49 protein-coding genes and 1 tRNA gene (2 of these 50 running past the window's edge) are annotated in these 57,671 nt (G+C 65.4%); 24 read left to right on the top strand and 26 right to left on the bottom strand.

The window, feature by feature from the left end; translation table 11 throughout:
* Nucleotides 1–1,702: the 3' portion of an aminopeptidase N gene (pepN, locus tag H977_RS0121400; protein ID WP_029109790.1), read on the top strand. It extends 890 nt beyond the left edge of the window; the window shows 1,702 of its 2,592 coding nt (coding positions 891–2,592); the start codon falls outside the window, past its left edge; its stop codon occupies nucleotides 1,700–1,702.
* 96 nt (nucleotides 1,703–1,798) lie between these two features.
* A complete protein-coding gene (locus H977_RS0121405) occupies nucleotides 1,799–2,140 on the top strand; it encodes an HNH endonuclease (protein WP_029109791.1) in 342 nt (113 codons plus the stop codon).
* A gap of 78 nt (nucleotides 2,141–2,218) precedes the next feature.
* On the opposite strand, the gene H977_RS0121410 is transcribed toward H977_RS0121405, so the two are convergent.
* The 3 genes from H977_RS0121410 to H977_RS0121420 are packed head-to-tail and all read right to left on the bottom strand — an operon-like array spanning nucleotide 2,219 to nucleotide 3,624.
* Nucleotides 2,219–2,701 carry a DUF5130 domain-containing protein gene (locus H977_RS0121410; RefSeq protein WP_029109792.1) on the bottom strand — a complete coding sequence of 161 codons (483 nt, stop codon included), beginning with the start codon at nucleotides 2,699–2,701 and terminating at the stop codon, nucleotides 2,219–2,221.
* Nucleotides 2,688–2,921, bottom strand: a complete 234-nt coding sequence (gene ctaJ, locus H977_RS0121415) for an aa3-type cytochrome oxidase subunit CtaJ (RefSeq protein ID WP_029109793.1) — start codon at nucleotides 2,919–2,921, stop codon at nucleotides 2,688–2,690. The genes H977_RS0121410 and ctaJ overlap by 14 nt, the downstream gene beginning before the upstream one ends.
* A gap of 58 nt (nucleotides 2,922–2,979) precedes the next feature.
* The gene (locus tag H977_RS0121420; RefSeq protein ID WP_029109794.1) at nucleotides 2,980–3,624 is read right to left on the bottom strand and encodes an HNH endonuclease; all 645 of its coding nucleotides are present in this window, start codon (nucleotides 3,622–3,624) and stop codon (nucleotides 2,980–2,982) included.
* Nucleotides 3,625–3,786: 162 nt separating this feature from the next.
* Between H977_RS0121420 and H977_RS0121425 the strand changes: the two genes are divergently transcribed.
* Nucleotides 3,787–4,173: a globin gene (locus tag H977_RS0121425; protein ID WP_196808296.1), complete on the top strand. Its 387-nt coding sequence runs from the start codon at nucleotides 3,787–3,789 to the stop codon at nucleotides 4,171–4,173.
* 1 nt (nucleotide 4,174) lies between these two features.
* Entirely contained in the window at nucleotides 4,175–5,722 is a 1,548-nt protein-coding gene (locus H977_RS0121430; protein WP_029109796.1) for a glycoside hydrolase family 13 protein, read from the top strand.
* A 10-nt stretch (nucleotides 5,723–5,732) separates the two neighbouring features.
* Here the strand turns inward: H977_RS0121430 and H977_RS0121435 are convergent, their stop codons facing one another.
* From H977_RS0121435 to H977_RS0121495, 12 genes are all read right to left on the bottom strand, one after another.
* Entirely contained in the window at nucleotides 5,733–6,266 is a 534-nt protein-coding gene (locus H977_RS0121435; protein WP_029109797.1) for a putative immunity protein, read from the bottom strand.
* A gap of 16 nt (nucleotides 6,267–6,282) precedes the next feature.
* Complete coding sequence (locus H977_RS0121440; protein ID WP_029109798.1) at nucleotides 6,283–7,011, bottom strand: DUF8185 domain-containing protein; 729 nt, start codon at nucleotides 7,009–7,011, stop codon at nucleotides 6,283–6,285.
* Nucleotides 7,008–7,415 carry an acyl-CoA thioesterase gene (locus tag H977_RS0121445; protein ID WP_029109799.1) on the bottom strand — a complete coding sequence of 136 codons (408 nt, stop codon included), beginning with the start codon at nucleotides 7,413–7,415 and terminating at the stop codon, nucleotides 7,008–7,010. Before H977_RS0121445 ends, H977_RS0121440 begins: the two co-directional genes overlap by 4 nt.
* Nucleotides 7,412–12,268 (bottom strand): NAD-glutamate dehydrogenase, encoded by a 4,857-nt coding sequence (locus H977_RS0121450; RefSeq protein ID WP_051288979.1) that lies wholly within the window; start codon nucleotides 12,266–12,268, stop codon nucleotides 7,412–7,414. Before H977_RS0121450 ends, H977_RS0121445 begins: the two co-directional genes overlap by 4 nt.
* Nucleotides 12,269–12,367: 99 nt before the next feature.
* Nucleotides 12,368–14,041 (bottom strand): energy-dependent translational throttle protein EttA, encoded by a 1,674-nt coding sequence (gene ettA / locus H977_RS0121455; protein ID WP_029109801.1) that lies wholly within the window; start codon nucleotides 14,039–14,041, stop codon nucleotides 12,368–12,370.
* 154 nt (nucleotides 14,042–14,195) lie between these two features.
* Nucleotides 14,196–15,665: an RNA-guided endonuclease TnpB family protein gene (locus H977_RS34940; protein WP_196808285.1), complete on the bottom strand. Its 1,470-nt coding sequence runs from the start codon at nucleotides 15,663–15,665 to the stop codon at nucleotides 14,196–14,198.
* Between the two features lie 199 nt (nucleotides 15,666–15,864).
* On the bottom strand, nucleotides 15,865–16,335 hold the full coding sequence (gene ssb, locus H977_RS0121470) for a single-stranded DNA-binding protein (protein WP_029109802.1): 471 nt from the start codon (nucleotides 16,333–16,335) through the stop codon (nucleotides 15,865–15,867).
* Between the two features lie 155 nt (nucleotides 16,336–16,490).
* Nucleotides 16,491–18,527: a bifunctional copper resistance protein CopD/cytochrome c oxidase assembly protein gene (locus tag H977_RS0121475; protein ID WP_029109803.1), complete on the bottom strand. Its 2,037-nt coding sequence runs from the start codon at nucleotides 18,525–18,527 to the stop codon at nucleotides 16,491–16,493.
* A 77-nt stretch (nucleotides 18,528–18,604) separates the two neighbouring features.
* The gene (locus H977_RS0121480; RefSeq protein WP_029109804.1) at nucleotides 18,605–20,980 is read right to left on the bottom strand and encodes a glycerol-3-phosphate 1-O-acyltransferase; all 2,376 of its coding nucleotides are present in this window, start codon (nucleotides 20,978–20,980) and stop codon (nucleotides 18,605–18,607) included.
* A complete protein-coding gene (locus H977_RS0121485) occupies nucleotides 20,977–22,599 on the bottom strand; it encodes an HAD-IB family hydrolase/lysophospholipid acyltransferase family protein (protein WP_051288980.1) in 1,623 nt (540 codons plus the stop codon). Before H977_RS0121485 ends, H977_RS0121480 begins: the two co-directional genes overlap by 4 nt.
* A gap of 35 nt (nucleotides 22,600–22,634) precedes the next feature.
* Nucleotides 22,635–24,107, bottom strand: a complete 1,473-nt coding sequence (locus H977_RS0121490; protein ID WP_029109806.1) for a wax ester/triacylglycerol synthase family O-acyltransferase — start codon at nucleotides 24,105–24,107, stop codon at nucleotides 22,635–22,637.
* Between the two features lie 109 nt (nucleotides 24,108–24,216).
* Nucleotides 24,217–24,672: a group I intron-associated PD-(D/E)XK endonuclease gene (locus H977_RS0121495; protein ID WP_029109807.1), complete on the bottom strand. Its 456-nt coding sequence runs from the start codon at nucleotides 24,670–24,672 to the stop codon at nucleotides 24,217–24,219.
* Nucleotides 24,673–24,769: 97 nt separating this feature from the next.
* Here H977_RS0121495 and H977_RS0121500 point away from each other — a divergent pair.
* Nucleotides 24,770–24,845: transfer RNA gene (locus tag H977_RS0121500), tRNA-Arg, on the top strand.
* A 436-nt stretch (nucleotides 24,846–25,281) separates the two neighbouring features.
* Nucleotides 25,282–25,770, top strand: a complete 489-nt coding sequence (locus H977_RS0121505; protein ID WP_029109808.1) for a universal stress protein — start codon at nucleotides 25,282–25,284, stop codon at nucleotides 25,768–25,770.
* A gap of 13 nt (nucleotides 25,771–25,783) precedes the next feature.
* On the opposite strand, the gene H977_RS0121510 is transcribed toward H977_RS0121505, so the two are convergent.
* Nucleotides 25,784–26,617 carry an MBL fold metallo-hydrolase gene (locus tag H977_RS0121510; protein WP_029109809.1) on the bottom strand — a complete coding sequence of 278 codons (834 nt, stop codon included), beginning with the start codon at nucleotides 26,615–26,617 and terminating at the stop codon, nucleotides 25,784–25,786.
* An 82-nt stretch (nucleotides 26,618–26,699) separates the two neighbouring features.
* On the opposite strand from H977_RS0121510, the gene H977_RS0121515 reads away from it, so the two are divergent.
* The 8 genes from H977_RS0121515 to H977_RS0121550 all read left to right on the top strand — a co-directional run bounded on the left by H977_RS0121515 (nucleotide 26,700) and on the right by H977_RS0121550 (nucleotide 36,407).
* Nucleotides 26,700–27,482, top strand: a complete 783-nt coding sequence (locus tag H977_RS0121515; protein ID WP_029109810.1) for a FadR/GntR family transcriptional regulator — start codon at nucleotides 26,700–26,702, stop codon at nucleotides 27,480–27,482.
* 67 nt (nucleotides 27,483–27,549) lie between these two features.
* A complete protein-coding gene (locus H977_RS0121520) occupies nucleotides 27,550–29,160 on the top strand; it encodes a class I adenylate-forming enzyme family protein (RefSeq protein ID WP_029109811.1) in 1,611 nt (536 codons plus the stop codon).
* A complete protein-coding gene (locus tag H977_RS0121525; RefSeq protein WP_029109812.1) occupies nucleotides 29,147–29,920 on the top strand; it encodes a class II aldolase/adducin family protein in 774 nt (257 codons plus the stop codon). Before H977_RS0121520 ends, H977_RS0121525 begins: the two co-directional genes overlap by 14 nt.
* Before the next feature lie 20 nt (nucleotides 29,921–29,940).
* On the top strand, nucleotides 29,941–31,209 hold the full coding sequence (locus H977_RS0121530) for an amidohydrolase family protein (RefSeq protein ID WP_029109813.1): 1,269 nt from the start codon (nucleotides 29,941–29,943) through the stop codon (nucleotides 31,207–31,209).
* 3 nt (nucleotides 31,210–31,212) lie between these two features.
* The gene (locus H977_RS0121535) at nucleotides 31,213–32,172 is read left to right on the top strand and encodes a D-2-hydroxyacid dehydrogenase family protein (protein ID WP_196808286.1); all 960 of its coding nucleotides are present in this window, start codon (nucleotides 31,213–31,215) and stop codon (nucleotides 32,170–32,172) included.
* Nucleotides 32,173–32,474: 302 nt separating this feature from the next.
* Entirely contained in the window at nucleotides 32,475–32,915 is a 441-nt protein-coding gene (locus H977_RS0121540) for an MmpS family transport accessory protein (protein WP_029109815.1), read from the top strand.
* Entirely contained in the window at nucleotides 32,915–35,818 is a 2,904-nt protein-coding gene (locus H977_RS33620; protein WP_051288981.1) for an MMPL/RND family transporter, read from the top strand. Before H977_RS0121540 ends, H977_RS33620 begins: the two co-directional genes overlap by 1 nt.
* A 22-nt stretch (nucleotides 35,819–35,840) precedes the next feature.
* Nucleotides 35,841–36,407: a TetR/AcrR family transcriptional regulator gene (locus H977_RS0121550; RefSeq protein WP_029109816.1), complete on the top strand. Its 567-nt coding sequence runs from the start codon at nucleotides 35,841–35,843 to the stop codon at nucleotides 36,405–36,407.
* A 70-nt stretch (nucleotides 36,408–36,477) separates the two neighbouring features.
* Here the strand turns inward: H977_RS0121550 and H977_RS0121555 are convergent, their stop codons facing one another.
* The 8 genes from H977_RS0121555 to prpD form a co-directional block, all read right to left on the bottom strand.
* Nucleotides 36,478–36,669, bottom strand: a complete 192-nt coding sequence (locus tag H977_RS0121555) for an excalibur calcium-binding domain-containing protein (RefSeq protein ID WP_029109817.1) — start codon at nucleotides 36,667–36,669, stop codon at nucleotides 36,478–36,480.
* A 171-nt stretch (nucleotides 36,670–36,840) separates the two neighbouring features.
* Nucleotides 36,841–37,488, bottom strand: a complete 648-nt coding sequence (locus tag H977_RS0121560) for a dihydrofolate reductase family protein (protein ID WP_029109818.1) — start codon at nucleotides 37,486–37,488, stop codon at nucleotides 36,841–36,843.
* Nucleotides 37,489–37,553: 65 nt separating this feature from the next.
* On the bottom strand, nucleotides 37,554–39,119 hold the full coding sequence (gene mbtM / locus H977_RS0121565) for a long-chain-fatty acid--ACP ligase MbtM (protein ID WP_029109819.1): 1,566 nt from the start codon (nucleotides 39,117–39,119) through the stop codon (nucleotides 37,554–37,556).
* Nucleotides 39,116–39,442: an acyl carrier protein gene (locus H977_RS0121570; protein WP_286162665.1), complete on the bottom strand. Its 327-nt coding sequence runs from the start codon at nucleotides 39,440–39,442 to the stop codon at nucleotides 39,116–39,118. Before H977_RS0121570 ends, mbtM begins: the two co-directional genes overlap by 4 nt.
* Nucleotides 39,443–39,490: 48 nt before the next feature.
* Complete coding sequence (locus H977_RS0121575) at nucleotides 39,491–40,087, bottom strand: GNAT family N-acetyltransferase (protein WP_029109821.1); 597 nt, start codon at nucleotides 40,085–40,087, stop codon at nucleotides 39,491–39,493.
* Nucleotides 40,088–40,710: 623 nt separating this feature from the next.
* Entirely contained in the window at nucleotides 40,711–41,844 is a 1,134-nt protein-coding gene (locus H977_RS0121580; protein WP_029109822.1) for a bifunctional 2-methylcitrate synthase/citrate synthase, read from the bottom strand.
* Nucleotides 41,841–42,758, bottom strand: coding sequence for a methylisocitrate lyase (prpB, locus tag H977_RS0121585; protein WP_029109823.1), 918 nt, complete (start codon nucleotides 42,756–42,758; stop codon nucleotides 41,841–41,843). Before prpB ends, H977_RS0121580 begins: the two co-directional genes overlap by 4 nt.
* Complete coding sequence (gene prpD, locus H977_RS0121590) at nucleotides 42,755–44,263, bottom strand: 2-methylcitrate dehydratase PrpD (protein WP_029109824.1); 1,509 nt, start codon at nucleotides 44,261–44,263, stop codon at nucleotides 42,755–42,757. The genes prpB and prpD overlap by 4 nt, the downstream gene beginning before the upstream one ends.
* Nucleotides 44,264–44,347: 84 nt before the next feature.
* On the opposite strand from prpD, the gene H977_RS0121595 reads away from it, so the two are divergent.
* From H977_RS0121595 to H977_RS33635, 8 genes are all read left to right on the top strand, one after another.
* The gene (locus H977_RS0121595) at nucleotides 44,348–45,790 is read left to right on the top strand and encodes a short-chain fatty acyl-CoA regulator family protein (RefSeq protein ID WP_051288982.1); all 1,443 of its coding nucleotides are present in this window, start codon (nucleotides 44,348–44,350) and stop codon (nucleotides 45,788–45,790) included.
* 244 nt (nucleotides 45,791–46,034) lie between these two features.
* Nucleotides 46,035–47,003 (top strand): 5-dehydro-4-deoxyglucarate dehydratase, encoded by a 969-nt coding sequence (gene kdgD, locus H977_RS33630; RefSeq protein ID WP_051288983.1) that lies wholly within the window; start codon nucleotides 46,035–46,037, stop codon nucleotides 47,001–47,003.
* Between the two features lie 198 nt (nucleotides 47,004–47,201).
* Complete coding sequence (locus H977_RS0121605) at nucleotides 47,202–48,056, top strand: ABC transporter permease (protein WP_036476625.1); 855 nt, start codon at nucleotides 47,202–47,204, stop codon at nucleotides 48,054–48,056.
* Nucleotides 48,046–49,110, top strand: coding sequence for an ABC transporter substrate-binding protein (locus H977_RS0121610; RefSeq protein WP_231396025.1), 1,065 nt, complete (start codon nucleotides 48,046–48,048; stop codon nucleotides 49,108–49,110). The genes H977_RS0121605 and H977_RS0121610 overlap by 11 nt, the downstream gene beginning before the upstream one ends.
* A 16-nt stretch (nucleotides 49,111–49,126) precedes the next feature.
* Nucleotides 49,127–49,906 (top strand): ABC transporter ATP-binding protein, encoded by a 780-nt coding sequence (locus H977_RS0121615; RefSeq protein WP_029109828.1) that lies wholly within the window; start codon nucleotides 49,127–49,129, stop codon nucleotides 49,904–49,906.
* A gap of 47 nt (nucleotides 49,907–49,953) precedes the next feature.
* Nucleotides 49,954–51,615, top strand: a complete 1,662-nt coding sequence (locus tag H977_RS0121620; protein ID WP_029109829.1) for an aminopeptidase P family N-terminal domain-containing protein — start codon at nucleotides 49,954–49,956, stop codon at nucleotides 51,613–51,615.
* Nucleotides 51,616–51,620: 5 nt separating this feature from the next.
* Nucleotides 51,621–52,094 (top strand): RidA family protein, encoded by a 474-nt coding sequence (locus H977_RS0121625; RefSeq protein ID WP_029109830.1) that lies wholly within the window; start codon nucleotides 51,621–51,623, stop codon nucleotides 52,092–52,094.
* Nucleotides 52,095–52,242: 148 nt separating this feature from the next.
* Complete coding sequence (locus H977_RS33635; RefSeq protein ID WP_036476691.1) at nucleotides 52,243–52,944, top strand: DUF2275 domain-containing protein; 702 nt, start codon at nucleotides 52,243–52,245, stop codon at nucleotides 52,942–52,944.
* A gap of 4 nt (nucleotides 52,945–52,948) precedes the next feature.
* Here H977_RS33635 and H977_RS0121635 read toward each other — a convergent pair whose 3' ends face one another.
* Nucleotides 52,949–53,590, bottom strand: a complete 642-nt coding sequence (locus H977_RS0121635; RefSeq protein WP_029109831.1) for a DUF5134 domain-containing protein — start codon at nucleotides 53,588–53,590, stop codon at nucleotides 52,949–52,951.
* Nucleotides 53,591–53,767: 177 nt separating this feature from the next.
* Here H977_RS0121635 and H977_RS0121640 point away from each other — a divergent pair, with 177 nt between their 5' ends.
* Both H977_RS0121640 and H977_RS0121645 read left to right on the top strand, forming a co-directional pair.
* Nucleotides 53,768–55,708, top strand: coding sequence for a cytochrome c oxidase assembly protein (locus H977_RS0121640; protein ID WP_196808287.1), 1,941 nt, complete (start codon nucleotides 53,768–53,770; stop codon nucleotides 55,706–55,708).
* Between the two features lie 239 nt (nucleotides 55,709–55,947).
* Entirely contained in the window at nucleotides 55,948–56,286 is a 339-nt protein-coding gene (locus tag H977_RS0121645) for an MmcQ/YjbR family DNA-binding protein (protein WP_029109833.1), read from the top strand.
* A 34-nt stretch (nucleotides 56,287–56,320) separates the two neighbouring features.
* Here H977_RS0121645 and H977_RS33640 read toward each other — a convergent pair whose 3' ends face one another.
* Nucleotides 56,321–57,671: the 3' portion of a heavy metal translocating P-type ATPase gene (locus H977_RS33640; protein WP_502691191.1), read on the bottom strand. It continues 947 nt past the right edge of the window; the window shows 1,351 of its 2,298 coding nt (coding positions 948–2,298); its start codon lies off the right edge, out of view; the stop codon is at nucleotides 56,321–56,323.

Below are 57,671 nucleotides of genomic sequence, written 5' to 3' on the forward strand. Positions count from 1 at the left end.
CGCCGAGACCGTGCTGCACGAGATGGCGCACATGTGGTTCGGCGATCTGGTGACCATGGCCTGGTGGGACGACCTGTGGCTCAACGAGTCCTTCGCGACGTTCGCATCGGTGCTGTGCCAGGCCGAGGCCACCGAATACGACACGGCGTGGACCACTTTCGCCAACGTGGAGAAGTCCTGGGCCTACCGGCAGGATCAGCTGCCCTCGACCCATCCGGTCGCCGCGGACATCCCGGATCTGGCCGCTGTCGAGGTCAACTTCGACGGCATCACCTACGCCAAGGGCGCCTCGGTGCTCAAGCAGCTGGTGGCCTATGTCGGGCTCGAGGAATTCCTGTCCGGCCTGCGCGACTACTTCCGCGACCACGCATTCGCGAACGCCACGTTCGGTGATCTGCTGGGTGCTCTGGAGAAGTCGTCGGGACGTGACCTGTCCGGTTGGGGCCAGCAGTGGCTCAAGACAACGGGGTTGAACACATTGCGGGCCGACTTCGACGTCGACGGCTCGGGTGCGTTCACCCGATTCGCCATCGCCCAGTCGGGTGCGGCGCCCGGCGCCGGGGAGACCCGGGTGCACCGGCTTGCCGTGGGCATCTACGACGACGACCCGGCTGGCTCGGGCAAGCTCGTCCGGGTGCACCGCGAAGAGCTCGACGTCGAGGGTCCGATCACGGAAGTTCCTGCGCTGGTGGGTATTTCCCGCGGAAAGCTGATCCTGGTCAATGACGACGACCTGACCTACTGCTCGCTGCGGCTGGACCCGGCCTCGCTGTCGGCCGTGCTGTCCCGGATCGCCGATATCGCCGACCCGCTCCCCCGCACGCTGGCCTGGTCGGCAGCCTGGGAGATGACCCGCGAGGCCGAGATGAAGGCTCGTGACTTCGTCGCCCTGGTGATGAGCGGCGTGCACGCCGAGACCGAGGTCGGCGTCGCGCAGCGACTGCTCATGCAGGCACAGACCGCGCTGAGCTCGTACGCCGATCCCGCCTGGGCCGCCGAAATCGGCTGGCCGGCGTTCGGAGACGCACTGCTGGATCTGGCCGGCAAGTCCGCGCCCGGTTCCGATCATCAACTCGCGTTCGTCAACGCGCTGTGCAACTCGGTGCTGGCACCGAATCACGTCGCCGTGCTGTCGACCCTGCTCGACAACGAACCCGCCGCGGTGAACATGTCCGGCCTGGTGATCGACACCGATCTGCGCTGGCGGATCGTCACGGCACTGGCCCGCAACGGCGACATCGATGCCGACGGTCCCGATACCCCGTTCATCGACGCAGAGGCCGAGAACGACCCGACCGCGGCGGGCAAGCGGCACGCCGCGGCGGCCTCGGCAGCCCGTCCGCAGGACGAGGTGAAGTCCGCAGCGTGGGAGCAGGTCATCGAGGACGACACGATCGCCAACATCACCACCCGCGCGATCGTCGGCGGCTTCGTGCAGCCGGGCCAGTCGGAGTTGCTGGCGCCGTTCACGACCCGCTACTTCGCGGCGATCTCCGGGGTGTGGCAGCGCCGGTCCAGCGAGGTCGCGCAGACGGTGGTGATCGGGCTGTACCCCTCGTGGGACGTCAGCCAGAACGGGCTCGACGCGGCGGACGCGTTCCTGTCCGATCCCGAGGTGCCGCCCGCGTTGCGCCGCCTGGTGGTTGAGGGCCGCGCCGGCGTGGAGCGCTCGCTGCGCGCCCGCGCCTTCGACGTGAGCTGATCCGGTGAGCTGATCCGCGAGCGACCGCGTCGGTACGGCGACACGCCGTGATTGCCGTGCGGACGCGGTCGCTCGCCGGGCTCATACCCTTGGTCGGTGGCGGTCAGTCGAACCCGCGCGGCACGGGCCGCCCGCAAGCGCAAGCGTCGGATGGATCTGGTCGTCAACGACCTCACCGACGATCAGTGGGATGCCATCAAGTCCGCTTGGGGCGGGTGCGCCTACTGCGGTACCGCCGCCGGCCCGTTCCAGAAGGACTGCGTCATGGCGATCTCGCGCGGCGGCCGTTACACCGTGGACAACGTGGTACCCGCCTGCTCCTCGTGCAACGCCAGCAAGTGCAACTTCGAGGTCAGTACCTGGATGCGGCGCAAACGGCTCGATGAGCGCGAATTCCTGACCCGCTTCGTCCAGATCCGCAATGGGCTGACGGGTTAGCAGACCGCGCAAACGCAGCGAGCGTGCGTGCTTGTCAGGAGACAAACACGCACGCTCGCTGTGCGTAAGTAAAGCGGATCAGGCAGGTGAAACGCCGGCAGACAGCACGCGCACGGCGCTGATCAGACCGTCGATCAAGTTGCCTTCCTTGAAGGATGCGGCAGCCGCCGAGACGCCCAGCGGGGCGGCCTCTTCGATGCCACGGCCCTTGACGTCGGCGCCGTAGACGACCTCGATGGCGTGCTGGTCGGGTGAGACCGCGAGCAGCACCGCATTGTCGGGAGTGGGCACCTTGGCCAGGATCTCGCGTGCCGAGGCGGCGGTGTCCGCGCCCAGGTCACCGATGTAGATCGCGAACCGGGCCTTGGCCGCCCGCGAGCCGTACTTGAGCGCGTCGTCGAGCACGACGAGGTCCCTCGTCGGGAACGGGTAGTGCACCGAGAGCTCACCGGGCTCGGTGACGCCGGAGATCCGGCCGCTGTAGGTCAGCGCGTAGCCGTAGGGCAGGTCGAGTTCCCTCGTCGCGGTCGCGATTTCCGTTGTTTGGCTACCACTTGCCACTTGCGCCGCCTCCGATCGTCACACCGTGTGAATCGTGCCCGCCGTGCCCATGATCCTGCGGCTCCTCGGCAGCCCAGAGGATGGGCTCGTGAGTCCACGGATCGGACATCTTGTAGGTGGCCGGATGCGGTCCCTTGCGGGGCAGGTAGATCAACGCCAGGACCACGAACAACAACAGCGGAACCCCTCCGAGGAGGGAATGGGTAAGTGCTGTGCTCACGCGCAAACCGTATCAGCCGCAACACGACGATGCGCCGAGAGTGCCCAACAACGAGGCGTCACGCCGCGCCCTCTCCGAGATAGCGCACCCAGGCCGGGTCGAGTTCCTTGATGGTCGACAACAGCCTCCAGTGCTGCCCCTTGGGCGGCATCGGAACGCACCGCAGTGACCAGCCCAGTTCGGCCAGCAGACGGTCGGCCTTGCGGTGATTGCACGGCGCGCACGCCGCCACGCAGTTCTCCCACGAATGCTCGCCGCCGCGGCTCCGCGGGATCACGTGATCGACGGTGTCGGCCCGCCCGCCGCAGTACGCACAGCGGAACCGGTCACGATGCATGAGCGCGGCCCGGGTCATCGGGACGCGGGCCCGATAGGGCACCCGCACGAAGGTTCGCAGCCGGATCACCGAGGGCACCACGATGGTGCGCGTGGCCGAGTGGATGATCGGTCCCGACGGGTCGTCGTGCACGACGTCGGCCTTGCCACACATCACCATGATCACCGCACGCCGCAGCGGTAGCGCCGTCAGCGGTTCATAGGTGGAGTTGAGCAGCAGCACCCGGCGGCGGCCCCACAGTGAGGCGTCGGGGGTCGTCGTCGGCAGGGCCTCGACGCTGTGCAGGGGGCGATTTGGCACATGGGGTCCCGAGGGGCCGGGTATGTGGCCGGTCCGTCGCATATGGCTTTTTTTGCTGTGCGCCATGGAGCCTCCGAGGAGACAGTCCACCACGGATCAAGGAGATACGCACGAAAATTCTTTGTGTGTTCGCAGGTCAGTCCAATGAACACCAGGTGACCACGGTGCCGTGACCGGCTCGGACGCGATGTCGGGCCACAATGGACGACAATGAACGACGTGACGCAGGTGCAGCGATCTTTCTACGACGAAGTCGGCGGGCACGAGACGTTCGCGGCGATCGTGTCCCGGTTCTACCAGCTGGTGCGCGAGGACGAGATCCTGCTGCCGTTGTATCCCGAGGACGACATCGACGGCGCCGAGGAGCGGCTGCGGATGTTCCTCGAGCAGTACTGGGGTGGACCGCGGACGTACTCCGACCAGCGTGGCCACCCGCGCCTGAGGATGCGGCATGCGCCGTTCCGCATCGGGTACCTCGAACGCGACGCCTGGTTGCGCTGCATGCACACCGCAGTGGCTTCGATCGACTCCGCGACGCTGGACGAGCCCCACCGGCAGGCGTTGCTGGACTATCTGAACATGGCCGCGGACTCGATGGTGAACTCGGCGTTCTGACATGCGCCGGTGGTGGACGGACGCGGTTTTCTACCAGGTCTATCCCCGCTCGTTCGCCGACAGCGACGGCGACGGGGTCGGTGATCTCGACGGCGTGAGCGCACGGCTGGACTATCTGGCGGCGCTCGGCGTCGACGCGTTGTGGCTCAATCCGGTCATGGTGTCGCCGATGGCCGATCACGGGTATGACGTCGCCGACCCGCGCGATGTCGACCCGCTGTTCGGCGGTCTCGATGCGTTGGACCGGCTGCTCGACGCCGCTCACGCGCGCGGGATCCGGGTCACCATGGACCTGGTTCCCAACCACACGAGCTCGGCGCACCCGTGGTTCGTCCAGGCCCTGGCCGATCCACGCCGCCGCGACCGCTACATCTTCCGCGACGGTCGCGGCCCACGCGGCGACATCCCGCCCAACAACTGGGTGTCGGTGTTCGGCGGCCCGGCGTGGACCCGTGTCACCGAGCCCGACGGCACCCCGGGCCAGTGGTATCTGCACCTGTTCGATCCCGCGCAACCCGACCTGAACTGGACCCATCCCGCGGTGTTCGAGGATCTGGAGAAGACGCTGCGGTTCTGGCTCGACCGCGGGATCGACGGGTTCCGCATCGACGTGGCCCACGGCATGGCCAAGCCACCCGAGCTGCCCGACATGGCGGTCACCGACACCGCGCTGCTGCGCAACAGCGAAGACGACCCGCGGTTCGACAACGACAGCGTGCACGACATTCACCGCTTCATCCGCAGCGTGTTCGACGACTATCCCGACGCGGTGGCCGTCGGAGAGGTGTGGGTGCACGGCAACGAGCGCTTCGCGAAATACCTGCGCCCCGACGAGCTTCATCTGGGCTTCAATTTCCGCTTGGTACAAGCCGATTTCGATGCCCGCGACATCCACGATGCGATCGACAACGCGGTCGTGGCGGCCAATCTCGCCGGGGCGACACCGACGTGGACGCTGTCCAACCACGACGTAGAGCGAGAGGTCACCCGCTACGGCGGCGGGGTTCGGGGGCTGGCGCGAGCGCGCGCGATGGCGCTGGTGATGCTGGCTCTGCCGGGCGCGGTGTTCGTCTACAACGGCGAGGAACTCGGGCTGCCCAATGTCGATCTGCCCGATGCGGTGCTCCAGGATCCGGTGTGGGAGCGCTCCGGTCACACCGAACGCGGGCGGGACGGTTGCCGCGTGCCGATGCCGTGGTCGGGTGATGCGCCGCCGTTCGGGTTCTCGTCGAACTCCGACACGTGGCTGCCGATGCCGGCCGAGTGGGCCGCACTGACAGTGCAGCGCCAGCAGACCGACCCGTCATCGACGCTGGAGTTCTACCGGCGGGCGATCCGATTACGCTCCGGCCGTGCCGAATTCGCGGGCAGCCGAATCGAGCTGACGACATCCGGCGACATGCTGACGTTACGACGCGACGGTGGCCTGACGTGTGTGCTCAACACCGGCACCGATCCGGCACCATTACCGGCCGGCGAGATGCTGCTGACCAGCGGCGAGCTGATCGAAGGCCGGCTGCCACCGGATGCCGCCGCCTGGGTGATCTAGCGGTGGGGCGTCAGCGCCGGGCCCGCAGGGCATCGTCCAAGGTCGTCATCAGCTGGGCGACCCGGCCGGTACCGGTCGGCGCCGGCGGATAGCGGCAGAGAACATCGATCAAGACCGGCGTGGCACGTTGCCGGGCGCGTTGCAGCGTGATGTCCCCGGCCTCGGGATCGCCGCCGCCGTTGATCTCGGCAATACGGGCCGCGCTCGCCGCGGCCCGCAGAATGTGGCCGACCTGGTGAGCTTTCGCGATCGGATGCAGATAGGCCGCTGAGGCGGCGTCCCCCGCTGCCTGCGCGGCCAGACGCGCGGCTTCGGTATCGGCGCCTTTCGCCGCCCGGTGAGCGTCCAGCGCGGCGACCCGCTGGGCCTGGGTCCTGGGCGCACCGTTGACGAACAGCCAAGCGGCATTGATGGCTGCTCGCGGCCGAGGGTCGTCGGGATGGGCACCTTCGTATACGCCGAGGACCTCTTCAGCCGTCTCTGTCACATATCGAGCGACGACTCGCAACTCGTCCGTGGTCAGCTCGAAGTCACCCGATGACACGCTGTGCGGCCGATTCTCACGCCACGATCAGCGCGGCGCTGTCGCGACGCCGGTACACCGAGCCGAAGCGGGCGTCGATGCGCAACCACGACGGGTGGGCGCGGACCCGGACGATCTCCTGCTCGCTGACCTCGTTGCCGGTTTGCGGCAGAAACCCCATGGCGGTCAACGCGAAGACGCAGCGCATGGGGACGCCGACACTGTGATCGCCTGCGCTGACCGCGATGACCTCCTGGTCCAGCAGCGAGGCCGGCGGCCCGTGGGCACTGCTGTGCTCGCGGGCGAGCGCACCGCCCTGCTGAGCCAGGTCGAGCATCACCCGCGCGGGGATGTCATCGAGGTGGACGAATCCGCCCTCGGGCGGCAAGCCCCCGCGCCAGGCCGAGTCCATCGGGAAGCCGGGGTCGACGTATGCGTCTGTGGCAGTGGACAATCCGGTCACCAGCGCATCGGCTCCCGCGGACAGGTCCGACGGACGGACCCGTCCGGTCACCACCCGGCTGGCCAGCACATCCAATCCGGTCGCCACCCACGCCACCGAGGAACCGCCGGTACCGATCCCCCGGTCGCTGCGCTCCTGCCCGCCGGTGCCGATCCCCCGGTCGCTACGCTCCTGCCCACCGGTCCGCTCCCGCAGGCGCACCACCGCGGCATCGTCCAGCCGCAGCGCGCGTTCGACGAACGTCGCGAGATCGGCACGGTCGCGCGGATCTTCGATCCACAGGCCGCGCTCCGGGGTGGTCATCGCAGATGGCTCTCCAGGTAGCCGCGCTGCTCAGCAGTCAGACGTTCCAGTCGTTGCTCGGCGATGTGTACCGCGGCCAGCTGAGTCTCACCGATCACCGACGGCTTGGCGTCGGGGGCGGCGTTCACCGGGCGCACCTCGTAACCGATGGTGAAGTCGACGGCGCGCACCCGCTTGGACCACATGGTCACCTGCAGGGGTGAGTCCACGAGCCGCAGCTGCCCCTTGTAGACGATGTTGACCTCGGCGATCAGCAGGCCGATGGTCTCGATCGTCGCGCCGAAAGGCTCACGCAGGAACGGAATCCGGGCCTCTTCGAGAAGCGTCACCATGGTGGCGTGGTTGATGTGCTGGTACATGTCGATGTCGGACCAGCGCACATGCACCGGCGTTGTAAAACTCACGCAGTCGTTCCCGTTCCACTCGTTCGTGTCATGCTGCGGATCTGCCGCGCCGCCACAGACAACGTCGCCAGATCCTGCTCGCCATCTTGGTATATCTCGGTCAGCGTGCGCCGGGCGCGGGTAACCCGGGAGCTGTTGGTCAGCTCCCACTCGGCGATCTTCTCCTCACCGGTCTCATCGGGTTCGCCGACTGCGAGCACGTCGAAGCACAGGGCGCGAAGCGAACCGTAGATGTCATCGCGAATAGCCAACCGCGCCAGGGAATGCCACCGGTCATCACGGCCCAGCCGCGACACCGCGGTGAGCAACCCGTCGGCGCCGAGGCGATCCATCAACGCAAAGTAGGTGTCGGCCACCTCGGTGGGCTCGCGGTCGACGATGTCGGAAATGTCGATCACGTCGAGCAGGCTGTACTGGTACAGCCCGGTGGCCACGGCATAGGCCAGTTCGTCGGACACTCCCTGCGCGCTGAACTCGCCCGCTTCCTTTTCGACGATGGCCTTGTCGTCACCGCGCAGCCACTGCGGCATGTGCGGGCGCAGAGCCGACACCTTCGCCGCGAACCGGTTGATCTCGGCACCGACGGCCAGCGGTTGCGGCCGGTAGTTCAGCAACCAGCGTCCCGCCCGGTCGACCAGCCGGCGCAGATCCAGCGTCATCCGGTCGGTCACGAACACCGGCACCCCGTCGTCACCGGCGGCCCGAATCTCGCGCCACACCTTGCCGATTCCGAAGATGGCGTCGGTGGCAACGTAGCTGCGCACGGCGTCCACGGGGCCGACCCCGACATCCTCGGTGATGCGGTAGGCGTAGCTGATCCCGCTGGTGTCCACGAGATCGTTGATCAGCATGGTGGTGACGATCTCCCGGCGCAGTTGGTGCGACCGGATCTCGCTGGTGAACTGCTCCCGCAGCTTCTCCGGGAAGTACCGCGGCAGCCGGGAGGCGAACACCTCCTGATCGGGCAGGTCGCTGGCCAGCACATCGTCTTTGAGATTGAGCTTGACGTGCGCCATCAGGGTCGCCAATTCCGGTGAGGTCAAACCGATTCCGGCATCGGCACGGCGCCGGATCTCTTTTTCCGCCGGCAACGCCTCAAGCTGACGGTTCAGCCCGCGGTTCGCCTGGAAGTCCTTGATCATCCGGGCGTGCACCGAGAGCATGCTCGCGGCGTTGGCCCGGCTGGTCCCCATCAGGTCGTTCTGGTCTTTGTTGTCGGTCAGCACCAGCGCACCGACCTCGTCGGTCATCGACAACAACAAGTCGGTGCGTTCGGAGGCGCTGACCTTGTCGGCGGTGACCAGTGAGTCGATCAGGATCTTGATGTTGACCTCATGGTCGGAGCAGTCCACACCGGCGGAGTTGTCCAGGGCATCGGTGTTGATCCGGCCGCCGGCCAGATCGAATTCGATGCGCCCCAAAGAGGTCACCCCGAGGTTGCCGCCTTCGCCGATGACCTTGGCCCGCACCTCGTTTCCGCACACCCGGATCTGGTCGTTGGCGCGATCACCCACATCTGCCTCGGTCTCGGCCTTGACGTAGGTGCCGATGCCGCCGTTCCACAACAGGTCGACCAGTGCTTTGAGAATGGCCTTCATCAGAGCGGGCGGCGTGAGCTCTTCGACATCGCCGTCGATCCCGAGCGCGGCACGCGCCTGCGGGCTGATCGGAATGGACTTCTGCTGCCGGCTGAAGACCCCGCCTCCCTCGCTGATCAGCGAGGCGTCGTAGTCCTCCCAGCTGGAGCGGGGCAGCTCGAACAGGCGTTGGCGTTCCACCCACGACCGGGCCGCATCAGGGTTGGGGTCGACGAAGATGTGGCGGTGGTCGAAGGCGGCGATCAGCCTGATGTGCTTCGACAACAGCATGCCGTTGCCGAACACGTCGCCGCTCATGTCGCCGACTCCGACGACGGTGAAGTCCTGGCTCTGGGTGTCCACCCCCATCTCGCGGAAATGCCGCTTCACCGACTCCCACGCGCCCTTGGCCGTGATTCCCATGGCCTTGTGGTCGTAGCCGATGGAACCGCCTGAGGCGAACGCGTCGCCGAGCCAGAAGCCGTAGGACTTCGCGACTTCATTGGCGATGTCGGAGAACGTGGCCGTGCCCTTGTCGGCCGCGACCACCAGATAGGCGTCCTCGCCGTCGCGGCGCACCACGTCCGGCGGAGTGACGACGGCACCGGTTCCCTTGTCCACGTTGTCGGTGACGTCGAGCAGTCCGGAGATGAAAAGTTGATAGCACGCAACGCCTTCGGCGCGGGTCGCCTCACGGTCGACGGCGGGGTCACCGGTTGGCTCGGGCGGCCGCTTGACCACGAATCCGCCCTTGGCCCCGACCGGCACGATGACGGCGTTCTTCACCGCCTGCGCCTTGACCAGGCCCAGGACCTCGGTGCGGAAGTCCTCTCGGCGATCCGACCAGCGCAGCCCGCCGCGGGCCACGAACCCGAATCGCAGATGCACGCCCTCCACCCGAGGTGAGTACACGAAGATCTCGAACTTGGGCCGGGGCAACGGCAGCTCGTTGATCAGGCCGGGATTCAGCTTCATCGCCACCACGCCGCGCTGGCGTGCCGAATTCGGCTGGCGCACAAAGTAGTTGGTGCGCAGCGTGGCCTGGATCAGCGTGGCGAAGGCACGCAGCACCCGGTCGGTGTCCAGGCTCACCAGGGCGTCGATATCGGCAGCGACAGCAGCGGCCGCCCCCTGGGCGTCGCGGGTACCGGCGGTGTCCTCCGACGGGTCGAACAGCGCCTCGAACAGTTGCACCAACGATCGGGTGGTGTGGGGATTCTCGTTGACCACCGATTCGATGTGTGACTGGCTGTACGGGAAACCGGCCTGGCGCAGGTACTTCGCGTAGGCGCGCAGGATCACCACCTGCTGCCAGGTCAGATCGGCACGCAGCACCAGTTCGTTGAACCGGTCCACCTCGACCCAGCCGTGCCAGATCGCCGTGACCGCATCCGCGAACCGCTGTGCCGTGGCTTCCCGCGAAGCCTCGTCGGCCGCGTCGGGGATGCTGCGCTGCCGGGCGACCTTGAACTGATAGATCCAGACCGGCAGGCCGTCGGCCCGGCGCACGGTATAGGGACGCTCCTCGAGCACCACGACGCCCATCGACTGCAGCATCGGCAGCAGTTCGCTCAGCGACGCCGATTGTCCGCCGAGGTACCAGGTGAGCTGGCCGAGCCCGTCGTCGCCGCCCTCGGTGAACACCAGCTTCACCGAATTGTCCTGGAGTCCTTCGATGATCGCGATGTCGGCGATAGCGTCGGCCGGGGCGACGGCTTGTTTGTAGTCTTCCGGGAACGCCGACGCATAGTGCTCCACAGCGGCCGGGCTGAGCGCGGCGTGCGCCGCCGCGCTGGTCATGCGATCGCCCCAGTTGCGGGTGGCCTCGGTCAGCAGATTCTGGATGCGGTTTTCGTTCTCGGTCGAGGTATCGACGCTCTGCGCGACTGTGCCGTCAGGTAACCGGACAATGAAATGGACTACTGCCCATGGCGATTCGCTCACCCTGGCCGAATAGTCGATGCTCTCGCCACCGAGCTCGCGCACCAGGATGTCCTGCATTTCCAGTCGCACCGCGGTGGTGTAGCGATCACGCGGCAGGTACACCAGACAGGACACGAAATGCGCGAGTTGATCCGCGCGCAGGAACAGCAGTGTGCGACGTCGCGACCCCAGGTCCACCACGGTCAGCGCCATCTCGAGCAGTTGCTTGGAGCTCAGCGCGAACAACTCCGGACGCGGAATGGTCTGGATGATGTCGCGCAGCATCTGAGCGGGATGGCTGGGATCTCTACGCGCCATGGCCAGTGCCTCTTCGACCCGTCGCGAGATCAACGGGATCTCCAGCACATTGGCGTTCATCGCGGCCATGGTGAACAGGCCGACAAAGCGATGCTCTGTAGCCGTGACCCCACCTCGTTCGGCACCGCTCTCGCGAACCACGACGATGTACGGATTGGCGCCGTAACGCACGTAGCTCGGCATCGTGGCCTGCGCGAGCACCATCAGGTCGTCGGCGGCGGCCAGCGGCGGGAGCACATCCTCGCGCAACTTGAGCACACCGAGCCGGCTCGCCGGATCTACCGAGGCATGCCCGTCGCTGATCGCGCACTGCTGGTAACCGAGCAGCACGAAGTGCCCGTCGGACAACCAGCGCAAGAGCGCTGCCACATCCCTGCGGTCGGCATTGGGAAACCGGCCCTCCACATCGGTGGCCACGTCGTTGGCCAGTGCATGCAGGGCGGCGCCCATGGCCGCCGAGTCCAGCCCGATCTGGCGGGCGTCGGCGAGGACGCCGGGGAGCAACCGGACCACCTCGCTGAGTGCGGGACCGTCGGCCGCCCCACTGACGGGTACCAGGATCCAGCACTCGTCGACGCCGTCACCTCCGGTGGCCTCGGCGGCAGGCTGGAAATCCACCAGCTCGCCGTCGGCGTCGCGGCGCACACGAAAGACCGGGTTCATGATGGCCGGATAGGCCACGCCGTTCCGGTGCAGCAGCACCGTGACCGAATCCACCAGCATCGCCGCCTGCTCGGTGACGATCTGCAGGGCCGGGCCTGAGTCGGCATCGCCCGGGTACACCACGACCTTGGTCTCTCCCGGTGCCCGTCGACCACCCAACGCGTAGTGGGCGGCCAACGTGGCGTCGGAGACCAGTCGCTCGGCCACTGCGCCCTGCGGGCCGGTGGCCGAGATTCCGGGCGCATCGGCCTGCGGAGCCCGATAGGTGGACAGGAAAGCCACAGCGAGCCGGTGGATCACCTCAGGGCTTACCTGCGAGCGATCTCCTTCGCTAATTCCCTGTCCCCGAAGAGCTCCCGGTTTGGCCGCCATACGGATCACTCCCTACTCACGCCCCCACACCGGCTTCGGTGCACAGTTGCGACATTAGTAGCGTCAACGAGCCCGCTGAGCCGTTTGGCCCGTCACGGGTCAGTCGCGGGTCAGTCTCCGGTGGGTCACCCGGTGCGGACGCGCCGCTTCGGCACCGAGACGTTGAATCTTGTTCTCCTCGTAGGCACCGAAGTTGCCCTCGAACCAGAACCACTTGGCCTCGTTGTCGTCGTCGCCCTCCCACGCCAGGATGTGCGTGCACGTGCGGTCCAAGAACCACCGGTCGTGGCTGATCACCACGGCGCAGCCGGGGAACTGCTCCAGGGCGTTCTCCAGCGACGACAGGGTCTCGACGTCAAGATCGTTGGTCGGCTCGTCGAGCAGGATCAGGTTGCCGCCCTCTTTGAGGGTCAGCGCCAGGTTCAACCGGTTGCGCTCACCACCGGACAGCACACCCGCGGGCTTCTGCTGATCCGGCCCCTTGAATCCGAATGCCGACACGTACGCCCGCGACGGGATCTCGTTCTGGCCGACCTCGATGTAGTCGAGCTTGTCGGAGACGACCTCCCAGACCGTCTTCTTCGGGTCGATGCCGGCGCGGCTCTGGTCGACGTAGGACAGCTTGACCGTGTCGCCGACCTTGACCGTGCCGCTGTCGGGCTGTTCCAGCCCGACGATGGTCTTGAACAGCGTGGTCTTGCCGACGCCGTTGGGGCCGATGACGCCGACGATGCCGTTGCGCGGCAGCGTGAAGGACAGGTCCTTGATCAGAGTGCGGCCCTCGAACCCCTTGTCCAGGTGCTCCACCTCGACCACGACATTGCCCAGCCGCGGCGGGGTGGGGATCTGGATCTCCTCGAAGTCGAGCTTCCGCGACTTCTCGGCTTCGGCGGCCATCTCCTCGTACCGGCCGAGACGGGCCTTGTTCTTGGCCTGACGAGCCTTGGCACCCGAGCGGACCCAGGCCAGCTCGTCCTTGAGCCGCTTCTGCAGCTTCTGGTCCTTCTTGCCCTGGACTTCGAGACGCTCGGCCTTTTTCTCCAGGTAGGTCGAGTAGTTGCCCTCGTACGGGTAGGCCCGGCCGCGGTCGAGTTCGAGGATCCACTCGGCGACGTTGTCGAGGAAGTAGCGGTCGTGGGTGACCGCCAGGATGGCGCCCTTGTAGTTGGCCAGGTGCTGCTCCAACCACAACACGCTCTCGGCGTCGAGGTGGTTGGTGGGCTCGTCGAGCAGCAGCAGGTCCGGCTTGCTCAGCAGGAGCTTGCACAGCGCGACGCGACGGCGCTCACCACCGGAGAGGTGGGTGACCGGCTCGTCGGGCGGCGGGCAGCGCAGCGCGTCCATCGCTTGCTCCAGCTGGGAGTCGATGTCCCAGGCGTCGGCCGCGTCGAGTTCCTCCTGCAGATGGCCCATCTCTTCCATGAGCTCATCGGTGTAGTCGGTGGCCATCAGCTCGGCGACCTCGTTGTACCGGTTGAGCTTGCCCTTGATCGCCACGCCGGCCTCGACGTTCTCGCGGACCGTCTTGGTCTCGTCGAGCTGCGGCTCCTGCATCAGGATGCCGACGGAGGCGCCGGGCGCCAGCAACGCGTCGCCGTTGTTGGCATGGTCGATGCCGGCCATGATCTTCAGAACACTCGACTTGCCGGCGCCGTTCGGACCGACGACACCGATCTTCGCGCCGGGCAGGAAGTTCAGGCTGACGTCGTCAAGGATGACCTTGTCGCCGTGCGCCTTGCGGACCTTGCGCATCGTGTAGATGAATTCGGCCATGCCGTGATGTGCCTTTCTGAAGCTCTTCAGGTATGTCGGATGGGCGCTTGCGCGATGGGACGCGGCAAGCCCAACTCACTCGCGCCCATCCTAAAGCGTGTCGAACAACCCATACTTTCAGCGTTCGGCACCGCCCTTCTCGGGCGTCGTCAGTTCACGGCCGTCCAGCGGTGTGAACGTCAGTTCCCGTGTCTTCCGGGCTGGTTTCACCAGCACACGAGGGTTGCTGGCCAGCGCCGTCCCGTCGACGGGCATTGGTAGCCCGGCCCCGTTGCTCAGGGGTCCGGGGTTCTAGTGAGGTTTGTTGGTGTGCCCGGCCCCATCTGGCAAGGTTCATTGCCGCATTAGCGTCCCTGTCTGCGCGGTGACCACAACCACATGAGAAGACTCGATCGGCCAGTGTCAACTGTGTGTTGCGGACTCCACACATCGGGCAAAGCTGACTGGATGGGTACCACCGGTCCGCGAGGACGAGTTCACCGCCACGCCACGCCTGCTTGTACATCATCATGCGACCGAGCTCCGCCCAGCTCGCGTCGGAGATCGCCTGAGCTAGGCAATGGTTAGCCAGCATTCCCGACACATTCAGGCACTCGATCACGAGGCGATCGTGGTTCTTGACCAGCCTGCTGGATACTTGGTGCAGAAAATGGTGGCGCACATTCGCCACGCGAGCGTGATGGCGAGCCAGCCTGGCGGCGGCGTTGCGGTGGTTGCATGATCCTTTCTTCTTGCGAGACAACGATTTAGCCAGCCGTCGCTGGCGCTTCATCCCAGCGGCCAACGCCTTGGGAGCGTTGATGATGCGAGCAACCTCATCCCCTTCGGCTGTCGCGGCGACTACGAAGGCGGACAATCCGCGGTCGACGCCTACCCATCCGCGATCGTCGCCGTGAGCACGGACCGGATGGCGGCGAGCCGGATGCAGGTCCGCAGCCTGCACGTTCAGTGATAGCCACCAGCGACCCGCACGTTGGGTGACTGTGGCGAAACAGATCGTTGCGCGATTCTTTGCGAGCATGCGCCGTAATCGGCGGGTGTCATCATGAACTGCAATCTGACCAATCCGCGGCAGCGTGACGGATCGAGGTTGACCGTTGTCGCCAATCCTGATCGCCGGTCGCCGCCCCTTGGAGTGCCTGTTACGCAGTCGAAAAGTCGGCGCAGTCCGGGTCTTCTTCTTGAACCGCGGGAAACCCACCGACCTACCTTTCCGCGTACCTGAGCGCGACTCCGACCAGGAGTTAAGCCCTCTGCCCAAGTCGGCGGCGGCCTCCTCGAAAACCTGCTGACACACCCGTGTCCGCCACGTGAGCCCTGTGACCTCGACGGCGGCCACGCCTGCGGCGTCGACAGCGAATACGCGGCCTGCATCCTCCGTCTTCTTCCATGCATTGAACGCGTTGATCAGATCAAACGCAGTCCACGGCACGTCGGTGGTTGCGTCGACGCCACGAAGTGTAAGTGCAGTTTTCACCATTGCCAGACACTGGTTGAATGCAAACCGGTACGCCCCGGCATGCTGGGCCAGCGTCACCTGCTGCTCGACGGTCGGGTCGAGGCAGAACCTGAAGGTGGTGTGGCGACTCATCTCACCGCGCAGCATTCCATCCTCCACCGACACCAACTCGAATTTACGAATGTGCCGGACCGGGTGATCAGCATCTGTTGTGAGGCCATCAGAACCAGGCAAACATGCCTGCATCCAACTGACGGACACATGTCTTCGACCGCGATTCACGGCTTACCCAGCACCCGCGGAGGCCAGCGCCCTTAACGACCGGCCGCAGACCTCCGCGGGGCTGTACGCACCGATTCAGCACCTAAGCCGACAGAGGGAGTATCTCCTCGACGGGCCCGTCGCCGCCGAGGATGGACTCCTCGGTCGGTTCGTTCAGGCTCCCCGAAGTTGCTGCAATATCAGGGCCGGCCGTGGGTTTCGGCAAGGGCGCGATCCTGGCCGTGCACCGCGACAGATCGGGGCCGACGGCGGTGGCCCGCACCTCAACCGACGACCGGCGCACGCCGTCCTTGTCGTCGTACTCGTCGGTGTGGACGTGCCCGACCACCACGACCGTGTCGCCCTTCGTCAGCGACGCACCGGCGCCCGTGGCCAGATTGCCCCAGCAGTTGACGTTGACATAGAGCGAGTTGCCGTGCTCCCATGTGCCGTCTGAAGTGCGGCGGCGCGAGTTGCTGGCCACCCGGAACTTGTACAGCTCCTGATCGCCGAACCGCCGGCGGACCGGGTCGGTGATGATGTTTCCCACGATGCTGAACGGTGTCTCGAACATTTTCTGGTTCCTCTCGCTTCGTTCTGGCTGCGGCGCTCGAATGCTTGTCGAACGCCATGTGGCCATTTACCGCGTCGGAACCGACACGTGCGGCTCAGCCGGCACTGCCAGAGCACCTGCTGTGGATGAAACCCAGACTGGGGATAACTGCGGTATCAGCCGGAAGGATGGTCGCGCCGCGCCATCTCGGCGAGCATCGCGTTGTAGGCCGCGAGATCCGCGTCGTCATCGCGGTCGGCCGCCCGGTCCAACCGCTTGGCGGTGCGCTGGTCGCTGCGGCGCCACTGGATCAGCAGGGACAACATCACGATGACCAGCGGCACTTCTCCGGCCGCCCAGGCAATCCCGCCACCGAGGTGCTGATCGCCGAGAAGATCGGTGTGCCACGCCAATTGCAGTGAGCGGTAGAAGCTTTCGCCGAGCACGGTGTCCATGCCCATCATCACCACACCGAAGAACGCGTGCAGCGGCAACGAGGCGAACACCATCCCGATCTTGACCAGGTGCGGGATGGGCCTCGGGGTGGGGTCGATCCCGATGACCACCCAGTAGAAGAGGTAGCCCGACAGCAGGAAGTGGACGTTCATCAGGATGTGCGCGGCGTGATTGCTCACCGCGGCGTCGAAGATGCCCCCGAAATACAGGCCGTAGAACCCGGCCACGAACAGCACGGTCGCGACGATGGGATGGGTCAGGAACTGCGACACCCTCGAGTGCAGCGCGGCCAGCAACCATTCTCTGGGGCCCGGTGGCGATCCGCGGCCCGCGGCGGGCAGCGCCCGCAATGCAAGGGTCACCGGAGCGCCCAGCACCAGGAACACCGGCACCAGCATGGACAGCAGCATGTGGGCGATCATGTGCATGCTGAACATCGCCGGCATGTAGCGACCGAGCCCCGATGAGGTGGTGAACAACAGGACCCCGCAACCGAGCAGCCAGGCAACGGTGCGCCCGATCGGCCACGCATCGCCGCGGTGACGCAGCCGGTACACCCCGGCCAGATACACCGCCGCCCCGACGATCGCCGCGGTTCCGAACAGCAGGTCGAATCGCCAGTCGAACAACACCCGCGCAACCGTCGGCGGGCCGCCGAAGTCGTATCCGATCGCGACTTCGGTGGCGCTGGGAACTCGCGGCTCGGGTGGCGGTGGCGTGCGCCCCAACCCGACCGCGATGCCGAACGTCACGCCGAACAGCGCCGCCTCGGTCAGCGCCAGCCGGATCAGAGGCCGGCGGGCACCGGCGTCGGTGGCGAGGGCGGTCAGGCTGACCCGGCGCTGGCGCCAGCCCAGCAGGCCGAGCAGGGTGAGCGCGACGACCTTGCCCACCAGCAACCAGCCGTAGCTGGTGCGTAACAGATCGGGAAGCTGGATGCGGACCAGCGCGTTGAGCACGCCGCTGACGGCCATCGCGACGAAACACCACAGTGCCAGCGCCGAGAAACGGCGGGCCGCCAGGGCGGTGTTCGGGCCGTCAGCCCCGGTCCCGCCCCCGGCCCGGATCGCATGCGCCAACAACGCGAGCAGCCCGCCAGCCCACAGCGCGGCAGCCACCAGGTGGATGAACAGGCTGTTGGTGGCCAGATCATGGGCGCCGCCGGCCGAGGAATGTCCGGTCAGAACCAGCGGCATCAATGTCAGCAGTGCTCCGGCCAGCAGCGCCGGCGTCCATCCCCACCGCAGCACCGGCAGGCTGGCGATGGTGACCGCCGCGGCCAGGATCGCCGTCCACCGCCAGGCGGCCGAGATGTCTACCAGGTCGGCCGCCGACCACACATCGACCGGCCCGAGGTGGTCGAGCAGCGGCTGCCCGGATACATCGGAGATCGTGAGCGGCACCAGCAGCGCAGCACAGACCGTCCACACGCCCGAGGCGGCCGATCCCAGGCGCAGCGCGCGGTAACCGGCGACATCGAGCACGCCGTTGGCCTGGGGTGCCACCAGGAACGCCGCGAATAGGAAAGCACCCACCGCGATGACGGCGGCGATCTCGCCGGCGGCACGCACGAACGGCAGGCCGTAGGTGGTGACGGGGCCCGGATCGGGCAGGCCCGTGGCGGTCAACGCGTCGGCCAGTGACAGCGCGCCGATGCCTGCGGCCACTGCCCCGGCCAGCAGGCCGACACCGACGAGCACCGGCCACACCACGCTGTTGCGCACGTTCGATGCGGCGACCTGGCCGGCAGAAGTCATGGTCCAAGGGTATGGCGTGGGCTCCACCGCGCCCCCGCCGCCGGACCAAATCCGCCTCGGCGGCCACCGCGCCGACGCTAGTGGGACGGGCCGCTCTGGGCGCGCCTCTGATGCTCCCGGATGGTGAACTGCTCGCGGGCGATCTCGTCGACCTTGTCCATGTCGGCGACGATCCCGCGAAGTTCGTCGCGGAAGGCGTTGCGGCGCGCCTGCAGATCCGGGCCGTTGACCAACAGGTTCTGATCGGCCGCCACCTGCCGTGCGGTCGCGAACAACAACGCCGACACCGATTCGTTGCTGCACACCCTGCCCTGGGCGACGTACTGGCGCCCGACACCCAAGGCCCGCTTGGTCAGCTCCCGCTCACCGATCTCGGGCGACGCGTCGCGCAATACGTCGGCGACGATCCCGTAGGCCTCGAAGAACGGGCGCAGCATGGCGCCCACCAACAGCGGTTGCTTGTCCCGCAGCATCTGGTAGATCCCGTCGCCACCGGCGGCGACCTTCGTTTCCCAGCTTCCCGCGGCCTGACCTTCCGGCGAGCGGTCGAACCACGACATCTCCTCGGCGACGTTGTCGCGGAACGCCGCCGAATCGGCGAAGTAGAAATCGAATTTGAGCAGGTCACGCAGCCGCATCACCTGGTCCCAGAATGCCTGTAGCGGATCGTCGGCGACGCGGGCGGCATGTGCCAGTGCCAGCTCGACGATCGAGGTCTCCTGGAAGGCGTGGATCAGTGAGTTGCGGTAGAACGCCGCCTCCAGTTCATCCTCCGGGGCGATCAGCCACACCGGCTCACGGCCGCTGTCCACCATCGTCACCGGATGACCGCCGGAGAGTGCGTCGACCGCCGAACGCACGCCCTCAGCGGTGCGCAGCCGCAACGCACTGTTGGTCATCGGAGTGTTCTTGCGCTCCAGGTAATCCAGCGAGTCCTGCAGCGTGTGGTGCAGCTGATCCAGGGTCAGGGCCACCCCGCGGGCGCCCAGCAGCAGCGCCGAGACTAGGTTGGTCGCGTTGACGGGGGTGACGCGAAGGATCCGCCAGGCCACCTCGAATGCCATCTTCTGCATCGCCAGCCGCTTGACCGCCTCGTCCTGGGCCATCGCGCCGCCCGGCTCACCGAGATGCTCACGCATCGAAACCGCTTCGGGGAAGCGGACATAGATCTTTCCGTAGTTGCGTTCACCCTGTGCCTTGATGAAGTTGTACAGCCAGCTCAGGCCTTCCGGCGTCTTCTCGCCTCCGCGGGCGTACGCGGCGTACTCGGCCGTCTCGTGCAGCTGGTCGAAACTGATCGACACGGGCTGCAGCAGAATATCGTCACTGCGGCCGTCCAGGTATGCGTCGGCCACGTAGGCGAGCAGTCCGAGCTTGGGCGGCAACATCTTTCCGGTCCGCGACCGAGTGCCCTCGATGGACCAGTTCAGGTTGAACCGCTTCTCCACGATGTAGCCGACGTACTGCCGCAGCACATACTTGTACACCGGGTCGTCGAGTTTGCGACGCAGGAAGATGACACCGGAATGCCGGAACAACGGACCCATCAGACCGAACGACAGGTTGATCCCGGCGAACGTGTAGACCGGCGGCAGCCGGTTCTCCTGCATGGCGACGGGGACGATCACGCCGTCGAGATAGGAGCGGTGGGAGAACAGCAGAACCGCCGGATGTTGTTCCAGCGCATGGCGCATCGACTCGATCTCGGAGCGGTCGTAGTCGATGCGCGGATCGAATCCACGGCTGAAGATGGCCCGACCCAACGTGGGGATCAGGTCCACCGAGAACCGGCTCCACCCCGTGGAGAGCTCGTCGAGCATCTCACCGGCCTTCTCCAGCGTCGCCCCGGGAATCTGCTCCAGGCCTTGTCGGAAGCGCGCCGAGTCGAGCATCTCCGGCTTGACCAGCCGTGGCGACTTGTATTCGGGCCCGAGCAGCCGAAGCTCGACCCGTTCGATCGCCAGCGCGGCCCGACGAAGGACGAATCGTGCGAATTCCCTGGGGTTTTCCGCGACCGTGGTCTCGCTCCACTGCTTGCGCAGCTCGGATACCTTGGCCGGTTCACCGGCGACGATGCGTGCGCGCGTCGGGTCCTTCCGCAGGATGCGCCGCTGCAGGATCTCCGGCGGCCGGTAGGTGTCGCGGCCTGAGATCAACCCGACCACCTTCAGCCTGGTGGGCAATCCGGCGGGCACCCAGAACACGCGGACCGGAACCACCAGCCGGTCCTCGTCGGATTCGAGCTCCTCGACCAACCGGGCCACCGCCCCGGGCGCGGGTTCGTCGGTGGCCGGCAACTGCAGCACCTCGACCGACGAGTCGGGATATTCACGCCGTTGCGTCTTGAGCCAGTCGTTGAGCAGTTCGAGCTCGGCAGCCGACGACGCCGACGCGAGCACGAGAGCGTCGACGGTTGTGCTGAAGGTGGGGAAATCGTCGAGGCCCGCGGTCACGGTCGGCCCTTGCGGGTCGTCCGTGACGGCGTGGTATCCGGTTTGGGCCCATCGGATTTGGCCCCAGCCTTTTTCGCCGGCGCTTTCTTCACGGGCGCCTTCTTGGCCGCTGCTTTCTTCGCGGGCCGGGCCGGTGCGGCTTTCTTGGCAGGTGTGGCGCGGGTATAGATGTCGAACGTCGGCAATTCGTCCTGCGGCCAGGATTTCAAGGTGTCGAGGTAGATCTGGCGGACCTCGGCGATGCGCTCGGTCAGGTTATCGACCGTCCAGTCCTCGACCGGGATCGGCGGGTAGACCGCGATGTCGACCTTGCCGGGGTTGAACGTACTGGAATCGCGGTGTGCGATCACCTCGGCGTTGCGGATCACGATCGGTACGATCGGGATGCCGGCCGCCATGGCGATGCGGAACGGTCCCTTCTTGAACGGGCCGACCTCGGTGGTGTCGAGCCGGGTGCCCTCGGGGGCGATCAGGATCGACAGGCCTTTGCGGGCAAGCTCTTCCACCTTGTGTAGGCCTTCCACGGCCTTCTCCGGGTCGTCGCGGTCGATGAACGCCGCATCCATGACCTTGCCGAGGGGCCCCATGAGGGGGTTGCGTTCCAGTTCCTTCTTCCCGACGCCGGTGAAGTCGACGCCGACCAGTCGACCCGCGATCATCGGATCAGCCTGGTTGCGGTGATTGAAGATGAATACCGCGGGGCGTTGCGCGGTCAGGTTTTCCTCACCGAGGACGTTGAGCTCGATGCCCGTGGTGAGCATGAGCAGCTTGCTCCAGTTCGAGGTGAAGAAGTTGACCCCGGTGCGCTTGTTGCGGGTGAGCAGTCCGAGTCCGATCGCGCCGGCGGCGACCGTGGGGATGGTGGCGAGGCTGGCCAGCGTGCGTAGTTGCGCGATGGGGCTGCTGCCGCTGCGGCTGCTGAATTTCAGCACGGGCCAGCCGCGTTTGGCAGCGACGGCAGCCAGCTTGCCTGCCGGATTCGTCGGACGCGGATTGCCCACCAGGTACATCAGGGCGACGTCCTCGTCGCCGTCGGCGTAGAAGTAGCTCTTGGACAGGTCGACCCCGTTGGCCGCCGAGAAGGCCTGCACCGCACGGGCTTTACCGGGGCCCCAGATGACGGGCGTCTTGACTTCGCCGGTGATCAAGCCCTCCTCGTCGGTCTCGAACTCGTTGCACAGCACGTTGTCGATGCCGAGAAAGCGTGCCACCGGCTCGACTTGGACGGTCAGCGCCGACGAGCTCAGCACCACGGTGTGCCCGCGGGCCATGTGGGCGCGGACCATCGCACGCATCTCCGGGTACATACGGCCCTGCACGTGCTGGACGAACAACCGCTCACCCAGCTCGTCGAGATCGCTGAGTGAGTTGCCCCGCAGCATCCGGGCGCCTTTACCGATCAGGTCCTCGAACTCGGAACGCCCCAGCTGGTGGTTGAGCCCGGCCTGCACCATCCCGATGAACTCGCCGACGCCCATCTGGCCACGGCGCAGCCGGTCGCGGGTCATGATCACCCCGGTGAAACCGGCCACCAGCGTCCCGTCCAGGTCGAAGAAGGCGCCGATCTGCGGCCCCTCCGGGCTGCCCTCGATCTCGGCCAGCGTGCCGGGCAGGCGCATCTGTTTGGTTCCGCGAGGGACCGAATCTTTCGAAGTCACTGTGCAGCACTCCCGTTCGTCGCCGAGGAGTCGTCGAGACTGAACGAGGCCGGCACCGCGCGGCCCTCCCCGCCGAGTGCCAGCACCTCGTCGAAACCCGCCACCAGGCATCGGGCGAACAGCGGTCCGTCGGTGATGGCCGCTTGGTCGTAGCGGGCCGTGATGCTGACGTAGCCGCCGCGGGAGATGAGCACCACCATCATCGCCACCCCTGGGAGCGGGCCGATGCCGTAGTGCCGCAGGATCTTCGCGCCGGCGATGTAGGTGTCACCGGGGAATACCGGCACATTGCTGGCCTGAACATCGGAGTTCACCACCGACCCTGCCATCGATTCGAGGAAAGTGTCGGGCAGCAGGCTGAGTACCGGTGCGATCAGGCCGACCACGTCGATGGCACGCTCTTCACGCTTGCTGGTCATCTGCGATCGAACGGCCTTGATCCGGGTTTCCGGGTCGGCGATGCCGACCGGCGCGGCCAGATTGACTCCGGCGAAGCGATTGCCCCCGGCCGGGTCGTCCTCCGAACGCAGGTTCACCGGCACTGCCATCGGCAGCGTCTCCAACGGGATGCCCAAGGCGTCGTGGTAGAGCCGCAGTGCACCGCACAAGCCGGCCAGGTAAGCGTCGTTGATCGAACCGCCTGCGGCCTTGGCCGCGCGGTGCAGATCGCCGAACGGTATGTCGATCGCTTCGGTACGAGTGGACAGACTGCGGCGGCGCAGCAGCGGCGACGGATGGGCGGCCGGGCCCATCACCCGAGCGCCGGACATCGCGTAATCGACCGCTCCGCTGACCGCGGATACCGGATCCCGCACGACCTTTGTCGCCGCGCGCGCTGCGGAACCGAGCGCACCGATGATTCCACCGGCGATGGAGCCGGGGAGCCGGTTGATGCCCTGGCGCATCAGGTCGTTCGGGGACAGGTCCTGCGGGATGGGCACCGGGGGCGTCGCGGTGGGCTCCGGATCGCGTTCGAGGTCATAGAGGCTGGCGAACATCTCGACGAGGCCGACACCGTCGGTGACCGCATGGCTCAGGTGCAGGATGGTGGCGGCTTTCCCGTCGGCCAGCCCCTCGACCAGCGTCGCGCTCCACAGCGGACGCGAGATGTCCATCGGCGATTGCAATGCCACTTCTGCCAGGTCGAATACCTGGCGCAGGGTGCCCGGCTCGGGCACCCGCATCCGCCGTACGTGGTAGTCCAGATTGAAATCCGGGTCGACGACCCACCGCGGCGCCGCCGTGGGCAGCGTGGGCATGACCACCTTCTGACGCAGCCGCAGCACCCTGCGCGACGCGTACTCGAGCCGGGTCCGGAAACGGTCCCAATCCGGTGTGGTGTCGAGAATCTCGACACCCATGATCCCGGATCGGGTGCGCGGGTTTGCCTCTCCCCGATGCAACAGCTGATCGACTGCGCTCAGCTCTTCAGGCAGTCCGGCCGCGTCCAACTCCGGCACGTCGCTCATAGCGTGGTCCCTCTCCCCTCCCCCTGGCCGCCAGTGCAGCGTCCACGCTAGTCCGCCACTGGCTCCGCGGCTCCGCTTTGCCGGGCGTCCCTCGCGCGTCACCGCCCCTTCACGCCGAAGTACGGGTTTCGCCGATCGGCGGGAGGTGTTTGTCCGGTAGGTCGCGAAACGAGGCGGCCGTCAAAATCCGTTTCTGCTGACCGTTCTTGGTCGGCGTGATCCGGAGATTGACGGAAACGCCGTGATCGATGGGCCGGATGTAGTAGCACTCGTCGGTGTCCGGGCAGTAGATGCAGATGACGTCGATCGCGTCCTTGTCGATGGGCGTGCTGTGCGCGCCACGGCGATCGGCCCACGTGGACCGGAAGTTGAGTCTGACCGCTCCAGCTCGTGCCGACCGGTACTTCACCTGAATGCGGTGGAAGGTGCCCGCCGCGTACGCCACAAGGTCGAACGGCGCATGCTCGGTCGCGGGGAACAGCACGTAGAAACCCTTGCCAACCAGGTCGGCATGCGCTTTTGCGACGCCGAGATCGCCTTTGTCTTTGGTGTGATGTCGACCCACTGACTCGCTCGCTTCATCGGGTGTGGTTCGAGCAGCCCACGTGCATATCCGTTTCGGTAACGACATCCACGCGGTGTAAATTGTGGTGGTCCGACTTGCCCCCGTGGCGCAACGGATAGCGCATCCGGTTTCTACCCGGTCGGTTGCAGGTTCGAATCCTGTCGGGGGTGCCATGTCTCGTTCGTTTGACGTGTGCTTCTCATTCTTGAGCGCACGGTACCCCGCACATCCGACAACTCCACGTCGGTCGAGTGCTTGCTCACTACAACTCACTCAATACAAAAGGTGAGCCTGAATCTCACGCAGCTCGTCTGATTAGCGAACGCGCTCGGCAGCCTGCTCGTTTCGGCGTTAGCCTCGCCGGCGTGCCCGTTCGGCGAAAGCATCAAGCGCATTTGGCCAATTTCTCAGTTGGCAGGGGCCTTCAACGTTGCCGCCTACTCGGCGGACATGACCGAAAACCACTTTCCATCTGTGTGACGTCGGCTGATGGTTGACACTTGTCTCGGTTGATCCTTGACGACGCGGCGCGAAGCCCAATCTCCACCGGCGGAAGATTGACGTGCATTAAGGTCTGTTTGTCCTGGTAGCCGACAGTTCGGAGACAACATGAGCACGTATCGGACCATAGTTGTCGGGACCGACGGCTCGGACTCGTCATTGCGTGCGGTCGACCGTGCCGCCACGATCGCCGCGCAGGAGAACGCGAAGCTCATCCTCGCGAGCGCGTTCCAACCCCATGTCGAGAAGGGCAGCTGGTCGCGGCCACCGTCGCACGATCATGTGGTCGACACGCGCGCCGCCGACACCCTCAAAGGCGAGAGCTACAAGGTGCACGGGGCCGCCCCCGTCTACGAGATCCTTCAGGTGGCACGCGACCGCGCGAAGGCCGTCGGCGCAAAGGACATCGCTGAGCACGCGGTCGAGGGTGCGCCGGTCGACGCACTCGTCAAACTGGCCACCGAGGTCAAGGCGGATCTGATCGTCGTCGGCGACATCGGACTGGACTCCGTCGCCGGGCGCCTGTTGGGCTCGGTGCCCGCCACGATCGCCCGCCGCGTCAAGATCGACATTCTCATCGTTCACACCGCGGACTGACTCGTCCGCCGCTCTACATCGACACCCACATCAGCCTGCCGTCGTCGGATATGACGGTGCCTGCGGTCGGTGTCGCGAAGTGGGTGCCGAACAAGATGGCCTGCTCGTCGACAACGTGTCGCAGGAGTCGGTCACGCGTCGCGGCGGCCATGGCCGGATCCTCGTCGGGCAGGGCCTGCACCTCGGGGTGGGTGATCTGGATCGGGTGATGGATGACATCCCCACTGATGACGGCCACCTCCCCGTCCGATTCGATGCGCACCGCCGCATGCCCAGGCGTATGACCGGGTGTGGCCATCAGCCGGATCTCGTCCGTGATCGCGTGATCCGTTTCGGTGAGGCGCAGAACATCATGTGCGACAAGCGGTTCGACGGTCTCAGCAGCCGAGCGGTTGGGGGCCGACGATTGCCGCCATGACGCGTACTCGTCGGCCGTGACCAGATACGTCGCGTTGGGATAGGTGGGGACCCAGGCGCCGTCACGCGGGGAGGTGTTGCGCCCGGCGTGGTCGAGGTGAAGGTGAGTGCACACGACAGTGGTCACGTCATCGGGGCTGAATCCGGCGGCGGCCAACGACTGCCCGTACTGGTCCGGGTCGATGGGTATTTGATACGGCAGGTCGTGGCCTTCCCCGAAGCAGCAGTCCACCACCACGAGCTCGTCGTTGGATTCGATGACGAACGACTGGATGGCCACGAGCAGATTGCCGGCGTCGTCGACGTAGTGCGGGTACAGCCAGCGCGGCAATTCGGCAGGCAGTTCGCGAAACAGCCGGTCAGGTCGGGTCGGCACCACCGTTTCCATAACGCAGTGAATCGTCAGCGTGCCGATGGTCCACTTCTGCATGGCTCACCGTATGAGACAAATCATTTGGATACAAGGCTCCGAGCACAGCCCTCAAGGGCTGCCCTTCTGGCACACTCGATGCGTGGCGCAGCCCAATGTCCGGTTCCAGCGACTTGGCGAACAGGTCGCCGAGCAGCTGCGCCGTCGGATCCTGACCGGCGAACTGGCCGACGGCAGCATCCTGCCCAAAGAGGATGAGCTCCTGGTCGAATATCCGATCAGCAAACCGTCGCTGCGCGAAGCCATGCGGATCCTGGAGGCCGAGGGCCTGTTGACGGTCCGGCGCGGAAAGCTCGGCGGCGCGGTGGTGCACCGGCCCGACTCGGCAAACCTCGCATACACGATGGGACTGGTCTTGGGTGCCGGGCAGGTGGGCCTCGCCGATGTGGGTGTCGCACTACTGCAAGTCGAGCCGGCATGTGCCGCGCTCTGCGCCCAGCGCCCCGACCGCAAGCGCACGGTCGTGCCCATTCTTCGTGAATTACACGAAGAATCGGTCAGATCGGTGTCGGACCTGCAGCAGGCGACGTCGGCGAGCCGCCGGTATCACGAAGCTCTGGTGCGCCACTGCGGCAATGAGACGATGATCATTCTGGCGGGCGCGCTGGAGGCACTGTGGTCCGCCCACGAGCAAAACTGGTCGGCGCAGGTGACCGATCACTCGACGGTGCCCGTCGAGGAGCGCCGGGCGGTCCTGGAAGACCATCGGCAGGTGATCGACGCGATTGACATGGGCGACGCGCAGCGCGCCCATGATCTGGCCGCGGCGCATCTGGTCAACGCCCAGCAGTACCCGGGTGTCGATGGAGTGGTCGATCCGACGATGGTCCGGACGTGGGCGCGCTCGGTCCCGCGCCGACCATGATCGCGGAGCGGACGGCGGCCGACAATGTGACCGTTGACACAGATCCTTATTTTCATATGATTTGGTCATGAAGGTCGGCGAGGCCGCCATTGATCCCGCAGACGCGGCCCGCTATCGCTCGGCCGGGTGGTGGTCGGACCGCACACTCTCACAGACCGTGCGCGAACACGCCCGCGCCCAACCCGACAAGCCGGCCTATGTCGACTACCCGTCCACCACGTTCAGCTGGAACGAATTCGACTGTGCCGCATCACTACTCGCTGGCCAACTGGCCGGCCTGGGTGTCAGACCGGGCGATCGCGTCGCGGTCTGGCACGGCGATACCGCGGCCATCCATGTGCTGTTCGTGGCGATCGAGCGATGCGGCGCCGTCGTCGTCGGGATCGGTGCCCGCGCCGGGACTCGCGAGGCCACGCAGATCCTGCGGACCACTGCGCCGCGCCTGCTGGTCAGTGACACGGCGCGGCACTCGGCGGCACGTGCCACCGCGTCGGGACTGACTCCTGAGATCAGCGCGCTCGTGTTGGACGGTTTGTCCCTCGACACCGACACCCCCTCGCGACCGCCGGCCGCGGGCGTCGGAGCCGACGACATATTCCTGATCAACTCCACCTCGGGTACCACGGGCTTACCCAAATGTGTGGTGCACACCCAGAACCGGTGGCATTACTTTCATCAGCAGGCGGTCGCCAACGGGGCGTTGAGTTCCGACGACGTCTTCCTGCCCGTCATCCCGGCGCCGTTCGGGTTCGGCATCTGGACTGCGCACACCACACCGATCTACCTCGGTGCCAGCACGATCCTGCTCGAACGGTTCGACGCGGCGGCCGCGTGCGAGGCGATCGACCGCCACCGGGTCAGCGTGTTGTGCTGTGTCAGCACTCAATTGATGATGATCATGGCCGACCCGGCATCGCGTGAGTATGACCTGAGCTCGCTTCGCGTGGTCTTCACCGGCGGTGAGGCACTGCCGTACCGGCGGGCAGCCGACTTCGAGGAACTCACCGGTGCCACCATCCTGCAGTTCTACGGCTCCAACGAAACCGGTCTGTTGAGCGGGACTTCATTGCGTGATTCCCGCGAACGCAGGCTGCGCACGGCCGGCCGGCTGGTGCCTGAGATGGCCGTCCGCCTGTTCGACGGGGAAGACGACGTGACCACGACGGGCCGTGGGCAACCGGCCTGCCGGGGGCCGGCCACCAGCCTGGGCTATCTGGGCGGTGTGGATCACGACAAGCTCTACACCCGCGACGGCTGGATGCGGATGGGCGACATCTGCGAGATCGATGCCGACGGTTATCTGTCCGTCACCGGCCGGACCTCAGACTTCATCGTGCGCGGAGGCAAGAACATCAGTGCGGGCGAGGTCGAGGATGCGGTGATGACTCACCCCTCGGTGGCCGTGGCGGCCGCGGTGGCGATGCCCGACCCGGTCTTCGGCGAGAAGGTCTGCGTCTACATCGAGCTTGTGGCGCCGGTAGCACCCGCCAACAGCCATACGATCGACCTTCCTGGGCTCATCGAGCACCTTCTGGACCAGGGGATGTCGAAGGAACTGCTGCCCGAGCGGCTCGTCGTGCTAGACGAGCTGCCCCGGTCGTCGGGCGGGAAGATCGCCAAAGGACAACTCCGCGAAGATATCCGGATGCGGTTGGGAGACGGCCATGAACGTCGGTGAGATGCGCCAGGGCGGTTTGAAAGTGTGGTCTCCGTCGGTCACACCGCCGATAGGCGTCGATCTGAGCGAGGAGCAGACGCTGGCCGTGGCGTTCCGGCACCTGGCCGCCATCGGATTCGCCGAGAACATGGCCGGCCACATCACCTGGCAGCCCGAGGGGCGCGCCGAAATGCTGGTCAACCCGTGGGGGCTGTGGTGGCAGGAGCTCACTGCATCCGATATCTGTGTGGTCGACGAAGATGCGCACGTGGTGCGGGGTCGCTGGGACGTCACCCCGGCCATCCACATTCACACCGAACTGCACCGCATACGCGACGATGCCCGCGTCGTCATCCACAACCACCCCTATTACGTCAGCCTCATCGCCGCGTTGGGGAAACTGCCGGACCTGGTGCATCAGACCGGATCGCTGTTCCTCGATGACATGTGCTTCATCGAAACCTATGACGGCGAAGTCGATTCGGCACCGCGCGCCCGTGAGCTCGCGGAGCGGATCGGCGCCGCCAATCTGACCATCCTGGCCAACCACGGTGTGATCACCACCGGAGGCACCGTGGCCGAGGCCGTGTATCGGGCCGCGTCGATCGACCGGGTCTGCAAACTGGCCTATCAGGTGATGCTGACCGGTCGGGAGCCGACGGCGATGAACCGCTCCGACATGTACGGCATGCAGGCCTCGCTCGTCGAACGGGCCGCCGACGTGTACTGGGCCGGGGCCGCCCGCATGACCATCAAGGCCGATCCTGAAGTTCTGGTCTGACGCAGCAAGGAGATTCAGCCATGAAGTCCATCGACGAGCTTGCCGGCAATCTCGACTTCACGACCGCCAACAAGGGCGCCGACCGCACGGTCACGTTTCTGCCGGAACCGCAGCGGGCAGAACGCCTCTACACGGTGATCTCCGTCGATGATCACATCGTCGAACCGCCGGACACCTTCACCGGCCGGGTACCACGCAAGTTCGCCGACCGCGCCCCGAAGGTGGTCGACACCGAAAATGGTGGACAGACCTGGATGTACGACGGGCAGTCGCTGCCCAACGTGGGTTTCAACGCCGTGGTCGGCCGCCCGGTCGATGAGTACGGGTTCGAGCCCGCGCGATTCGACGAGATGCGCCGGGGCGCCTGGGACATTCATGCACGCGTCAAGGACATGGACCTCAACGGCGTGTACGCGTCGCTCAACTTCCCGTCGTTCCTACCGGGGTTCGCCGGCCAGCGGTTGCAGCAGGTGACCAAGGACCAGGACCTGGCGATGGCCGCGGTGCGGGCCTGGAACGACTGGCATCTCGAAGCGTGGGCTGGTTCGTATCCCGACCGGATCATCCCCTGCCAGCTGCCGTGGCTCCTCGACCCCGAGGTCGGCGCCCAGATGATCTACGAGAATGCCGAACGCGGCTTCCACGCGGTGACGTTCAGCGAGAACCCCGCGATGCTGGGGCTACCGACCATCCACTCGGGGTACTGGGAACCGATGATGGCCGCGTGCGCCGAGACGGGCACAGTGGTCAACCTGCACATCGGCTCCAGCGGTTCCGCGCCGTCCACCACCGACGACGCTCCGCCGGACGTTCAGGGTGTGCTGTTCTTCGCCTACGCCATCACCGCCGCGGTCGATTGGCTGTACTCCGGGCTGCCCAGCCGGTACCCGAATCTCAAGATATGTCTGTCCGAAGGCGGAATCGGTTGGGTGGCGGGGCTACTCGATCGTCTGGACCACATGCTGAGCTACCACCAGATGTACGGGACATGGAAAGCGTTGGGCGAAACCCTCTCCCCCGCAGAGGTGTTCACCAGGAACTTCTGGTTCTGCGCGGTCGAGGACCAGTCGTCGTTCATCCAGCACGAGCGAATAGGTACCGGCAACATCCTGCTCGAAGCCGACTACCCGCACTGCGACTCGACCTGGCCGCACACCCAGCGCATCATCCACGAACAGATCCAGGGCCTCCCCGCCGAGGTGATCCGGAAGATCACCTGGGAGAACGCATCCCAGCTCTACCAGCACCCCGTGCCGCCGGCCGTGCAGAACGATCCGAATGCCTACTGATCCATGACCGAGCCGCTGCGGATCGCCGTTCTCGACGACTACCAGGGAATCGCCGACACCGTCGACTGGTCACCGATTCCCCGCGCCACCGAGATCACGTCACTGCGAGAACACATCGCGCCCGGCCCTGCGCTGGTCGAGACCCTGGCCGGCCACGAGGTCGTCGTCGCGATGCGGGAACGCACCCCGCTGGACGCGACGCTGCTCGCCCAGTTGCCCGCGCTCAAACTGCTCGTGACCACCGGACCCTTCAACGCGGCCATTGACGTCGCCGCCGCGCTTGGCCTCGGCATCACCGTGTCGGGCACCGGCGGAGCCATCACACCGACGGTCGAACACACGTGGGCACTGATCCTCGGACTGCAGCGCCACCTGGTCGTCGAGGATCAGCGCATCCGCGGCGGGCTGTGGCAGAGCACGGTCGGCACCGATCTGTCCGGGGCCACCCTGGGTCTGGTCGGGGTGGGACGGATCGGCAGCCGGGTGGCCGCGATCGGCAAGGCCTTCGGCATGGACGTCATCGCGTGGAGTCCCAACCTCACTGACGAGCGCGCCGCCAAAGCCGGTGTCACGCGGGTGGATCGGGATGCTCTTTTCGCCGATGCCGACGTGGTGTCGCTGCACATGGTGCTGGCCGAGACGACGCGCGGCTTGATCGGACCGGCCGAACTCGACGCGATGAAGCCGTCGGCGATCCTGGTGAACACCTCACGTGGCGGCCTGATCGACGAGGACGCACTTGTGGAAGCACTACGCAGCCAGACGATTCGCGGCGCGGCGCTGGATGTCTACCAGCAGGAGCCCTTGCCGCCGGAACACCCGTTGGCGAGGCTGCCCAACACGCTGCTGACCCCGCACCTCGGATACGTCACCGAGGGCGTGATGACGATCTTCTACCGGGACATCGTCGAGGACATTGCCGCCTACTGTGCGGGGTCCCCGGTGCGCCCGCTCACCACATAAGTTTGCCACCGGCCGAGGCAACTCTCTCGGGCCGGCGGCAAACCGAGCGCAGCGCCGACGCGGTGTTGGGACGCCAGGTTTCGTAGCCCAAACTTGTTCGCTGGAAACAGATCCCGGAGACCGTGTGCGCTGCACACCGCTTCGCGGGAAGCTAAAAATTCCGTTTGGGAAGTAACTGTGAGGAAGATCAACATTCCTTAATGGAACGTTGAAGATCCACTAAGGGACTGTTACGTTCAGCCGACTAATGCGCGGTCGGAGGGTTTCGTCGCCGTGCGCAGCTCCGGAAAGGTGGATGTGCCGTGGCGGCGGTTTCTCGGCTTGCGAAGCGATTCTGGATACCACTGGTGTTGGTGGCGGCAGTGGCGATCAGCGGGTTTGCGATGAATCGGATGCACGGAATCTTCGGGACCCACATCAACACCGATCCGGGCCAGTCCGCCGGCGACGACATCGTGGAGTTCAACCCGAAGCGCGTCGTCTACGAGATCGAGGGCCTCAGCGGCACCAGTGGGCACGTCAGCTTCCTGGATGCCGACGCCCAACCCCACACCGAGAGTTTCAGCTCGCTGCCGTGGCGGCACGAGGTGGTCACAACCCTGCCGACGGTGTTCGCCAACGTGGTTGCACAAGGAGACAGCGACGTGATCACCTGCCGGATCGTGGTCAACGGAGACGTCCGTGATGAGCAGACCGTGACTCAGCACGACGCCCAGGCCTTCTGCTTGGACAAGGCCGCCTGATGAGCAACCACAGTGCCAGTAACCACAGTGCCAGTAACCACAGTGCCGGTAACCACAGCGCCACACGCGAACACAAGGGCGTTGCCCGCATCATCCGCATCGCCGCGATCCCGATCATCCTGGCGTGGGTGGTGCTGGTCGTCGTTCTGAACGCCCTCGTCCCCCAACTCGAGGTCGTCGGTCACGAGCACGCGGTCTCGCTGTCACCGCAGGACGCACCGGCACTGGTGGCGATGAAGAAGATCGGCGAGCGTTTCGATCAATTCGACTCCGACACGATCGCGATGGTCGTGCTGGAGGGTGACGAGCCACTCGGCGCCGAAGCCCATCACTATTACGACGAGCTGGTCCGCACACTGCAGGCCGACACCGAACACGTTCAGCACGTGCAGAACTACTGGGGCGACCTGATCACCGCGGCCGGTTCCCAAAGCACCGACGGCAAGGCCGCTTACGTTCAGGTCAACCTCGCGGGCAATCAGGGCGAGACGCTGGCCAACGAATCGGTGGCCGCGGTGCGCAAGATCATCGATGACTCGCACCCACCTGCGGGCGTGAAAGCCTATGTCACCGGCCAAGGTCCGCTCACCACGGACATGAACGAAGCCGGCGACAAGAGCATGGTCAAGATCACCTTCGTCACGATCGCCGTGATCGCCGTGATGCTGATCGTCGTCTACCGGTCGCTCGCGACCATGCTGCTGATGCTGATCGTGGTGCTGCTGGAGATGTCGGCGGCACGTGGTGTGGTGGCCGCCATCGGCCACGCCGGCCTGCTCGGCTTGTCGACGTTCTCCGTAAGCCTGCTGACCTCGTTGGCCATCGCGGCCGGAACCGACTATGCCATCTTCCTCGTCGGCCGATACCAAGAGGCCCGGCAGAAGGGCCAGGAACGAGAAGACGCCTATTACACCGCATTTCACGGCGTCGGGCACGTCATCCTCGGCTCAGGTCTCACGGTGGCCGGCGCCATGCTGTGTCTGCACTTCACCCGGTTGAACTACTTCAGCTCCATGGGCGTCCCGAGTGCCATCGGCATGTCCGTGGTGGTGCTGGCCTCACTCACCCTTGCACCGGCAATGTTGGTGGTCGGCAGCCGGTTCGGCTTGCTCGATGCCAAGCGCGAGATCCGCTCGCGCGGGTGGCGCAGGCTCGGCACCTCGGTGGTGCGCTGGCCGGTTCCCATCCTCGCCGCGGCCATAGCGGTGGCTCTGGTCGGGCTGCTCGCCCTGCCCGGCTACAAAACCTCCTACAACGAGCGCCTCTACATTCCCAAGGATCTGCCGTCCAATGTCGGATACGCCGCCGCCGAAAGACATTTCACGGCCGCTCGGATGAATCCCGATCTGCTGCTCGTCGACGCTGGACGGGATCTGCGCAATCCGGCCGACATGATCGTGCTGGACAAGATCGCCAGGGAGTTGATCCGCGTGCCCGGAGTCGCGCGCGTACAGAGCATCACCCGCCCGCTGGGCCGGCCCATCGCACACAGCTCGGTGCCGTTCCAGGTGAGCATGCAATCGGTGTCGATGACCGAGAACCTGCAGTTCCTGCGCGAGCGCATGGGCGACATGAATACGCTCACCGACGATCTCGGCCGGATGATCACGATCATGGAGAACATGCTGGGTCTGATGAATCGGATGACCGACATCACCCACGAACTCACCTCAAGCATGAACGACATGCAGGCCAGCACCAACGAAATGCGGGATCACATGGCTGATTTCGATGATTTCATGCGGCCGATGCGCAACTACCTGTACTGGGAACCGCACTGCTACGACATCCCGATGTGCCATTCCATGCGCTCGTTGTTCGACGGGCTCGACGGCATCGACACCATGACCGAAACCCTTTCGCAATCGGTGAAGAACATGAACGAGATGGATCAGCTGATGCCGCAGTTGGTGGCGCAACTGCCACCGTTGATCGCCATCTCGAAGTCCATGCAGGGCACGATGAAGACGATGTTCAGCACGTTCAACGGACTGGTCGATCAGATCGGCAAGATGACCGACACCGCATCGGTGATGGGCCAGGCGTTCGACGACGCCCGCAACGACGATTCGTTCTACCTGCCGCCCGAGGCGTTCGACAATCCGGACTTCAAACGGGGGCTTGATCTGATGGTCTCGCCGGACGGGCAGGCCGCGCAGTTCATCATCACCCACGACGTGGATCCGGCGACCTCCGAAGGCATTTCGCACGTCGATCCCCTCCTCAAGACGGCACGCGAGGCGATCAAGACAACTCCCCTCGCCGACGCCAAGATCTACCTCGGCGGCACTGCGGCCACTTACAAGGACATCCAGGTCGGTGCCCAGTGGGATCTGTTGATCTCGGCGTGCGGCGCGATCACGTTGATCTTCATCGTGATGCTGTTGATCACACGTGCCCTGATCGCGTCTTTCGTCATCGTCGGCACCGTGATCCTTTCCCTGGCCGCGTCGTTCGGTCTGTCCGTGCTGGTGTGGCAGTACCTGCTCGGGATGGATCTGCACTGGATGACCCTGGCGTTCTCGGTCATCATCCTGTTGGCGGTCGGGTCGGACTACAACCTGCTGGTGGTCTCGCGGATGAAGGAAGAGGTCAGCGCGGGTATCAACACCGGCATCATCAGGGCCATGGGTGCCACCGGTGGTGTGGTCACCGCCGCCGGCCTGGTGTTCGCCTTCACGATGGCGTCGATGGCCACCAGCGATCTGATCGCCATCGGCCAGGGCGGCACGACCATCGGCCTTGGTCTGTTGTTCGACACCCTCGTCGTGCGTTCGCTGATGACGCCGACGATCGCCGCGATCCTCGGCCGGTGGTTCTGGTGGCCGCTGCCTGTCCGGCAACGTCCCGCGCGTTTCCTGTCGGACCGGACGACGCCGATACCGGTCGCAAGACCCTCGTGACATCCGTCGATACCATCGACGGATGACCACAGGCGAGCTCTCGGGCACCCAGGCGCGAACCCGCGGGGCCATCATCGAGGCCGCCGCCGCAGTCCTGGCCGACGACCGGACCGCCACCTTGCCCGAAATCGCAAAGGCGGCCGGCGTCGGGCGCACCACCGTGCACCGCTACTTCCCGGACCGGGAAAGCCTGATCAATGCGACGATCGTCGACTCGGTGCGGGTGGTGAGTGACGCCGTAGCCGCTGCCGCGCCCGACGATGGCTGCCCCATCGACGCGATGCGCCGCGTCATCAACGCGATGATCTCGGTGGGCAACCGGCTCCTGTTTCTCTTCGACGACCCCACCGTTCTGCGCGGCCTGCCACCCGAGGCGATGCCTGACAACACCTACCTCACGACTCTGATCGAACGCGGCCAGGCCGAAGGTGTATTCGACCCGGAGTCGAGCACCCAATGGCTCGAACACGCGCTCTACGGTCTGGTCATGTGGGCCTGCCAGGACTCCAAGGACGGACTGATGCCCCAGCACGCGGCCGCGCCCGCCGTGATCCGCACCTTCGAGCGTGGAGTTCGTTGCCGAGATTGAACTCTTCGCCAGTGCATTTGAGAAGTAAGAGCCCCGCCCCTCTCGGGACGGGGCTCTTACTTGACGGGGCTTACTCGCAGGCGACGCCGTCACCGTCGCGATCCAGATGTTCCGCATATCCGGGCTCCCCCTGATGTATCGGCGCCGCGCCTGCCTGCCGGGCTGCGGTGCAGTTCTTGTAATACGGGTCGGCTGCGGCCGTGGCCGCTCCGCCCATGACCAGACCACCGAATATCGCTGCCGCGATGAGTGCACGAACCATTGGAGAGCTCCGATCTTGATATTGACGCCTGCGTCAGGCAAGCGAAGCGTAATCGGAACGCGCCATCGGTCGATGGCAATTCAAAAAACTGGTTTACCGGTTGCTCGGGTTACGAAAGCGAAGAACTCAGCAACGGTCTGTCGGTGGTCACCGCATCGCGAAGCTGGACACTCACCGCCGCCAAAACAGGTGGTGAGTGACCGCGCCGCTGGGGCTGGGCACTACGTCGTGATGGAACCGGTCGTTCAACTCATCAGGTGATTCCCACAGGCGGGACCCGCTGCCCAACTCGACCGGCGACACCGCCACATGCAGGGTGTCGACCAGATCGGCGTCGAGGAACTCCCGGATAGTGCTGGCTCCCCCGCCCAGACGCACATCCTTGCCCTGCGCGGCGGTACGGGCCTGTTCGAGCACGGTGGCCGGATCGGCGTCGACGAAGTGGAATGTGGTGTCGGACAGGGTGAACGACGGCCGCTCATGATGGGTCAGGACGAACACCGGAGTGTGGAAAGGCGGCTCGTCGCCCCACCAGCCCTGCCATTCGTCGTTCTCCCAGGCCCCGCGATAGGGACTGAACTTGTTGCGGCCCATGATCTCGGCACCGATGTTGTGGTGGAAATCGCGCGTGAGGTAGTCGTCGAGGCCACGACTGCCGCCCGGCTCGGTGCGGTTGGGCCAGCTCGCCGTGGCGCCGGCCCAGGCGAACATCTCGCCCGGATCGGCGTGACCGAACGGACGCTCAAAGCTCTGATTCTCGCCTGCCCCGAATCCGTCGCTGGAGACATTGAAGTTCTGGACCTTGAGCAGCTGAGCCACGCGTTCTCTCCCGTTCAGTCAACATTGGATGCTGATTAGACCAGGGCTGGACGCGAAACTCATCGCTACCGCGCGGCCTCCAGTTGGCGGCGCACCTCGAGTCGCCGGAGTTTCCCTGACGAGGTGCGCGGCAAGGACCCCGGCGACATGAGTACGACGTCGGCGGGGGTGACCCCGCACACCGACACCACCCGCCTGATCACCGCGCTGCGAGTGGTGTCCTGCTCGGTCCCGATGAACTCCGCCGCCACCAGCAGCCGCGATTGTGCCGCGCCGGATTCCGTGCCGACCGCCACGACCGCTCCTTCCCGGACTCCCTCCACTTCGCCGACGACCTGCTCGATCTCGGTGGGGAAAATGTTGCGCCCGGCGATCGTGATCATCTCCTTGGACCGCCCGCAGATCACCAGTGCGCCGTCGACGAGGTAGCCGATGTCGCCGGTCGGGAACCACTGGCCGTTGCTGCCCGCCTCGACGGGTGCATGTCCCAGGTAGGACGCCATCATCGACGAACCGCGGATCTCGACTTCGCCGGATTCACCGGTCTCGTCGTGCGGAGACGGGACGATGCGGATCTCCATGCCCGGCACCGGACGGCCGAGCAACGCATAGCGCCGTCCGGTGTCCGCGGCGTCCGGAATGTCGATGCGCAGGCCTTCCCCCGGCGCCGGGATGGTCACCGCGCACGTCGACTCGGCCATCCCGTAGGAAGGCGCCATCGCTGCCGCGTCGAAGCCGAATCGGCTCATGCCGACGGCGAAGCGTTCGACACCGGCACAGTCGACGGGCTCACCGCCGTTGATCGCGATCCGCACCGCGCCGAGATCGACATCGGAGACGCGGTTGGCGAATCGGCCGAGCACCGAGTAACCGAAATTCGGTCCGGCGGTGAAGGTCGCCGACGATTCGGAGAGCCATTCGGCCCACCGCAGCGGTGCCGCCGAGAAGGCGCCCGTGGGCGCCAGCCACAGCGGCATACCGGACATTGTCGACGCCAACACCATCGCCAGACCCATGTCGTGATAGATCGGCAACCACGTGCAGCCGACATCATTGCGGCTCAGGGACAATCGCTGCGTGATGGCCAGAAGGTTGTTGAGCACAGCCTCCGGCGCCAACATCGCCGTACGCGGAGTGCCGGTGGATCCGGCGGTGCCCTGCAGGATGGCCACGTCGGCATTGTCGGGATACCGCAGCTGCGTCGATGTCGATGTGCGTGCGGCATCGGCGATGTCGCACACCGCCAGCGGGGAGCCGGCGTCTCGAAGCAGTTGCAGGGTGGCGCCGTAGCTGAACACGGTGGTGACGCCGATGCTGCTGAACCGCGACAACGTCGCGTGCGCCCACTCCGACGGTTCGGCGCCGCGCTGGGGACGCGGAAGGATGGACACCCCGGCGCCGGCCAGCCACGAACCCTGGATGGCGGCAACCAATTCGACCGTCGGTTCGCCGACCAGCCCCACCGCGCCGGGCTGGTCGCGGCCAAGTAGGTAGGCCGCAATCTGCTCGGCGATCCCGTGTACCTCGGGCCAGGGGCGGCGCTGCCAGGTATCGGTGTCGCGATCCAGGACCACCAGATCGTGGGGTGAGCCGACCATCGCCTCCCGAAGGGCGCCCGCGAGCGGGTTCACTCCGCGCTCCTGCGGTTGATCACCGACTGCAGATCACCCACGGTGCGGCAGGTGATGAGATCTTCCTCGCTCAGCTGCACACCGAACTTCTCCTCGATCGTCACCAGTCCCACTGCGAACGAGACGGAATCCATCCCGAGGTCGTCGACGAGACGTGTACTGGCACTGAGGGACTGACATGGCAGCTCGAGATCATCGCGCAGGATGGAGAGCAGCCCGTCGGTCACAGCGGGCGATGTGGATGAATCGGTAGCGGTCATATGTGAATACCCGGCTGGTCGATGGGACCCAGCCTCACCTTTCGTTTCCGGTACGGGATCGATTGATTGCGTTGGAACCGGCTGTCAGGCAGCCGGTTTGGCGGACGGGGCTCAGGACATCCATTTCCGGGCGGTGTTCCGGTCGAGTTGGTAGAGCGCCATCCTGCGGTTGGACATCTCGTGCTCGCCGAGAAACCGGCAGCCTGCGAATTCGCACAACCCACGAACCGTTGTGTTGCGGTGGTCGGGGTCGAACATGATCCGCTCACACTCGGGATCAGCGGTCAGAACACTTGCGACGATCTTCGGCAGAAGCATCGGGCCGAGTCCCCGATTGACCAGCTCCTCGTCGGCGATCGCGCCGTGCAGCCCCAGATCGTGAGGCTGACTGTCATACCGATCGGCGATGGAATCTTTGGCAGCGCGGTAGATTTCGAGGTAGCCGCGGTCCACCCCACCGATGCTCAGCACAAGCGGAAGTGAGTAGTCACCGTCCGACTGGGCTTTCAGATGTTTACGCCAGCGCTCGACGGGCCAGTCGTATTCCCAGGTCTCCGCCAGGTGCGGCCGATTCATCCACTCCGCGATCAGCGAAGCATCGTCATCGGCGGCAACACGAATCGCGCTTGGCCGCACCAGTTGTGGAACCGGAGGCCCCGGGGTACGCCGCACGGCCTCGGAAACACTCTTGAGTTCCCGTGGAAGCACCGGGTAGTCATCCCGGTGCGACGGAGCCTCCGCGATCGAACCCTCGACCTGCGCCGGCACGTTCGTCACGCGCGCCGCGTTCGAGGACAGACAACACCAGTTCCCTTGTGTTGCACCACTTCATCGCACGTCAAATGCCCATCCCCCTTTTCCCGGCGCGGGTCGCGGGCGCACTTCGATGGTGCGCCACGCCCGGACCCGCTGCCTCCTCAGATCAGCGAGGGTGAGACTAATCAAAACTCTTCCGACGATGGGGCGTTCCTTTCGGCACACAGGCCGAGCTCAGATAAAACCCAAAACAATCGTCAATATTTCCGTGCAGTTTCAAACGCGCAGTACAACAGTCTTTTTCGCCTCACAGAGCTGCGCTCTCGGCTGCAGACCGCAATGACCGCACTTCGTCTCGCCGAGAACGGCAATCGGACGTTCTCCGCGAACACCCCTGCCAAGCAGGCGGGCTGGTTGTGGTCGGTTTTCTCCTTCGGCGACGCGTCTCAGCCAATTCCGTCCCGGCCCACCCGCCCAGATGTGGGCTATCCCACACTCGGCGGCTCAACTTTGCCCCATACAACTCCCAGTCGCCGTTCCGAGCTGAGCCGAGGTGACGGTGCCGCCCGTGGAGATCACGAGAGCGCGCGCTGCGGCTGTCCGCTGTAGTCACTGAGCGGGCGGATCAGCGCATTCGAAGCGGCCTGCTCCATGATGTGGGCGGTCCAGCCGGTGATCCGGCTCATCACGAAGATCGGTGTGAAGCACGGGATGTCGAACCCCATCAGGTAATAGGCGGGGCCGGTCGGGAAGTCCAGGTTGGGTTTGATCTTGGTGGCCGCGAACATCGCGCTCTCCAGCACGTTGTAGATGTCCATCCAGCGCTGCCCGCCACGAACCTCGGACACACTGGCCAGTGCGGCCTTCATGGTGGGCACCCGGGAGTCACCGTTCTTGTAGACCCGATGGCCGAAACCCATCACCTTGTCCTTGCGCGACAGCTTGCCGTGCAGCCATTCCGGGGCGCGGTCGGCCGAACCGATCTCCAGCATGTCGTGCATGACGACTTCGTTGGCGCCGCCGTGCAAGGACCCCTTTAGGGCACCGATGGCCGCGGTGACCGCACTGTAGCTGTCGGACTGCGTCGAGGTGACCACCCGGGCGGCGAAGGTCGACGCGTTGAAACTGTGCTCGGCGTAGAGCACCATCGACTGCTCGAATGCCTTGACCACGGCGGGCTCAGGGACTTCGCCGAAGCACATGTGCAGGAAGTTCTCCGAGTAGCCCATGTGGCTGTGCGGCGCGATGGACCCGAGACCCCGACGGCGACGCATGTCGGCTGCGACGATTGTGGGCAGGACCGCATACATCCGCAGGGCCTTGGCCATATTGGCCGAAGCGCTGCTGTCGTCCTCCTCCGGATCCTCGGCGCCCAAATAGCTGATCGCCGTGCGCACCACATCCATCGGATGGCAGTTGTCCGGCAGCTTCGCCAGCAGTGACTGCATCGAACGGTCTATCCGGCGGGAGGCCCGCTCACGCTGGGTGAACAAGGCGAGCTCCTGATCGGTGGGCAGTTCGCCATGCCACAACAGGTACGCCACCTGTTCGAAGCTGCACTGCGCGGCCAGGTCCTGCACCGGGTAACCGCGGTAGGTCAGCGTGTTGGTCTCGGCCACCACCTTGGAGATGGCCGTGGTATCGACCACCACGCCGGCCAGACCCTTGTAAATTCGGGGCGCGGCTGTGTCATTCGCGGTAACGGTCATCGCGTCGCCCCTTGAAGCGAGAAGTTGTAGATATCGGAGTCGAACTGGTTGTAGTCGTTGTAACGCAGGAGTTCGTAGAGCCGGCTTCGGTGTTGCATCCGATCGAGAAGACCGGATTGCGAACCCGCCGAGTCAATTTCGCGTAGACCTACCTCCACGGCATACATGGCCAGGCGCAGTGTGGTGACCGGGTAGATCACCGCGTTGTAGCCGATCTCGGACAACTGCCGGGTCGTCAGCAGTTCGGACTTTCCGAATTCGGTCATGTTGGCCAGCAGCGGGACGTCCACGGCCTCCCGGAATTGTTCGAAATCCGCAGGGCTGTGCAGAGCCTCGGTGAAGATCAGGTCGGCACCGGCATCGGCGTAGGCCTTGGCCCGGTCTATCGCCGCGGAGACCCCCTCTATCCCTGCGGCATCGGTGCGGGCGCAGATGACGAAATCGGGATCACGCCTCGCCGAGACCGCGGCCCGCAGCCGCTTGACCATTGCGGCCGTCTCGACCACCGCCTTGCCGTCGAGATGTCCACACCGCTTGGGATTCACCTGGTCTTCCAAGTGGAGTCCGGCCAGGCCGGCGTCTTCGAGCAGCGTCACAGTCCGGGCCGCGCTCATCGGTTCACCGAATCCGGTATCGGCGTCGATCAGCGTCGGAAGATCTGTGGCCGAAGCGATCTGGGCACCGCGCCCCACCACCTCGGTCAGCGTGGTCAACCCGATGTCTGGCAGACCGAGATCCGCGGACAGGACTGCACCCGAGACGTAGACGCCGTCGAAGCCGATCTCGGCAACGAGCTTGGCCACCAGCGGGGAGAACGCGCCGGGAAAGCGCAGGAGCCGACCGGATTCCAAACCGCGGCGGAACTCTCGGCGCTTGTCGGCCGAGGACGTGGCAGAGCCGAATAACCCGTTCATTGGTGGAAAATCCCCGAGGGCACCGTCGGCGCCTTGTCCAGCACCCGCGGATCCACCCGGACATTGAGTGCGCCGAGCCCGCCGGACTTGGTCACCGAAACGCTCTCGACCGCACTCAGGAACCGTTGCTGCTCTTCGGCGTCGACGACACCGTCGGCCAGCTCGGCGAACTTGGCCAGGTACTGCTCGCGTTCGAACGGGCGGGCCCCCAACGGGTGTGCATCGGCGACGGCGAGTTCGTCGACGATCGTCTCTCCGCTCTTGAGGGTGACGACGGCCTTGGCACCGAACGCCTTCTCGGCCGGGTCGTTCGAGTGGTAGCGCCGGGTCCACTCCGGATCCTCGACAGTGGAGACCTTGCGCCACAGCGCGATGGTGTCGGGCCGGTGCGTGCGCTCCGGCGCGTAGGACCGCTCGTGGTGCCAGGTGCCGTCTTGCAACGCGACGGCGAAGATGTACATCACGGAGTGATCCAGAGTTTCGCGGGACGCGTCCGGGTCGAATTTCTGCGGATCGTTGGACCCGGTGCCGATCACGACGTGGGTGTGGTGGCTGGTGTGCAGCACGATCGTCGCGATCTGATCCAGATCACCGATCCGCTCCCGCATCCGTCGGGCCAGGTCGATCGGCGCCTGGCTCTGGTACTCCGCCGAATGTTCCTTGGTATAGGTGTCCAGGATGGCGCGCTTGGGTTCGCCCGGTCCGGGCAGCGGAACCTGGTAGGTGTGCTCGGGACCGGCAAGCAGCCAGGCGATCACGCCATCCTCGCCCTCCCAGATCGGGGCCGGCGATCCCTCGCCGCGCATCGCCCGATCGACGGCTTCGATGGCCACCTTGCCGGCCCACGCCGGTGCATAGGCCTTCCAGCTGGAGATCAGGCCCTTGCGCGACTGACGGGTGGCGGTGGTCAGGTGCAACGCCTGACCGATTGCGGCATAGATGGTTTCGGGATCGAGCCGCAGCATCGTGCCCAAACCGGCGGCGACCGAAGGCCCGAGGTGGGCGACATGGTCGATCTTGTGCTGGTGCAAGCAGATTCCCTTGACCAGGTCGACCTGCACTTCATAGGCGGTGGCGATGCCGCGGATCAGGTCGGCGCCGTTCACGCCCAGCTGCTGCGCCACGGCGACGAGCGCGGGGATGTTGTCGCCCGGGTGGGAGTATTCGGCAGCCAGGAACGTGTCGTGGAAGTCGAGTTCGCGAACTGCGACGCCGTTCGCCCAGGCCGCCCATTCGGGTGACACCGTGCCCTCGACACCGAAAACCGTGGCACCCCGAGGTGTCCTGTGCGCGAGTGCCTGGGTGCGCGCCACGGTCACCGGGCGCCGGATCACCGAGGCTGCCGACACGGCGGCGTTGTCGATGATGCGGTTGATCACCATTTCCTCGGTCTCGGGCGGTACGGCTACCGGGTCCGCGGCGACCTCGGCGATCTGCCAGGCCAAGTGTTCGGTGCGCGGAAAGTTCTCTGCACTGCGCCGGGTTCTGACGTCATGTTCACGCATATTCCGCACGGTACGCAGAGGCGATCTCCCAGGAAAGTACCTGTAAATGCGTTTTTTTGTGTCCTTGCACCATCATCTTTGCGAATGTTGCGAAAGCTGCTCGGGGTAGCCTCGCCAGTGGTGACGAAGACATTCGCCGGCGCCCGTCTTCGCCGGCTACGTGACGAGAAAGGCCTGACGCAGGTCGCGCTGGCGCGCGCTTTGGGATTGTCGACGAGCTACGTCAACCAACTCGAGAACGACCAGCGACCGATCACGGTCCCCGTGCTGCTGGCCCTGTCCGATCGCTTCGATCTGCCCACCCACTACTTCGCGCCGGATGCTGATGCGCGGCTGGTTTCGGACCTGCGCGAAATCCTGGCCGACGGTGCCACCACCGCGCAGGTCGAGGAGCTTGTGGCCCGCATGCCCGAGGTCGGCCAAACCATGGTCAGCATGCACCGTCGCCTGCACGATGCCACCGCCGAACTGGAGGCTGTGCACGGACAGGCCAACCTGGATGCGCAGACGGGTGCGCAGCAGCCCATGCCCTTCGAGGAAGTGCGCGACTTCTTCTACGACCGCCGCAATTACATCGACGCTCTCGACCGCGCCGCCGAGGACCTCTTCGCACGTCACCGGCTACGGATCGGCGGGCTCGACCGCCAACTGGCCGAGCTGCTGTCCGCCGAGTACCGCATCTCGGTCATCGTGGACGACGGCGATGTCCTGGGCCCCGGCATGAAACGCCGGTACCTGCCCGAGGCGGGCACGCTGTACGTGGCGCGGTGGCTGCTACCCGGCCAGCGCGCGTTTCAACTCGCCACCCAGATGGCCTTGGTGATGCACTCCGAACTGATCAGCACCATCGTCGCCACAGATGACCAATTGAGCTCAGAGGCAAGGGATGTGGCGCGGATCGGGCTGGCCAACTACTTCGCCGGTGCCCTGCTGCTGCCCTACCGGATGTTCCTGGCCGCCGCCGAGGAGTTGCGGTACGACATCGATCAGCTCGCCCGCCGCTTCGAGGTGGGATTCGAGACGATCTGCCATCGCCTGTCGACCCTGCAGCGCCCGGATGCGCGCGGGGTTCCGTTCATCTTCGTCCGTACCGACAGCGCGGGGAACATCTCGAAACGTCAGTCCGCCACTGCTTTTCACTTCTCCAGGGTGGGTGGAAACTGCCCGCTGTGGGTGGTACACCATGCATTCTCTCGCCCTGGCGAATTCCTGACCCAAGTGGCCCAGATGCCCGACGGACGCAGCTACTTCTGGATCGCGAAGACCTCGGTCTCCGTGCCGAGCCGCTACCTCGGCACGTCCAAGAGCTTCGCGATCGGCCTCGGCTGCGATCTGAGCCATGCCGACAAGCTCGTGTATTCAGTGGGCGTCGACCTTCGCAACCCCGAGGCCACTGTGCCCATCGGAGCGGGTTGCCGGGTCTGCGACCGGCCCACCTGCCCGCAACGCGCCTTCCCATATGTGGGCAGACCAGTTGTTGTCGACCCACAGACCAGCACCAATCTTCCCTACTCCTCCACCGTTTGAGCAGCGTTGCCGATGGTGGGGGTCACCCTGCTTTGCGCCATCTGTAGAACGCTCGGATGGAGAATCCAGGCCACCCGGCCGCGAGGACGAGTCCTCACAGATCAGGAGCAAACCACACCTGAGCCAATTTCCTCCATTCAATCTCCGCATCAATTGATGCCAAACAGATGTTGGACACGCATCGGCGGCTGATCGTACTGTGGCCGGGATCGCAGATAGCCAGAACTGTGACCTAGGAGGTCCCTTGCCCACCTTCACGCCCGATGAGCTGGCTCAACGCCTCGGCTCCGGACTCTTGTCGTTCCCGGTAACCCACTTCACCGTAGATCTGGCGGTCGACGAGGACGCTTACCGCGCGAACATCGCCCGGCTCGGCGCGCATGCGGTCGCCGGCTTGTTCGCCGCCGGTGGGACCGGCGAGTTCTTCTCGCTGACACCCGAGGAGATCGACGTCTTGGTTCGGGCGGCCGTGTCCAGCGTCCCGACAACGACTCCAGTACTGGCGCCGGCCGGTTTGGGAACCCGGCAAGCCGTCGCGATGGCCCGCGCCGCTGAGGACGCCGGGGCCGACGGCGTACTGCTCTTTCCGCCGTATCTGACCGAGGCGTCACCCAAAGGGCTGGGCGAGTATGTACGGAGCGTCTGCGAGAGCACGTCATTGGGTGTCGTGGTGTACAACCGCGCGAATGCGATCTATCCCGCTCCAGTGTTGGCTCAGGTCGCCGAGTCCTACCCCAATCTGATCGGCTTCAAGGACGGGGTCGGTGATCTCGAAGCGATGACACGCGTACACGCCACGCTCGGTGACCGCTTGGTCTACATCGGCGGACTTCCCACCGCAGAATTGTTCGCGGTGCCCTATCTCGAGCTCGGCGTGACAACTTACAGCTCGGCGATCTTCAACTTCCTACCCGAATTCGCGCTCGCCTTCTACGCCGCGGTGCGGCGGCGCGACGCGGCAACCGTCCGCCGGTGCCTCGACGAAATTGTGTTGCCCTATACAGCCATTCGTGACCGGCAGCCCGGATACGCGGTCAGCATTGTCAAAGCTGGCATGCGCCTGACCGGACACTCCGCCGGCCCCGTCCGGCCACCGCTGACCGACCTGGACCATAACGAATCCGCCTTGCTCGCCGAAATCATCAGCCGCGCAAATGTTCTCACCGAACAGCTGGACCCAGATCTTACCCGCCTGGCCGGTGCAGCACCATGACCGAGTGCCTTCTGTCGTTCGACGCCGGTCAGCACCGCCGCGATCGAACGACGCCATCTCCCGATTGTCTATCAGGGTGTTCCGTCACCGCCGATTCCCACCCAACTCGGCACACCGGAATGAGAATCAACCGGTCTCGCCTGACGACTCGACGGCCGTTTGCACCTTCTTGCCCACTCTCGTGAGGACCGATAACCGATGGTCACATCCAATCACTACCCCGACACAGCCGCCGGCACACCGGTGACGACGCTGATGTCGGCTGCCGCCCGAACCCCTCGTCGTGCCACGATCCGCCGCGACACACTCATCACCGCTGCGAAGGCTGTCACCGGAATCGTCGGGCTCCTCGGCCTATGGCAGCTCGTGGTCGTCATCGCCAAGCCACCCGAGTTCATCCTGGTCGGACCGATCGACGCGTTCGCCGAATTGGCCAGACGGCCCGAATACTTCGCCAACAACGCCTACATCACACTTCAGGAGGCCCTGGCCGGTTTCATTCTCGGAACAGCGTTGGGAGTCATCTGCGGGGCCCTGCTGCACTACTCACCGACATTGAGAACGTTCCTGTATCCGGCCCTGGTTGCGATCGACACTATCCCCAAAGTTGCTCTCGCGCCCCTGTTCATCGTGTGGTTCGGCTTCGGATTCGAGTCCAAGGCCTTCGTCGCGATGGCCATCGCGTTCTTCCCCCTGGTGATCAACACCTATGATGGCCTGGCCTCGGTACCGCACGAATTGAAGGAACTGGCCCGCATCAACCGGGCGACGAGCATTCAGCGCATGACGAAGATCGAATTCATCTATGCGCTTCCCTCGATCTTCTCCGGCGCGAAGATATCGATCTCCCTGGCTGTCGGCGGTGCGGTGGTCGGTGAATTCATCGCCGGCTCAAAGGGTCTCGGGTATGTGATCATGCTGGCCAACAGCCAGGTGGATCTGGCCTCGATGTTCGCGGCGTTCATAGTGCTGGCATCGATTGCCCTCATTCTCTTCTTCGTCGTCGACCTGGCCGGCCGAAAACTCATGCCGTGGAAAAGCCATGCCAAGTAACACCGACGCCCCGAAGAACGCCATGATGAAGAAAGCACGCAAGCTCGCCGCGTTGCTGTCAGCCGTCGCGGCCACCGCGTGCATGGTCTCGGCCTGCGGAGCCGACCGCTCGGAGAATTCGATGTCCTTGATGGTCGATGTCGGATATCTGCCCAAACATGCACCGTTCTTTTCAGCCGTGCACCGGGGCTTTTTCGCGGCCGAGGGACTGGATGTGACCGTCATGCCCGGCTCCGGTTCCAGCAATACCGTGGCCGCCGTCGAGACCGGGCGGGTGGATGCCGGTTGGGCGGATTTCGGTGTCACCGTGATGAATCAGGGCCGCGGCGCCAAGGTGAAGCAGGTGAACCTGCTGCAGGCGAAGTCTGCCTACGCCGTCGTCAGCATGGATGGCAAAGGGATCAACACCTGGGCCGACCTCAAAGGAAAGACGGTGGCAACCGAGGGCGCCGGTGCCATGACTTCCATGTGGCCGTACGCACTGAACAAACTCGGGCTGCAAGAACGCGACGTCAACGTCGTCCACGCGGCCAGCAGCGCCAAACTGCCCGGCCTGCTGTCCGGACAATGGGACGCCACCCTGGCCCTGTCGGTTTCGGACGCGCCGGCAATCGACGCCCTCGGAAAGACCCCGGTGGTCCTGCGGTGGCGAGATCTCGGAATCGATTTGTACGGCAACGGAATCATCTTCTCCGACGAGAGCCTCAAGAATCGGCCGGACCGGGTCAAGAAGTTCAACAACGCACTCCAACACGCCTTCCTCTGGTCCTGCCAGAACCCGGAGGCCTCCGCCGAGGACTTCCATCGCGAGGTCGAGGGTTACGAGACCAAGACCGTGGTCAAGGCACTCGACGAACAATGCTCGCTCAACTGGCCGGACGACAGCCCCAACAGCCAGTTCGGCACCATGTCCGATGCCGGAGTCCAAAAGATGATCGATATCTGTCACAACTTTCTCGGGCTGGACAAGAACATCTCCGTCAACCCCTCGCAGGTGTACAGCGACGCCTTCGTCTCTCCCCTCTCCAGGGGCGAACACATCACCCCGCCCTGACCCGATCGGAGACCTCATGAATATTCCGAACGCCATTTCAGTGAATCAGGTAGGAGTCAGCTTCCGCTCTCGCGACGGCCAGACGAACGCCGTCCTTGAGGGGGTCGACTTTGCCGTTCGCCACGGCGAATTCGTATCCATCGTCGGACAGTCTGGCAGCGGGAAGACCACGCTGCTGAAGACCATCTCCGGGCTACAGCCGCCGACCGCGGGGAACGTCTCCGTCAAAGGTCGCCCGATATCTGACGGCGTGGAAGACATCTCCATGGTGTTCCAAGCACCGGTGCTGCTGCCCTGGCGCAACAACCTCGACAACGTCCTTCTCCCGTTGGAATTCCGCGGCAAGCGCGACGCCGCAGCCAAGCGGTACGCCAAGCAGCTTCTGGAGATGGTCGGGCTGGCCGGCAAAGAGAAGCGCTACTCCTACGAACTGAGCGGCGGAATGCAGCAGCGGGTGGCGATCTGCCGCGCCCTGGTGTCGAACCCGGAGTTGCTGCTGATGGACGAGCCGTTCGGCGCGTTGGACGCGATGACGCGCGATTCGATGAATTTCGAAATCCAGAGGATCTGGCAGCAAGCTGGATGCAGCGTGCTATTCGTCACCCACAGCATCTCCGAAGCCATCTGGCTCGCAGATCGAGTGGTGGTGGTCGGGGGCAGGCCCGGTCACATCGTCGCCGACATCCCCATCGAACTTCCTCGACCACGATCGAAGGAACACCGCTACTCCCCCGAATTCGCTGAGTACGTAACCGAAATCGAGTCCCACATCGGAGTCACCGCAGGCATCAGCTGAACCAGCGAGCCAACTCCAATTTTCCAGCTCGAAAGGAACTGATCACCTTGTTGCATCTCACCGCCGATCCGAAGCTCCTGTTGGACGAGTTCAACCTCGACCCCCAGCGAAGCCTGCTTTTCTCGGCCATCCGGTTGGATTCGAATCCGCTGGTGTCACCGCTCGTCGCAACCCGAGGAGACGATCGCCTGCTGTTGGTGCGGCAGCAGGAGCAGGGCAATGTTCTCTCCGCCGGCGTCCCCGCACAGCGGATCCGCTTCTACGCCCCGTGGGTCACCATCGACCCTCGCCCGGTAGCCGACGTGCCGGTGGCCGAGTCACTCACCGAACTGGTGGCCGAGCTGGCCCGCACAGAGCAGGTGCGCCTGGCCCACGATGTGGTGTACAGCCATTTCCTCACTCTCGCCCCCTCGGTTGATGTGACGATCGAGCGCCGCGGTCCGCAGCCGGTCCGCATTCACCAGGTCCGCATCGACGATGTCGCCGCCAGATTCGCCAAGTGGCGCGCACACGGGGCCGAAGTGGCGGCCCAGTTGGTTTCCGGCATCGCACATCTCGATGGAATCGAGACAGAGTTCGGCGCACCCGATACCCGGTTCCGCCGTCTTGCCTCGATCGCCGCCGAGCGATCGATCGGCACCTGCCTCATCGCCGCGCCGCCGAATTTCACCGAGGTGACCGGCATGCCCTGCCTCCCCGGGGCACTGGCACTGTGGCGACCGGAATCCGACACCGTCCTGATCTTCACCATCAATGACGGCGACGGTGACACCGCTGAGCAGGTCTACGGTCCAATCGTCGGCGAATCCGCCTCACTCGCTGACGCGATCACCACCGGCGCAACCGATCGACGCGTTGGCATCGAAGAGGAATGGGTGTCGGTCGGTCTGGCGCAGGAGCTGATCGACGCCGGCATCGAGCTGATACCGGTATCCGGGGAACTGGCTCATTGGCGCGACGTGCGCGACAACGAAGACCTCCCGTTCCAGCTGATCGCCGCGCGGACAAGCGTTTACGCCATCGAAGAGGCTCTGGATTGGGCCGACCGCCAGATCACCGCGGGGATCAAGCTGACCGAACTCGACATCTTCGACCGCTACCTCGGTCACGTCGACCAGTTCCGTCGCGAGAACAACATTCCCTTCGACGTGGACCCCTATTTCACCAACCTGCACTCGTCGAACCGCATGCTCTTCCCTGGTCCGCCTGTCGACTTTCCGATCGACCAGAGCACCACGTGCATCCAGCTGGACGCCGGGGTTCGGGTCAGCATCGATGGGGTCACCCTGGCGACGTCGGACATGGCCCGGTCCCTGCCACGCACCCCCGAAGCGAAAGAGGCGTACGGATTCTTCTTTACCGTCGTCCGCGACGGGATCATCGGCCAGTTGCGACCCGGCGTAATATGCGAGAACGTCCATGAGGGCACCATGCGATTCCTCGAGCCGCATCTGCCGCGAATGATCGAGATCGGCATGCTCGGTGACGACATCGACTTCACCACCATCTACCGCAGGCGCAACGTCGGGCACCTCATGGGTAAGCAGGAGTCCTTCGCCAACGAACTCCGGCCCGGCTACAAGCACACCCTGGACGTCGGCTCCTATGGAGCCGCAGAGATTCCGTGGCGGTACAACAATGCGGCCATCGGCACCGAAGACATGTGGTACATCGGCCGCGACCGCACCTACGTGCTCACCCAGCGGTGATACCCGTGAACACCACACCACATGACACCCCCCACGAGCGGCTCACCTCGCTGGGCCTGACCTTGCCAAAGTTGGGCGCGCCTGCCTACGCATATGAGGCGACCACCCGGCACGCAGACCTGCTGTTCGTATCCGGGCAGATCTCCCGCAACGACGACGGCACGATCTTCAGCGGCACAATAGAACCCGACGATGCGCCCGAAGTGGGTTGGACAGCGGCACGACTCGCCGCGCTGAACCTGCTCACCCGGATCGATCAGGCAGTGGGGCTCGAACACGTCCAGCGGATCCTCAAACTCAACGTCTGGATCGCCAGCTCCGACAGCTTCACCGACCAGCCTTCAGTCGCTGAAGGAGCGTCCCAACTGCTTGTCGATGTGCTCGGGACCGCAGGCGCACACGCCAGGACCGCGTTGCCTGTACACGTGCTGCCGAAAGGAGCCCTGGTCGAACTGGATGCGATCGTCGCCGTGAAGTAACGGCCATCCGCAACCAAAGGGCGGGAGATGAGAAGTTGCGATCCGCACGGTAACCCACCATCCACCCGTGCGGTTATCGCATCTCTTCCCACACCTGCAACGCCGAGCAGGTGTGCGCTCCCCGAACCCGATGCGGAACAATGGACCGGTGGACTGCGTGGTGGCACGAGAGGCGCTTTCGGCACGCCTCGACGGGGAACGAGAGCCGGTCCCCTCGGCGCGCGTCGACGAGCATCTACGTGATTGCCCGGACTGTGCTGCCTGGTACGACAAGGCCGACATCCAAGCCCAGCAGCTACGCGATCTGGCCAACACCGGATTGATCGGCGCCGTGAGCGGACGCCCCAACCGCAGGGCCACCGCGCTGGCCGGACTCGGACATTGGCTGCGCCGGCACCTGCTCGCCATCGCGATCGTCGTCATCGGTGCTGCCCAGGTGATCCTGGCGGTCGCCCAGGCGGTCGGCATCAACTTCGGAATGGTTGCCGCACATCATGGATCGGCCAGTGGAGCACATCTACTGAACGAGTCCACCGCGTGGTCGGCGGCGCTGGGAATCGCGACGATCGCCATGGCGTTCCGCCGCCGGATCGCACCCGGTCTCGCCTGCGTCTTGGTGATCTACTGCGGATTCCTCGCCTATTACGTGGCATCCGATGCGCTCGCGGGTCAGGTGACCCCGGTCCGGGCACTGAGTCACGTGCCGGTGGCGTTGGCTGCGGTCGTTTCAGTCTGGGCGTCCCGCGCGAACCGCCCGCACGACCCGTCACCACGGAGTGGTGAAGATGACGAGTCAGGTGCCGCAGGACCGAGCCGTCCTCACCTCCGCGCAGCGGATGATGCGGCCTGAGCCGCTACAACATCACGCCGAACATGATGGCCATGCCCGCGGCCATCATTGACCCGCACAGCGTGCCGAAATGTGAGAACGGCGGAGCATCTGGCTGCTGACGTGCGGCGAAGTAGCGGTACAGCCACACCGCCGCGGCGATCACGAAACCTATCGTCAACAGCCAGTTGATGGCAGAAATCCAGAGCGGCGACACCGAGGCGTGCTCCATGGCCATCACCGTCCCGCCGCCAGAGTGCCCGGCCATGTGCATCACATGCATGTCGCCGGAACCCTCTGCGGCGACCGTTTCCGTATGCCGCCCAAGCACATTGCCGTTCATGACCGCATACATCCAGCCCATGGCCAACATCATCGCGGCGTGATAGCCGTCGAGCATGCGGCCGTGAGTCGTGCGGGACCTCAGCAAGCCGGCCAGGAACCATATGGCGGCGGCCAGGAAGAAGAACATCGGGCCGAGTGTCGGCAACTCGGCCCCACGCGGCCAGGCCATCACCATCATCGCGATGGCCATCACCAAGTGGAGCAATTGGCCCACCGCAGCGCTCGGACGACCACGGGAACCGACCAAGGCGTACACGCACTCGGCGGCGCTCAGGGCGAACAACACCGTCACAACCCAGCGGAGCGCGACATCGGCGATCATTCGGATCCTGTCTACCAAGAGTGTTGGGGTGCGTCGTCCTGTTGTTGGTCGCAGGCGCCGGCGCGAAAGTTCCCGCACCCAATCATTACTACGACGCGTTGTCGTAGACTCGCATGGCCGCGATGTTCTTGTTCGTTTCCGCGGCGGAAGGCCGGTTCGACTATGGCGCGTGTGCGCATGTCCACTGCCGCCGGCGGGTGGCGGGAACGCCTGACACTGCTCGGCATCGTGGCAGGTTGCACGGTGGTGCTGTTCGTGTGCGCCGTGCAGTTGGGCGCGCAGCGGCTCGCCGCGGCGGGGATCGCTGACCCGGGTACTGCCACCAGCGCAGCGCGGCTTCTCGGACACTGGGCCGCCACGTTGGCCGCTTCCGTGTGCGTCGGTGCGCTCGTCTGGATTGTGACGACCGCGACACCTCGCGACGACGGCCGGATCGACGCGGCATCCTTTTCGGCGCATCTGCTCGTCGAACGCGTCGCTGCCGCCTGGACGTGTCTTGCCACCGCGATGGTCGTCGTCTCGGCGTCCGCCGACGCGGGAATTCCCGTCGGCCGCCTTGTCGCCGGCCCCGGCCTCGGCAGCACCATCGCGGCGTCAGAGGTCGCCCGCGGGTGGTGTGTCACGGCGATCTGCGCGCTGGTGTTGGCCGTCGGCGTGCGTTTCACTCTCCGCTGGGTGGGTCATTGCGTGGCTCTGCTGCCGGCCTTGATCGGCGTGGTCGCGGTTCCGGTGACCGGCAATGCCGGGCAGGGCCCGGACCATGACATCGCCACCAGCGCCGTGATCGTCTTCGCGGTGGCGGTCGCGGTATTGGCCGGAACGAGAATCGCTTCCGCCGGATTGCCAGAGGGCGCGTTTCGGCGCCGGGTCCAGGTGCTGCAGCTGACGTGCGGAGCGATCGCGATCGTCTACGGCGCCGTCCTGTCCACGCTGATGTTGGGTGGGTTGCCGATTCTGGCATCGACCTACGGGCGGGCCGTCCTCGTCGCCGGGGTGCTGCTGGTGCTGGTGTGGGTCGGTGACGGAGCGCTTGTTCTGATGCGCCGTACCCCGTCGCGATTGGTCAACACCGTGTCTGCGGCCGCGTTGATCGTCGTCACCGCCGCGGTGTCGCTCGCCGCGAACAGCGTTCCGCCCCGGTTCACTGTTCATGAGTTCTCGACGTGGGACATCTTTTTGGGCTACCAACTGGACGCACCTCCGAGTCCGGTCAGCCTGATCACCGAGTGGCGGTTCGACCCGCTGATCGGTACGGCGGCCATCGTTCTCGCGCTCGGCTACCTCGCCGCAACGGCACTGCTGCGGCGACGCGGTGACCAATGGCCGGTGGGCCGCACGATCGCATGGACCCTGGGCTGTGCGGCCCTGCTGATCACCACGAGTTCGGGAGTACGCGCCTACGGATCGGCAATGTTCAGCGTGCACATGGGTGAGCACATGGCGCTGAACATGTTCGTCCCGGTGCTCCTGGTCCTCGGCGCACCCGTCACGCTCGCCCTACGGGTCCTGCCCGCTGCACCCAATGGTGAGGCGCCGGGGCCGCGCGAATGGCTGGTGTGGTTCGTACATGCACCCGTGACGCGATTCCTGTCGCACCCGGTGACGGCATTCGTCTTGTTCGTCGGGTCGCTGTATCTCGTCTACTTCACGCCCCTGTTCGACACCTTGATCCGGTACCACTGGGGCCACGAGTTCATGAGTGTGCACTTCCTGCTGACCGGCTACCTGTACTACTGGGGAATCATCGGCATCGATCCCGGGCCGCGACGACTCCCCTTCCTGGGGCGGCTCGGGCTGCTGTTCGCCGTGATGCCGTTCCACGCCTTCTTCGGCATCGCCACCATGACGATGACCTCTTCCTTGGGTGAGACCTTCTACCGGTCCGTCAATCTGCCTTGGTTGCAGAGCATCTCAGACGACCAACACATGGGCGGCGCCATCGCGTGGGGTTCGAGCGAGTTGCCGGTGATCATCGTGGTGGTCGCCCTGGTGGCCCAGTGGGCACGTCAGGACCGCCGGGCCGGAGCGCGGGACGACCGCCATAGCGATCGCGGATACGACGACGACCTCGACGCGTACAACGCTATGCTGCAAGAACTTTCCCGCACCCGGCGCTGAGCGGCGAGGAAGTTATCCGCCGTCAGATCCGCAGGTGCAGTTGCTCCCGCAGGTGCAGTTTTCGCACGTACAGTTCGGGTTGTCGCACTTCGTCGACTCCACTGTTTCATTGCTGGTCATGCATGTGACGCTACGCCGACGGAGCGGTGCTGACCGTGATTTGCGGGCGACCGGCGACGTTCGAGATGCTCCAGACTCTCAGATAACATGCACCGCGCGATCAACGGAGGTCTGACACTGTGCTCGATAGCGACGACGTGCGGCGCATCGCGCTGTCGTTTCCCGAGACCGTGGAGAAGGAGCGCTGGAACCATCCGACGTTCGACGTGGCGGGCAAGATGTTCGTCACCGTGCCAGACGATCAGGCCTCTATCGCGGTGCGCTGCCCCAGGTTTGACCGCGAAGAATTGATCGCCGCCGAACCGCACAAGTTCTGGGTGGCGCCACACGAGGCTTCGTCTGCGTGGGTGCGGGTCCGATTGAGCGCGCTCGAGGACTCGCTGGAGCTGCGAGATATTCTCCTCGACTCCTGGAGACAGGCCGCCCCGATCAGACTCACCGACTCCGACGAGCCCTGAACGAACCGCGAGTCGTGGTCCGGCTCCGGCTCTCTCAGAGCTGTGACGTTTGGCGCTGCGACCGGTTTCCGTTCGATTCGCCGTACGTGTTCGGTTGTACCGTGCCGTAATTGCGCAACCGCAGGCTGTTCGACACGACCAGGAACGACGACACCGCCATGGCCGCGCCCGCGATCAACGGGTTCAGCAGCCCTGCCGCGGCGATCGGAATCGCCGCGATGTTGTATCCGAAGGCCCAGAGCATGTTGACCCCGATGGTCCGCATCGTCGCCCGGGCCAGGCCCAGCGCCTGCGGGACCGAATCGAGGTTGTCCCGGACCAGGATGATGTCGGCGGCACCGATGGCCACATCGGTACCCCGACCGATGGCAAGGCCCAGATCGGCACAGGCCAAGGCGGGACCATCGTTGATTCCGTCGCCGACCATGGCCACCACCCGGCCCTGCTCGCGGAGTTTCTCGATCGCGCCGACCTTGTGCTCGGGCAGTACCTCGGCCACCACATCGTCGATGCCGACGGCGGCGCCGATCGCTGCTGCCGTCGCGGCGTTGTCGCCGGTCAGCAACATGGTTTTCATGCCCTCGGCATGAAGGTGCGCGATAGCGCCTGCCGCCGACTCCTTGACCGCGTCGGCGATGCAGATGGCACCGCAGACGGTGTCGCCGTGTGCGACGAATACGACGGTCTGGCCCTGTGACTCGCCCACCTTGCGGGCGGCCGCGAGATTGGCCGGCACCACGCGGTCGCGGGTCACCCAGCCGGGCCGCCCGACGACGACGGCGGCAGTGTCGACGGAGCCGGCCACACCGTGGCCGGCGAATGCCTGGAAGTCCTCGACCGCGGCGATGTCCCGCCCGGCGCGGGCGGTGACGATCGCATGTGCCACGGGATGTTCGGACGCAGCCTCGACCGCGGCGGCATGTCCCAGCACCTCGTCCTCGGTCCATCCCTCGGCAACAGCGACGGTGATGACCTGAGGTTGTCCGGTGGTCAGGGTGCCGGTCTTGTCGAATACCACGGTGTCGACCGCGCGGATCGCCTCCAGTGCGCGGTGCCCCTTGAGGAATATGCCCAGCTGAGCGCCCCGCCCGGAGGCCACCATCATCGCGGTCGGGGTGGCCAGCCCCAAAGCGCACGGGCAGGCGATGACCAGGACCGCCAGGGCCGCCGACACCGCTCGGTTGACATCGCCGTCGGCCAGCAGCCAGCCGATGGCGGTGGCCGCCGCGATCACGAGCACGCACGGCACGAACACGGCCGCGATCCGGTCGGCCAGTCTCTGCGCATCCGCCTTCTGCGCCTGTGCCTGCTCCACCAGCCGGACCATCCCGGCGAACTTGGTGTCCGGCCCCACCGCGGCGGCCTCGACGATCAGTCGACCGTCG

This window comes from Mycobacterium sp. URHD0025 (assembly GCF_000426065.1).
GTDB lineage: Bacteria > Actinomycetota > Actinomycetes > Mycobacteriales > Mycobacteriaceae > Mycobacterium.

Excerpts from the sequence above, each read along its gene's own strand:
- H977_RS0121420 (WP_029109794.1), bottom strand. The coding sequence starts at position 3,624 with ATGGCGCACAGCAAAAAAAGCCATATGCGACGGACCGGCCACATACCC.
- H977_RS0121430 (WP_029109796.1), top strand. The coding sequence starts at position 4,175 with ATGCGCCGGTGGTGGACGGACGCGGTTTTCTACCAGGTCTATCCCCGC.
- H977_RS0121440 (WP_029109798.1), bottom strand. The coding sequence starts at position 7,011 with ATGACCACCCCGGAGCGCGGCCTGTGGATCGAAGATCCGCGCGACCGT.
- H977_RS0121450 (WP_051288979.1), bottom strand. The coding sequence starts at position 12,268 with ATGGCGGCCAAACCGGGAGCTCTTCGGGGACAGGGAATTAGCGAAGGA.
- ettA (WP_029109801.1), bottom strand. The coding sequence starts at position 14,041 with ATGGCCGAATTCATCTACACGATGCGCAAGGTCCGCAAGGCGCACGGC.
- ssb (WP_029109802.1), bottom strand. The coding sequence starts at position 16,335 with ATGTTCGAGACACCGTTCAGCATCGTGGGAAACATCATCACCGACCCG.
- H977_RS0121475 (WP_029109803.1), bottom strand. The coding sequence starts at position 18,527 with ATGACTTCTGCCGGCCAGGTCGCCGCATCGAACGTGCGCAACAGCGTG.
- H977_RS0121485 (WP_051288980.1), bottom strand. The coding sequence starts at position 22,599 with ATGCGCCTGCCCGGCACGCTGGCCGAGATCGAGGGCAGCCCGGAGGGG.
- H977_RS0121490 (WP_029109806.1), bottom strand. The coding sequence starts at position 24,107 with ATGAGCGACGTGCCGGAGTTGGACGCGGCCGGACTGCCTGAAGAGCTG.
- H977_RS0121505 (WP_029109808.1), top strand. The coding sequence starts at position 25,282 with ATGAGCACGTATCGGACCATAGTTGTCGGGACCGACGGCTCGGACTCG.
- H977_RS0121510 (WP_029109809.1), bottom strand. The coding sequence starts at position 26,617 with ATGCAGAAGTGGACCATCGGCACGCTGACGATTCACTGCGTTATGGAA.
- H977_RS0121520 (WP_029109811.1), top strand. The coding sequence starts at position 27,550 with ATGAAGGTCGGCGAGGCCGCCATTGATCCCGCAGACGCGGCCCGCTAT.
- H977_RS0121525 (WP_029109812.1), top strand. The coding sequence starts at position 29,147 with ATGAACGTCGGTGAGATGCGCCAGGGCGGTTTGAAAGTGTGGTCTCCG.
- H977_RS0121530 (WP_029109813.1), top strand. The coding sequence starts at position 29,941 with ATGAAGTCCATCGACGAGCTTGCCGGCAATCTCGACTTCACGACCGCC.
- H977_RS0121535 (WP_196808286.1), top strand. The coding sequence starts at position 31,213 with ATGACCGAGCCGCTGCGGATCGCCGTTCTCGACGACTACCAGGGAATC.
- H977_RS33620 (WP_051288981.1), top strand. The coding sequence starts at position 32,915 with ATGAGCAACCACAGTGCCAGTAACCACAGTGCCAGTAACCACAGTGCC.
- H977_RS0121550 (WP_029109816.1), top strand. The coding sequence starts at position 35,841 with ATGACCACAGGCGAGCTCTCGGGCACCCAGGCGCGAACCCGCGGGGCC.
- H977_RS0121555 (WP_029109817.1), bottom strand. The coding sequence starts at position 36,669 with ATGGTTCGTGCACTCATCGCGGCAGCGATATTCGGTGGTCTGGTCATG.
- H977_RS0121580 (WP_029109822.1), bottom strand. The coding sequence starts at position 41,844 with ATGACCGTTACCGCGAATGACACAGCCGCGCCCCGAATTTACAAGGGT.
- prpB (WP_029109823.1), bottom strand. The coding sequence starts at position 42,758 with ATGAACGGGTTATTCGGCTCTGCCACGTCCTCGGCCGACAAGCGCCGA.
- prpD (WP_029109824.1), bottom strand. The coding sequence starts at position 44,263 with ATGCGTGAACATGACGTCAGAACCCGGCGCAGTGCAGAGAACTTTCCG.
- H977_RS0121595 (WP_051288982.1), top strand. The coding sequence starts at position 44,348 with ATGTTGCGAAAGCTGCTCGGGGTAGCCTCGCCAGTGGTGACGAAGACA.
- H977_RS0121605 (WP_036476625.1), top strand. The coding sequence starts at position 47,202 with ATGGTCACATCCAATCACTACCCCGACACAGCCGCCGGCACACCGGTG.
- H977_RS0121610 (WP_231396025.1), top strand. The coding sequence starts at position 48,046 with ATGCCAAGTAACACCGACGCCCCGAAGAACGCCATGATGAAGAAAGCA.
- H977_RS0121615 (WP_029109828.1), top strand. The coding sequence starts at position 49,127 with ATGAATATTCCGAACGCCATTTCAGTGAATCAGGTAGGAGTCAGCTTC.
- H977_RS0121635 (WP_029109831.1), bottom strand. The coding sequence starts at position 53,590 with ATGATCGCCGATGTCGCGCTCCGCTGGGTTGTGACGGTGTTGTTCGCC.
- H977_RS0121640 (WP_196808287.1), top strand. The coding sequence starts at position 53,768 with ATGTCCACTGCCGCCGGCGGGTGGCGGGAACGCCTGACACTGCTCGGC.